Annotated in this window: 54 protein-coding genes, 1 tRNA gene, 1 pseudogene and 1 riboswitch (1 of these 57 only partly in view); of the genes and pseudogenes, 26 read left to right on the plus strand and 30 right to left on the minus strand. The window is 60.3% G+C overall.

Annotation, left to right across the window (positions count from 1 at the left end; genetic code table 11):
• Positions 1-33 precede the first annotated feature (33 nt).
• The 6 genes from PMI26_RS02905 to PMI26_RS02880 form a co-directional block, all read right to left on the minus strand.
• The gene (locus PMI26_RS02905; RefSeq protein WP_007979740.1) at positions 34-966 is read right to left on the minus strand and encodes a D-2-hydroxyacid dehydrogenase; all 933 of its coding nucleotides are present in this window, start codon (positions 964-966) and stop codon (positions 34-36) included.
• Between the two features lie 119 nt (positions 967-1,085).
• Entirely contained in the window at positions 1,086-1,379 is a 294-nt protein-coding gene (locus PMI26_RS02900) for a YcgL domain-containing protein (protein WP_033048390.1), read from the minus strand.
• A complete protein-coding gene (rnd, locus tag PMI26_RS02895) occupies positions 1,376-2,509 on the minus strand; it encodes a ribonuclease D (RefSeq protein ID WP_007979744.1) in 1,134 nt (377 codons plus the stop codon). The genes PMI26_RS02900 and rnd overlap by 4 nt, the downstream gene beginning before the upstream one ends.
• Positions 2,510-2,632: 123 nt before the next feature.
• The gene (locus tag PMI26_RS02890; protein ID WP_007979746.1) at positions 2,633-3,283 is read right to left on the minus strand and encodes a class I SAM-dependent methyltransferase; all 651 of its coding nucleotides are present in this window, start codon (positions 3,281-3,283) and stop codon (positions 2,633-2,635) included.
• 72 nt (positions 3,284-3,355) lie between these two features.
• Positions 3,356-5,005: a phosphoethanolamine transferase gene (locus PMI26_RS02885; protein ID WP_007979749.1), complete on the minus strand. Its 1,650-nt coding sequence runs from the start codon at positions 5,003-5,005 to the stop codon at positions 3,356-3,358.
• 189 nt (positions 5,006-5,194) lie between these two features.
• Positions 5,195-6,577: a glutamine synthetase family protein gene (locus PMI26_RS02880; RefSeq protein ID WP_007979751.1), complete on the minus strand. Its 1,383-nt coding sequence runs from the start codon at positions 6,575-6,577 to the stop codon at positions 5,195-5,197.
• A 485-nt stretch (positions 6,578-7,062) separates the two neighbouring features.
• On the opposite strand from PMI26_RS02880, the gene PMI26_RS02875 reads away from it, so the two are divergent.
• From PMI26_RS02875 to PMI26_RS02865, 3 genes are all read left to right on the plus strand, one after another.
• Positions 7,063-8,247 (plus strand): cyanate transporter, encoded by a 1,185-nt coding sequence (locus tag PMI26_RS02875; RefSeq protein ID WP_007979752.1) that lies wholly within the window; start codon positions 7,063-7,065, stop codon positions 8,245-8,247.
• A 13-nt stretch (positions 8,248-8,260) separates the two neighbouring features.
• Entirely contained in the window at positions 8,261-9,178 is a 918-nt protein-coding gene (locus PMI26_RS02870) for a DMT family transporter (protein WP_007979754.1), read from the plus strand.
• Positions 9,179-9,291: 113 nt separating this feature from the next.
• Positions 9,292-10,230: a LysR family transcriptional regulator gene (locus tag PMI26_RS02865; RefSeq protein ID WP_007979756.1), complete on the plus strand. Its 939-nt coding sequence runs from the start codon at positions 9,292-9,294 to the stop codon at positions 10,228-10,230.
• A gap of 3 nt (positions 10,231-10,233) precedes the next feature.
• Here PMI26_RS02865 and PMI26_RS02860 read toward each other — a convergent pair whose 3' ends face one another.
• The 6 genes from PMI26_RS02860 to PMI26_RS02835 form a co-directional block, all read right to left on the minus strand.
• Entirely contained in the window at positions 10,234-10,599 is a 366-nt protein-coding gene (locus tag PMI26_RS02860) for a 5-carboxymethyl-2-hydroxymuconate Delta-isomerase (RefSeq protein ID WP_007979758.1), read from the minus strand.
• Between the two features lie 51 nt (positions 10,600-10,650).
• Positions 10,651-11,577, minus strand: a complete 927-nt coding sequence (locus PMI26_RS02855) for a LysR substrate-binding domain-containing protein (protein WP_033048393.1) — start codon at positions 11,575-11,577, stop codon at positions 10,651-10,653.
• A gap of 88 nt (positions 11,578-11,665) precedes the next feature.
• Entirely contained in the window at positions 11,666-13,771 is a 2,106-nt protein-coding gene (locus tag PMI26_RS02850; RefSeq protein ID WP_007979762.1) for a DUF6311 domain-containing protein, read from the minus strand.
• Complete coding sequence (locus PMI26_RS02845; RefSeq protein ID WP_007979764.1) at positions 13,768-14,154, minus strand: GtrA family protein; 387 nt, start codon at positions 14,152-14,154, stop codon at positions 13,768-13,770. Before PMI26_RS02845 ends, PMI26_RS02850 begins: the two co-directional genes overlap by 4 nt.
• Entirely contained in the window at positions 14,151-14,861 is a 711-nt protein-coding gene (locus PMI26_RS02840; RefSeq protein WP_007979766.1) for a class I SAM-dependent methyltransferase, read from the minus strand. Before PMI26_RS02840 ends, PMI26_RS02845 begins: the two co-directional genes overlap by 4 nt.
• A 3-nt stretch (positions 14,862-14,864) precedes the next feature.
• The gene (locus PMI26_RS02835; RefSeq protein WP_033048395.1) at positions 14,865-15,830 is read right to left on the minus strand and encodes a glycosyltransferase family 2 protein; all 966 of its coding nucleotides are present in this window, start codon (positions 15,828-15,830) and stop codon (positions 14,865-14,867) included.
• Positions 15,831-16,105: 275 nt separating this feature from the next.
• On the opposite strand from PMI26_RS02835, the pseudogene PMI26_RS0129885 reads away from it, so the two are divergent.
• Positions 16,106-16,297: pseudogene (locus PMI26_RS0129885) on the plus strand (YegP family protein).
• 71 nt (positions 16,298-16,368) lie between these two features.
• Here the strand turns inward: PMI26_RS0129885 and PMI26_RS02830 are convergent.
• The 5 genes from PMI26_RS02830 to dapA all read right to left on the minus strand — a co-directional run bounded on the left by PMI26_RS02830 (position 16,369) and on the right by dapA (position 20,058).
• Positions 16,369-16,458: transfer RNA gene (locus PMI26_RS02830), tRNA-Ser, on the minus strand.
• An 83-nt stretch (positions 16,459-16,541) separates the two neighbouring features.
• Entirely contained in the window at positions 16,542-17,255 is a 714-nt protein-coding gene (gene purC / locus PMI26_RS02825) for a phosphoribosylaminoimidazolesuccinocarboxamide synthase (RefSeq protein ID WP_007944067.1), read from the minus strand.
• Positions 17,256-17,283: 28 nt separating this feature from the next.
• The gene (locus PMI26_RS02820) at positions 17,284-18,042 is read right to left on the minus strand and encodes an MBL fold metallo-hydrolase (RefSeq protein WP_007979770.1); all 759 of its coding nucleotides are present in this window, start codon (positions 18,040-18,042) and stop codon (positions 17,284-17,286) included.
• Between the two features lie 4 nt (positions 18,043-18,046).
• Entirely contained in the window at positions 18,047-19,162 is a 1,116-nt protein-coding gene (bamC, locus tag PMI26_RS02815) for an outer membrane protein assembly factor BamC (protein ID WP_007979772.1), read from the minus strand.
• 17 nt (positions 19,163-19,179) lie between these two features.
• Positions 19,180-20,058 carry a 4-hydroxy-tetrahydrodipicolinate synthase gene (dapA, locus tag PMI26_RS02810; protein ID WP_007979774.1) on the minus strand — a complete coding sequence of 293 codons (879 nt, stop codon included), beginning with the start codon at positions 20,056-20,058 and terminating at the stop codon, positions 19,180-19,182.
• Between the two features lie 329 nt (positions 20,059-20,387).
• Here dapA and PMI26_RS02805 point away from each other — a divergent pair, with 329 nt between their 5' ends.
• The gene (locus PMI26_RS02805) at positions 20,388-20,948 is read left to right on the plus strand and encodes a glycine cleavage system protein R (protein WP_007979776.1); all 561 of its coding nucleotides are present in this window, start codon (positions 20,388-20,390) and stop codon (positions 20,946-20,948) included.
• Between the two features lie 11 nt (positions 20,949-20,959).
• Entirely contained in the window at positions 20,960-21,433 is a 474-nt protein-coding gene (locus PMI26_RS02800; protein WP_007979778.1) for a peroxiredoxin, read from the plus strand.
• A gap of 145 nt (positions 21,434-21,578) precedes the next feature.
• Here PMI26_RS02800 and PMI26_RS02795 read toward each other — a convergent pair whose 3' ends face one another.
• Entirely contained in the window at positions 21,579-22,649 is a 1,071-nt protein-coding gene (locus PMI26_RS02795) for an AI-2E family transporter (protein WP_007979780.1), read from the minus strand.
• A 31-nt stretch (positions 22,650-22,680) separates the two neighbouring features.
• Positions 22,681-22,920, minus strand: a complete 240-nt coding sequence (locus tag PMI26_RS02790) for a sulfurtransferase TusA family protein (protein ID WP_007979782.1) — start codon at positions 22,918-22,920, stop codon at positions 22,681-22,683.
• Between the two features lie 98 nt (positions 22,921-23,018).
• Here PMI26_RS02790 and PMI26_RS02785 point away from each other — a divergent pair, with 98 nt between their 5' ends.
• Positions 23,019-24,452 (plus strand): M48 family metalloprotease, encoded by a 1,434-nt coding sequence (locus PMI26_RS02785; RefSeq protein WP_007979785.1) that lies wholly within the window; start codon positions 23,019-23,021, stop codon positions 24,450-24,452.
• A gap of 77 nt (positions 24,453-24,529) precedes the next feature.
• Here PMI26_RS02785 and PMI26_RS02780 read toward each other — a convergent pair whose 3' ends face one another.
• The 4 genes from PMI26_RS02780 to rpoE all read right to left on the minus strand — a co-directional run bounded on the left by PMI26_RS02780 (position 24,530) and on the right by rpoE (position 28,301).
• The gene (locus PMI26_RS02780) at positions 24,530-25,954 is read right to left on the minus strand and encodes a DegQ family serine endoprotease (RefSeq protein ID WP_007979787.1); all 1,425 of its coding nucleotides are present in this window, start codon (positions 25,952-25,954) and stop codon (positions 24,530-24,532) included.
• 178 nt (positions 25,955-26,132) lie between these two features.
• Positions 26,133-27,092, minus strand: coding sequence for a MucB/RseB C-terminal domain-containing protein (locus PMI26_RS02775; protein ID WP_007979788.1), 960 nt, complete (start codon positions 27,090-27,092; stop codon positions 26,133-26,135).
• A gap of 8 nt (positions 27,093-27,100) precedes the next feature.
• The gene (locus PMI26_RS02770) at positions 27,101-27,688 is read right to left on the minus strand and encodes a sigma-E factor negative regulatory protein (RefSeq protein WP_007979790.1); all 588 of its coding nucleotides are present in this window, start codon (positions 27,686-27,688) and stop codon (positions 27,101-27,103) included.
• Positions 27,689-27,719: 31 nt separating this feature from the next.
• On the minus strand, positions 27,720-28,301 hold the full coding sequence (gene rpoE / locus PMI26_RS02765) for an RNA polymerase sigma factor RpoE (protein WP_003172477.1): 582 nt from the start codon (positions 28,299-28,301) through the stop codon (positions 27,720-27,722).
• A 552-nt stretch (positions 28,302-28,853) separates the two neighbouring features.
• Here rpoE and nadB point away from each other — a divergent pair.
• Complete coding sequence (gene nadB / locus PMI26_RS02760; RefSeq protein ID WP_007979793.1) at positions 28,854-30,470, plus strand: L-aspartate oxidase; 1,617 nt, start codon at positions 28,854-28,856, stop codon at positions 30,468-30,470.
• Here nadB and PMI26_RS02755 read toward each other — a convergent pair.
• Both PMI26_RS02755 and PMI26_RS02750 read right to left on the minus strand, forming a co-directional pair.
• A complete protein-coding gene (locus tag PMI26_RS02755; protein WP_007979795.1) occupies positions 30,439-30,891 on the minus strand; it encodes a protein YgfX in 453 nt (150 codons plus the stop codon). The genes nadB and PMI26_RS02755 overlap by 32 nt on opposite strands.
• On the minus strand, positions 30,875-31,129 hold the full coding sequence (locus tag PMI26_RS02750; protein WP_007979797.1) for an FAD assembly factor SdhE: 255 nt from the start codon (positions 31,127-31,129) through the stop codon (positions 30,875-30,877). The genes PMI26_RS02755 and PMI26_RS02750 overlap by 17 nt, the downstream gene beginning before the upstream one ends.
• A gap of 149 nt (positions 31,130-31,278) precedes the next feature.
• Between PMI26_RS02750 and ygfZ the strand changes: the two genes are divergently transcribed.
• Together ygfZ and PMI26_RS02740 are read left to right on the plus strand one after the other, a co-directional pair.
• Positions 31,279-32,220 carry a CAF17-like 4Fe-4S cluster assembly/insertion protein YgfZ gene (ygfZ, locus tag PMI26_RS02745; protein WP_007979799.1) on the plus strand — a complete coding sequence of 314 codons (942 nt, stop codon included), beginning with the start codon at positions 31,279-31,281 and terminating at the stop codon, positions 32,218-32,220.
• A 34-nt stretch (positions 32,221-32,254) separates the two neighbouring features.
• The gene (locus PMI26_RS02740) at positions 32,255-33,076 is read left to right on the plus strand and encodes an HDOD domain-containing protein (protein ID WP_007979801.1); all 822 of its coding nucleotides are present in this window, start codon (positions 32,255-32,257) and stop codon (positions 33,074-33,076) included.
• A 118-nt stretch (positions 33,077-33,194) separates the two neighbouring features.
• On the opposite strand, the gene PMI26_RS02735 is transcribed toward PMI26_RS02740, so the two are convergent.
• On the minus strand, positions 33,195-34,583 hold the full coding sequence (locus tag PMI26_RS02735) for a sensor histidine kinase (RefSeq protein ID WP_007979803.1): 1,389 nt from the start codon (positions 34,581-34,583) through the stop codon (positions 33,195-33,197).
• A complete protein-coding gene (locus PMI26_RS02730) occupies positions 34,576-35,247 on the minus strand; it encodes a response regulator (RefSeq protein WP_007979804.1) in 672 nt (223 codons plus the stop codon). The genes PMI26_RS02735 and PMI26_RS02730 overlap by 8 nt, the downstream gene beginning before the upstream one ends.
• A gap of 442 nt (positions 35,248-35,689) precedes the next feature.
• On the opposite strand from PMI26_RS02730, the gene PMI26_RS02725 reads away from it, so the two are divergent.
• The 4 genes from PMI26_RS02725 to PMI26_RS02710 are packed head-to-tail and all read left to right on the plus strand — an operon-like array spanning position 35,690 to position 39,733.
• A complete protein-coding gene (locus PMI26_RS02725; RefSeq protein ID WP_007979806.1) occupies positions 35,690-36,667 on the plus strand; it encodes a Bug family tripartite tricarboxylate transporter substrate binding protein in 978 nt (325 codons plus the stop codon).
• 58 nt (positions 36,668-36,725) lie between these two features.
• Entirely contained in the window at positions 36,726-37,184 is a 459-nt protein-coding gene (locus PMI26_RS02720; RefSeq protein ID WP_007979809.1) for a tripartite tricarboxylate transporter TctB family protein, read from the plus strand.
• A gap of 1 nt (position 37,185) precedes the next feature.
• Positions 37,186-38,700 carry a tripartite tricarboxylate transporter permease gene (locus PMI26_RS02715; RefSeq protein WP_007979812.1) on the plus strand — a complete coding sequence of 505 codons (1,515 nt, stop codon included), beginning with the start codon at positions 37,186-37,188 and terminating at the stop codon, positions 38,698-38,700.
• Positions 38,693-39,733, plus strand: coding sequence for an AbrB family transcriptional regulator (locus tag PMI26_RS02710; RefSeq protein ID WP_007979814.1), 1,041 nt, complete (start codon positions 38,693-38,695; stop codon positions 39,731-39,733). Before PMI26_RS02715 ends, PMI26_RS02710 begins: the two co-directional genes overlap by 8 nt.
• Before the next feature lie 161 nt (positions 39,734-39,894).
• Here the strand turns inward: PMI26_RS02710 and ung are convergent, their stop codons facing one another.
• Positions 39,895-40,587 carry a uracil-DNA glycosylase gene (gene ung / locus PMI26_RS02705; protein ID WP_007979816.1) on the minus strand — a complete coding sequence of 231 codons (693 nt, stop codon included), beginning with the start codon at positions 40,585-40,587 and terminating at the stop codon, positions 39,895-39,897.
• Between the two features lie 132 nt (positions 40,588-40,719).
• Here ung and PMI26_RS02700 point away from each other — a divergent pair, with 132 nt between their 5' ends.
• Positions 40,720-41,832 (plus strand): enoyl-CoA hydratase/isomerase family protein, encoded by a 1,113-nt coding sequence (locus PMI26_RS02700; RefSeq protein ID WP_007979818.1) that lies wholly within the window; start codon positions 40,720-40,722, stop codon positions 41,830-41,832.
• A gap of 56 nt (positions 41,833-41,888) precedes the next feature.
• Here the strand turns inward: PMI26_RS02700 and PMI26_RS31010 are convergent, their stop codons facing one another.
• Both PMI26_RS31010 and PMI26_RS31015 read right to left on the minus strand, forming a co-directional pair.
• Positions 41,889-42,341, minus strand: a complete 453-nt coding sequence (locus tag PMI26_RS31010; protein WP_007979821.1) for a hypothetical protein — start codon at positions 42,339-42,341, stop codon at positions 41,889-41,891.
• A 167-nt stretch (positions 42,342-42,508) separates the two neighbouring features.
• Positions 42,509-42,766, minus strand: coding sequence for a hypothetical protein (locus PMI26_RS31015; protein ID WP_007979822.1), 258 nt, complete (start codon positions 42,764-42,766; stop codon positions 42,509-42,511).
• A 283-nt stretch (positions 42,767-43,049) separates the two neighbouring features.
• A riboswitch (guanidine-I (ykkC/yxkD leader) is annotated at positions 43,050-43,150 on the plus strand.
• A 60-nt stretch (positions 43,151-43,210) separates the two neighbouring features.
• Here PMI26_RS31015 and PMI26_RS02695 point away from each other — a divergent pair.
• From PMI26_RS02695 to PMI26_RS02645, 11 genes are all read left to right on the plus strand, one after another.
• Positions 43,211-44,278, plus strand: coding sequence for a putative urea ABC transporter substrate-binding protein (locus tag PMI26_RS02695; protein WP_007979824.1), 1,068 nt, complete (start codon positions 43,211-43,213; stop codon positions 44,276-44,278).
• Positions 44,279-44,293: 15 nt separating this feature from the next.
• A complete protein-coding gene (locus PMI26_RS02690; RefSeq protein WP_007979827.1) occupies positions 44,294-45,109 on the plus strand; it encodes an ABC transporter permease in 816 nt (271 codons plus the stop codon).
• Positions 45,106-45,894 (plus strand): ABC transporter ATP-binding protein, encoded by a 789-nt coding sequence (locus PMI26_RS02685; protein ID WP_007979828.1) that lies wholly within the window; start codon positions 45,106-45,108, stop codon positions 45,892-45,894. The genes PMI26_RS02690 and PMI26_RS02685 overlap by 4 nt, the downstream gene beginning before the upstream one ends.
• Before the next feature lie 13 nt (positions 45,895-45,907).
• A complete protein-coding gene (locus tag PMI26_RS02680) occupies positions 45,908-46,633 on the plus strand; it encodes an urea amidolyase associated protein UAAP1 (RefSeq protein WP_007979830.1) in 726 nt (241 codons plus the stop codon).
• An 11-nt stretch (positions 46,634-46,644) separates the two neighbouring features.
• A complete protein-coding gene (locus PMI26_RS02675) occupies positions 46,645-47,298 on the plus strand; it encodes an urea amidolyase associated protein UAAP2 (protein ID WP_007979832.1) in 654 nt (217 codons plus the stop codon).
• 304 nt (positions 47,299-47,602) lie between these two features.
• Positions 47,603-51,244 carry an urea carboxylase gene (uca, locus tag PMI26_RS02670; RefSeq protein WP_007979834.1) on the plus strand — a complete coding sequence of 1,214 codons (3,642 nt, stop codon included), beginning with the start codon at positions 47,603-47,605 and terminating at the stop codon, positions 51,242-51,244.
• Positions 51,245-51,269: 25 nt separating this feature from the next.
• The gene (gene atzF / locus PMI26_RS02665; RefSeq protein ID WP_007979836.1) at positions 51,270-53,048 is read left to right on the plus strand and encodes an allophanate hydrolase; all 1,779 of its coding nucleotides are present in this window, start codon (positions 51,270-51,272) and stop codon (positions 53,046-53,048) included.
• Between the two features lie 210 nt (positions 53,049-53,258).
• The gene (locus PMI26_RS02660; RefSeq protein WP_007979838.1) at positions 53,259-54,752 is read left to right on the plus strand and encodes a sensor domain-containing diguanylate cyclase; all 1,494 of its coding nucleotides are present in this window, start codon (positions 53,259-53,261) and stop codon (positions 54,750-54,752) included.
• Complete coding sequence (locus PMI26_RS02655; RefSeq protein ID WP_007979840.1) at positions 54,739-54,957, plus strand: cysteine-rich CWC family protein; 219 nt, start codon at positions 54,739-54,741, stop codon at positions 54,955-54,957. The genes PMI26_RS02660 and PMI26_RS02655 overlap by 14 nt, the downstream gene beginning before the upstream one ends.
• Positions 54,958-54,991: 34 nt before the next feature.
• Positions 54,992-55,684, plus strand: a complete 693-nt coding sequence (locus PMI26_RS02650) for a pseudouridine synthase (protein WP_007979842.1) — start codon at positions 54,992-54,994, stop codon at positions 55,682-55,684.
• Positions 55,685-55,996: 312 nt separating this feature from the next.
• Positions 55,997-56,289, plus strand: partial view of an alpha/beta fold hydrolase gene (locus PMI26_RS02645; protein ID WP_007979844.1) — the beginning only. The gene runs 592 nt beyond the window's last position; only the first 293 of its 885 coding nucleotides appear in the window; its start codon is at positions 55,997-55,999; its stop codon lies off the right edge, out of view.

Raw genomic sequence — 56,289 nt, forward strand, 5'->3', positions numbered from 1 at the left:
CAAGCCCGCTCCCACACTTTGATCGCATTGGATTTAATACCCGCGATCGAAATCCACTTCCCCGCGCAACGCCTCTCCCGCCTCAAACGCCCGCAGGTTTTCGACAAACAGCTTCACCATCATCGACGGCGACGTCGGTGCCGAGCTGTGGCCGGTGAGCAGCAGGCCCCAGGCTGTCCAGAATGGATGCCGCTGGGGCAATGGCTCCTGACGGCAGACGTCGATCACCGCGCCCGCCAGATGCCCTTCCTTCAAGGCTTCCACCAGATCCGCATCGACCACCGCCACGCCGCGCCCGGCGTTGATGAACAACCCGGTCGGCTTGAATTGCCTGAACAGCGCCGCGTCGTAGATATCGTGGGTTTGCGGCGTGTTCGGCAGCAGATTGACCACGTAATCGACTTCACCGACCAGCCGCGGCAGATCCGCCAGTGCACCGACTTCGATGAACGGCGCCTGTTCCCGCGCGCTGCTGGCAACGCCATACAGCTCGACCCCGAACGGCACGAGGAACTGCGCGACACTCTGACCGATATCACCGGTGCCGACGATCAACACCTTGCGCCCCGCCAGGCTCTGGCCATGGCGGCTGTCCCATTTGCGCTCGACCTGGCTGACCAGTCGCGCCAGCACTTCACGTTCGTGACCGAGCATATAGGTGAGCACGTACTCGGCCATGACTTGGCCGAAGATGCCGACTGCACGGGTCAATCGATAGTGCCGTGGCAAGCCATCGGCCAGCAGCGGCGTAATGCCAGCCCACGTCGATTGCAGCCATTGCGGTTGATGGCCCTGGCGTAACAGGGTCGCCAGCAGATCAGGCTGGCCGAGCCACACCGGACAATCGGCGGCCTGGCCGGCCAGTTCGGCGGAATCACCGCTGGTCAGCACCTCCAGGTCCGGTGCCGCCTCGCGCAATAGTTGGGCGTACACGGGGTGGTCGTGTTCAGCAATCAGGACGCGCATGCTTCAAACCTTTCAAAAACGGTGCAGACGGCAGCCGACAGAGCGCTGCTCCGTCGATACTGCCATCGCTAAAATCAATCAGTGTTTCATAACCACTCTGAACAGAGCCTGTCTGCCATTCACACCGGATCGTTGCGGCGCAACAATTCTTCCGGCAAGTGCTCGATGTACTCGTCTTCGGCAGGCGGCATTTGCAGGTGATACCCCTGTTTCTCGAGGTTTTCCAGCACGACCGCGATGTCCTCGCGCGACAGCTTGCGCTCAGGGCTCAGCACCAGGTCGAACGCATGGATGGCCTTGCCGAAGGCTGCCATCAGGGGATCCGGTACGCGCTCCAGAGCATCGCTCTTGAGCACATACAGGTACATTTCGTTTCTCTTCGAGCTGCGATAGATGGAGCAAATACGTTTCAAGGCTGTTCTCCGGCGGTGACCAGGCTGTCCAGCAGCGCCTGGCCCATCAATTCGCGGCGCCAGCCACGCAGCGAATCAGGCAATTGGTAGGGACCATTGGGGAAGCCGCTCTTGAGCAGCGCTTCCAGGGTTTTCTTGCGCAACATCAGTTCCGGCGCAATGTTCAGGCGCTCGGCCTCGGCCTGGCCGATGGCTTTGAGCTGCTTGAGCAACACGGCAGCGTCCACCGGCAGCGGCTCCGGCACGGCTGGCGGCCATTGATCTGGCGACACACTGCCAGAGCGCTTGATCAGATCAAGCAGAAACTCACCATCCTGACGCACGGTACGCGGGTGCATGTCTTCGATTTTCGCCAGCGCACCTAGATTATCCGGCTGCGTACGCGCCAGCGGCCACAACGAATGCTCGCGGATGATCCGGTTGCGCGGCAGATCGCGGGCACGGGCTTCCTTTTCACGCCAGGCGCAGAGTTCACGCAATACCGCGAGTTGGGCGCGGGACAGTTTCCAGGCCAGCTTGGCATCGCGATAGACTTCGTACGGATCGATCTCGCGGCGCAGGTTGGCCACCAGTTCGGCACCGTCTTCCAGAACCCAGGCATATTTCTCATCAGACAGCTTTGGACGCAGCTTTACGAAGACTTCGGCCAGGTGCACGGCATCTTCGGCGGCATAGCTGATCTGGGTTTCGGAGAGCGGACGTTGCAGCCAGTCGGAACGGGTTTCACCCTTGGGCAGGTCGATGCCGAGCACTTCCTGCACCAAGCGCGAATAGCCCATGGAGAAACCGAGGTTCAGGTAGGCGGCCGCCAATTGCGTATCGAACAGTGGCGCCGGCAGGCTACCGGTCAGGCGTAGCAGGACTTCGAGGTCTTCGCTGCACGCGTGGACAACCTTGAGCACGGCCGGGTTTTCCAGCAATGCAGCCAGAGGCTGCCAGTTGTCGATGGTCAGCGGATCAATCAGGTAGGCACGTTTGCCATCGCCGACCTGCAGCAGGCCTGCGATCGGGTAGAAGGTGTCGACCCGCATGAATTCGGTATCGAGGGCAACGAATGGCAGTTGCTGCCACTCGGCACAAAACCGACCGAGGCTATCGTTGTCGCGAATCCAGTGAATATCGATGGCCACACGGCTCTCCCTTGAAGAATGGCGCGCAGTATATATCGCCCCCGGCGATTTCCGCGCATCCACTGAACAAGAGCGTTAGCGAAAATGACTGCGTGACATGAAGAATAGTCCGACAAGGTCGGCCTAACTGGTCTTACCCAGCACGTAGACCCGCATCTGCGCACAACCGGGAAAAAAATCCTGATGGCTGAGCAAACGGAATCCCGCCTGCCTGAACTCGCTTTCGACCCCGGCCTTGCTCGGTAACGGCCCCTCCACGCTTGAATGCGCACCTTTGAAACGTCCGTCCAGGCGCACCGCGACGATCACCGTATCGCGGCTGACCCGGTAAAACTCGCCCAGCATCGCCAGACGATGTTCCGGACTGTAAAGGTGCTGAAACAGTTGCATGCAAAAAATGCAGTCAACCGCGTTTTCCGACAAACCAATCGAGAAGGCGGAGCTTTGAAAGGTCTTGATCCGCTTCAGCAGACTTTGCGGGTGATGTGTGCGGGCATGATCGAGGATGTCCTGGGACGGGTCCGTCGCGAGGATCACCCGATTGGCATGTTCGGCCAGTACCGACCAGAAACGCCCCACCCCGCAGGCCACGTCGAGGATCAGCCCCGGTTCGCCAGCGACCTTGAGTGCATTGCGCACCAGACGCGCCTCGCGCCAGTGCGTCAGCCGCCCGGCCAGGCCCGGCGCTTGCGGCTGAAGGCAGACGCGCGCGTGTTCCTGATCGTAGCGCCGGGCAATCTCAAGCTCGATGGCGGATGGGGGTTGAGCGGACATGTGCAATGGCTCTTGATAAACGTTCAACAGGCCGCAGGTCGCCAGCCACCGAGTGAAACAAAATCGGAGCACTCAATCCTTGGCCAGCACACCGTCAGTCACCGGGCCACGACATCCGGCAAACATGTCCAGGTCCTGGTTGTAGACCTTGCTGTTGACCTCCAGCAGCCCAAGCATCGAATGGAACAGGTTGTCCTGGCTCAGGGGCTTTTCACGACTCTGTTGCAGGCAGCGGGTATCTACCGCAAACGACTGTTTATAGCTGTCGGAGAACCAGGCAAACATGGCCACATGTTTTTGCTGCTCCGGTGCCAGCATGTAAGGCGTGCCGTGAAGGAACAAGTTGTACTCGCCCAGGGATTCACCGTGGTCCGACAGATACAGCATCGCGGTGTCCACTTTGGACTGGTTACTGCGCAGCAGATCGATCAAGGTAGACAGCACATGGTCGGTATAGACCAAGGTGTTGTCGTAGCCATTGACGATACTTTCGCGACTGCAATTGTTCAGGGCATTACTCTCGCAAACCGGGGTGAAGCGCTCGAACTCTTTCGGATAACGCTTGAAGTACTCCGGACCGTGACTCCCCATCTGGTGCAATACCAGCACGGTGTCTTTGTCCAGGGTATCGATGAAATGTTGCAGCCCCTGCAGCAGGATTTCGTCGCGGCATTCACTGTTGGCGCACAGCGCCGGGTCTTTCAGATTGCTGACGTCCTGAAGGGTGACGCGATCGCACGTCCCCTTGCAGCCTGACTGATTGTCACGCCAGATCACGTCGATACCCGCATGCTTGAGCACATCCAGCAGGCCTTCTTCGTTCTTGGCCTTGCTGGCGTTGTAGTCCTTGCGCCCCATGTTGGAGAACATGCAAGGCACCGAAACAGCGGTTTCAGTTCCGCAGGAATGCACATCGGTGAAGGCGATCAGGCCATCTTCCTTACTCAGTTTGGGCGTGGTGTCGCGGTTATAGCCAAAGATGCCGAAGTTCTCCGCCCGGGCACTTTCCCCGACGACAAGCACCGTCAGGGATTTGCGCCCATGGGTTTGCCAGAGCGTATTGCGCTGGGCATCTTCACCGATCTTCACAAAGGGTTGCCGCGCAGTCGCTACTTTCTCGCGCAAGAAACCGGCCGAGGCACCAATGTAGTTGCTTGGCACCACCATCAGGCGCAACTCGTGGTGATTGCGAAACAGCGAAGACAGGCCTTGATAGTTAACCAGTGCAACACCACCAATAACGGCCGCCGAAGCAAACATCACCAGGACTTTACTGAGCAGCTCACGGTGCCAGCGACGATAATTAATCGGTGCCTTCCACAATAGCCATGACGGCAGTACACCCAGCAGCACAATATAAACAAACAACTTGAGCGACAGTAAGTCGCGCACTTCCGTAGCATTGGTTTCAGCGAAGTTACGTAACATGCCGGTGTCGATCAGGACACCATACTGGCTCATGAAATACGCCACGCCCGCGCTGACCATGAACAGCAGGGTCAGGAGCGGCTTGAGCACCGGCCGGAAGGCCAGCAGGGTCAGCACGATGTTGAAGGCCGCGAATATCATCACCCCGAAGGCCACGCGCATGACGATGCCTTTGCCATCGGACGTGGTGATTTCGAACAGGTGTTGCCAGAGTACAAAGTTGAAGCCAACCAACAAAAATGCACTGGCAATCAGTGTGACCCATTCGGGGCGCACGGCTTTAATCTTAAACATGAGGTTCGGCGAGTCCTGAAAAGAAGTGCCTTCGGTAAATGTGAAAATTTCATTGACCGAGACAATTCTAATTTTAGGTAGCCAACCATCAATTTTTTGTGAAAAAGAAGCCAACAATTAGTTGGCTTATAACACCTGCCTGAAACTTCAGACTATTTGAGAATAGTTCAGCTTTGGTTCAGTTTCGGCTCAAGCCTGGTGCAGGTACCAGCGCCAGTCCTGCTCCCCCACCTCTCCCATGAATTGGCGGTACTCGGCGCGTTTCACCGCCAGGTAGACACCGAGAAACTCGCCGCCGAAGGCTTCCCTGGCCCAACTGGAACCTTCCAGCGAACGCAATGTAGTCAGCCAGTCCGTCGGCAACAGTTTCGCGGCCTGGGCGTAGCCATTGCCCTCCACCGGCGCACCCGGGTCGAGTTGTTCGCGGATACCGCGATGAATACCGGCCAGAATCGCCGCAGCCGCCAGATAGGGGTTGGCATCTGCGCCACAAATTCGATGCTCGATGTGCCGGGAATACGCCGGCCCGCCGGGCACGCGCAAACTCACGGTGCGATTGTCCACCCCCCAGGTGGCTGCCAGCGGCGCATAGCTGTTGGCCTGGAATCGACGGTAGGAATTGGCGTTGGGGCAGAACAGCAACAGCGAGTCGAGCAAGGTACTGAGCATGCCGGCGACAGCCTGCTTGAGCAGGGGCGTTCCATCCGGGGCTTCACTGGCGAAAAGGTTGTTGCCGTCCTTGTCCGCCAGACTCACGTGCATGTGCATCCCGGTGCCGGCCAGGTCATCGAATGGCTTGGCCATGAAGCACGCTGTCATGCCGTGCTTGTGGGCCACTCCCTTGACCAGGCGCTTGTAGCGCACCGCTTCGTCCATGGCCTGCAACGCGTCGCTGCGGTGTTCGAGGGTGATTTCCACTTGCCCCGGCGCGTATTCGGAAATGGCCGTGCGTGCTGGAATCCCCTGGAGCTTGCAGGCGCTGTAGAGATCGGCCAGGAACGGCTCGATCTGTTCAAGCTCGCGCAATCCATAGACCTGGGTGCCGCGCGGGCGCCCGCCATCGATATCCCGCGCCGGTTGCGGCCGGCCATCGCTGTCGCGTTGCTGATCCAGCAGATAGAACTCCAGTTCCGCCGCCATCACTGGGTAATAGCCGTCTGCCTGCAACCCTTCGATGACTTTCGCCAGCAAGTGACGGGGATCGGCAATGGTAGCGGGCATCCCCTCAGTCGGGTGCATGCTGACCTGCACGGCCGCGGTCGGTATCAGACGCCAGGGCATACGCGTGAGGCTGCCGCTGATCGGGTAGGCCCGGCAGTCGATATCGCCGACATCCCAGACCAGCCCGGAGTTTTCCACGTCATCGCCGTTGATGGTCAGGCCGAGGATGGTGCTCGGCAATGGGCGCCCGCTTTCATACACCGCCAGCAGCTCGTCACGGTGCAGCAGCTTGCCCCGCGGCACACCGTTGTTGTCGAGGATGAACAGCTCGAACATTTCAATATCCGGGTTCTGTTCCAGAAAAGTCAGGGCTTCAAGCCGGGTGGCGAACGAGGTCGTGGCACAACTCATGGGAATTCTCTTTTTCCGTGTTTGACGGGTGCACAAAGGCACCCGCACTTTAATTCCGGTACCTACCGGAATATGTAGGAACGATCAGCGGAAAAAGCAGGAATCCGGCGGGCGCGCATGTCGGCAATGCCACAGCGCCCAGAAGGCCAGTTCAGAAGGAAGTGCAGAGAGGCTTGGCGCGGTGGCGGGCGTGAATCGACGACCAAGGCTCGACGCACGAGCGCCGATGGTTGCCTTGAAGTGGATTGCGACTGGCCAACCGTCCATAGAGAGAACCGCAGAAAACAGATGACCGGCAGCGTCACACGATGGGTTCAGTCGTTAAATCAGGATTTGAAGAACCTTGGATGTCGAATGGCTAAACATTCAACGGCGTCCATATGACCGCACTCTTATTTAATTTCCAAATACATCACCAGACTTTCTGATTTGCGGCCTTGCGGCCTCGCGCGCCTAATCGCACCTCTACCGTTCAAGGTCCGATCATGGAAAACACCCGCGCGACTACCCGCCCTGCCCTCTGGTTGATGTTCAGCATTGCGCTCGTCGCCCTGAACCTGCGTCCCTCCATGGCCGCCGTCGGGCCTTTGCTCTCGGCGATTCGCGAGGACATCCCGCTGAGTTTCAGCCTGGCTTCACTGCTGACCCTGTTACCGGTCATGGCCATGGGACTGGCGATGTTTTTCGGACTGCGTGTCAGCGAGCGTCTCGGTGAACAGCGCACTGTCGTACTTTCGTTGCTGATCATCGGCATGGCCACGGTGTCGCGCCTGTTTCTCGACTCGGTAGCCGAATTGATCCTCAGCGCCGTACTGGCAGGTATCGGCATCGCCCTGATCCAGGCCCTGATGCCTGCGCTGATCAAATCCCGCTTCAGCGACCACGTTGCCCTGTGCATGGGTCTCTACGTCACATCGATCATGGGCGGTGCCGCCATCGGTGCGTCCTTTGCGCCGCTGGTGATGGCGTCTACCGGCAGCTGGCGTATGGGCCTGGCGATCTGGGCCGTTCTCGCCGTGCTGGCATTGCTCTTCTGGCGCAGCCAAAGCGCCGGGATGCCGACACCGAATTCGAAGGCATCCCGCAAAGGATCGTTCTTCGCCAATACCCGCGCGTGGTTACTCGCGATCTTCTTTGGCCTGGGCACTGCGTCCTACACCTGCGTTCTGGCCTGGCTAGCGCCGTACTACGTGGAAAAGGGCTGGAGCGAGCAGCACGCCGGATTGCTGCTCGGGTTTCTGACCGCAATGGAAGTGCTGTCGGGCCTGCTGACGCCCTTCATCGCCAATCGCTGCCGCGACCGCCGAGTCGTGCTGATGGTCTTGCTGGCACTGATCATCGCCGGTTTCTGCGGACTGATTCTGAGCCCGCAGCACTTGAGCCTGATGTGGCCATGCCTGCTGGGGCTGGGCATTGGCGGGCTGTTCCCGATGAGTCTGATCGTATCGCTGGATCACCTGGACAATCCATTGCGCGCCGGTGGCCTGACCGCATTCGTGCAAGGCATCGGCTACCTGATCGCCAGCCTGTCGCCGCTGCTGGCGGGGATCATCCGCGACCAACTCGGCAGCTTTGAATGGGCCTGGTGGTCGCTGGCGGCGGTCATGGCACTGATGATGTTGATGGTTTTGCGCTTCAACCCACGGCACTACAGCCGTCACATCCACTGACCCGGAGCCTGCCATGAAAACCACCGGTTTCGCCGCCGCTCACGCCAGCATGCTGCTTTGGGCCTTGCTGATCGCCGCCTCGTTTTCCGCGGCGGCGCAAGTCAGCCAGGCCATCGACCCGATCCTGCTGACCGGTTTGCGCCTGTTGTTCTGCACCTTGGTGTTTCTGCCGCTGCTGCTGCGTGAAGGCAATGCCGTCATGACCGCCCGCGGACTGTTCGGTCATGGGGTGCTCGGCCTGCTGCTGGCGTTGTACTTCGGCTCGCTGTTCGAAGCATTGCGCTACACCTCCGCCGTCAATACCGGGACGATGTTTACGCTGGTGCCGCTGATGACCCTGGCTTTCGAAGCCGTGCTCATACCTGACAGCCGCCTGAAACAACGGATTGTGCCGATGCTGCTCGCCGCTGCCGGGGCGGTGTTACTGATCATGAAAGGCACCGGCCCCGGAGAGTTGCCATCGCCGTATGCACTGACCGTGTACGGCATCGGTTGCCTGGCGATGGCACTCTACGCCCCGCTCAGCCAACGCCTGAAAGCCAAAAGCCTGAAGGGACGCGGGCCGGTGCCCATGACGTTCTGGAACATGCTGTTCGGCGCGCTGTTCCTGCTGGTTTTCTGCGGATTCAGTGGTGGTTGGCGCTCGGCATCATCACTGACGCTCAAGGATTTCTATTGGCTGATGTACCTGGCGGTGTTCGCCACCCTGGCGACGTTCTGGTTGCTGCATCGGGCCATCGGCGTGATCGCGCCATCCTCGGTGATTTCCTACATCTACCTGAGCACGCTGTTCATCACCTTGTTTCACTGGTTTTGGGGACGCCAGATGCCGCTGCCGCTGGAGTTGACCGGCGCGCTGCTGGTGGGTATCGGCATGTTCGCGCTGTTGATCTCCAGCCGCCGCGCCGTGTCGGCGATGGTCCAGAGTTGAAGGGCTTCAGGGCGAAACTTCCTGCAAGGCATTTTCCCTGTTCGCTCATTCCGTTAGGATAATTCATCCACCCTGCACAGGGTCAGTGCAAGGGACGCAGCGAGACGCAATGGATGCTGAACAGTAATTCGCTTAGAAAACTCGACATGCAGGACCTCACGGTGTTCGTCGCCGTGTACGAGCAGAACAGCGTCACCGGCGTATCCGAGATGCTTAGCGTCAGCCAGTCCACCGTGAGTTACTGCCTGAAAAAACTGCGCAACAGCTTCGAGGACGAACTGTTCATCAATACCCGTACCGGCGGCATGCAACCCACCGGCAAAGCCAGCGCGATGTACCCTCACGCGCTGAAAATCCTGGAAAGCATCAATTTGTGTCACGCCGGCTCACCCGCGTTCGACCCAGGCCTGCAAGCCGTGACGTTCAACCTCTGCGCACCGGAATATTTCGAGCAGTTGATCCTGCCGCGCCTGTTGAAAACCTTTGCCCTCGCCGTACTCCCGGTGACGGTCAATGTGTTCAAACTCGAAGCCGACATCCCTGCTGAAGCGTTGCGCGAAGGCAGTCTCGACCTGGTGATGTGTTTCGGCCCGAACTTTCATCGCAGCCACGTCGATTTCAAATCCAGGACGCTGCTCGAAGATGATCTTGTCTGTGTGTTCGACAAACGCGCCACCCCGGCGGAACCGCGTTTGAGCCTGCAAACCTATGTCGAACGTCGACACGTGTTCCCGACACCCTGGACATCCGCCACCAACATGGTCGACGGCTGGCTCGCGCAGCAGGCCAAACAGCGCCAGATCGTCGCGCGCGCCAACAGTTACAGTGCCGCGCTGAAGTTGATTACCGGCACCGACTATGCCCTGACCCTGCCCCGGCGCATCCAGCGGCTGCTGGCCAGTACCGACACCTTCAATCACTGTGAAGCGCCCGAGGGTCTGCCGGGTTTCACCCTCGACATGCAGTGGAGCCAGCGGGTCGATCAGGACAGCGCCAACACCTGGCTGCGAGCGCAAGTGATCCAGGCCTGCGCCGTGCAGGAAACGGCCTGATACTCAGTGGCTGATGGCGGTCTTGCTGTAGGAATCGCGATCGATGTCGAGAATCTCCACGCACAACTGGACTTCAACACCGCTCGGCCACTCACACAAGTCCTGAACCACCGCCAGCAGGCTTTCGGAGAGTTGTTTCTTGATCTGTGCGGAACGCCCACTCAACAGTGCCAGTTTCACATGCACGAATGCCCGTTCAGCCAGAGCAGTACCGACCTTGAACGTCTCGACCCTGACCGCGCGGCTTTTGATGTCGAATTCGGCAGCAAACTGACCGGAACCCACCAGCGTATTGTTCAACCGCATCAACGCCACATCGGCATTCAGGTCAGTCAGGTTGGCGGTGTATTCCATGTGCAGGTGAGGCATGAGTTGGCTCCTGGAAGGGGATGGAAAGTTCGTACGTATAACACGCCCGGTTCATTCGGGCAGCGGCAAAACGGCACGCTCACTCATGAACGCCTCCAGGCGCGAACGTAACCAGCGCTCGGCAGGGTCGGTATCGACATGACTGAGCCAGACCATGGACAAATCCAGGGTCGGTGTCTTGAACGGAAAGGGCTCCTTGAACAGCATGCCCGAAGCAGCCATCGCCTCGGCGGTGTAGTCCGGCAGGCTGGCGATCAGGTCCGTCCCGGCGAGCAGTGCCGGCAACGAACTGTATTGCGGTACCGAGAGCACCACCTGGCGCGTGCGGCCGATTTCCGCCAGCCACTCGTCGGCATAGCCACTGACGTTGGCGGTATGGGACACCAGCACGTGCGGCCGCGCGCAATATTCGTCGAGCGTCAGCGGAGTGTCGCAAGCATCGGCGCGCAAAATGCTGGGCTGGATATGCCGCAGCAACTTGCGCTTGGCATTGGCCGGCAAGCCACGGGTCTGGCTGATACCCACCGTGATATCGCCGGACGCCAGCAAGTCGGGAATCCGCCAGTAATCGACATGCTGCACCACAAACACCACCTTTGGCGCTTCCTGGCGCAGCGTTCGCAGCAACGGCGGCAACAGGCCGAACTCGACATCGTCGGACAACCCGATGCGAAACGTCATCGTGCTGCTGGCCGGGTCAAAATCATGGGTCAGGCTCAAGGCCACGGACAAGGAATCCAGCGCTGGCGACAGGTGCCTGATGATCTCCTCTGCCCGTGCCGTCGGCTCCATGCGATGACCAACACGTATGAACAGCGGATCATTGAACATCGCACGCAAGCGGTTGAGCGCCGAGCTGATGGTCGGCTGACCGAGAAACAACTTCTCCGCCACCCGAGTGACATTGCGCTCCAGCATCAGCGTTTCGAATACCACCATCAGGTTGATATCCGCCTTGCGAAGTTCGTTGCGATTCATCCAGTGCCCCCCGATCCCCAAGAAAGGCTCGGGGATAACGTCTACGTGCCTGCACGACAGACAATGCCGGTGCAGACGTTACGTTTGTTCAGTTCAAAGTCAGCGCCTGTAATCCGATTGCCAGTTTGCGCGGGTCGTTACTCATGCCAAGCTCGCCCGGACTGATGGCATTGGGGTATTTGAAAAAAATACGCAGCACGCCTTGACGTTCGATGAGCTGTTGCACGGCTGCGGGTAATTCGATGTTGATTCGGTTTGCTTCAGGCTTGACCAACCGGGTGGACAGTACACTCACATCATTGACGACAATCTCCAGCGACTGCTCTGTGTGCGTAGGTGCGAGCAACGCGTTGGTCTCCAGCAACAATGAATTAACCCTTGATGTTGGCCGCAAAACGATTTGCGACTCGGCACCTTCGGACCAGGTTCCCCACGGTTCATTGAGCGACCATCCCTTGGCCAAATAATCCACCGCCGGACTCTCTTTACTGAACACCACTCTCTCGCCTTGCTTGAGTTCCGGAATCAGCTTCAATGCATCCGGCACCAAGACGGGCGGGCAATCGTTACAGCGCTTCCATCCCGGCGCCAACACATTCAAACCATCAATTCTGGCGAGCACATCGATATCACTCTTCAATGTCAGGGCAGCCTGGAGCAAGGAGCGGCTATCCAGCACGTACAGGGTATCTTGCGAGTAACTTCCCGAATCCAGCATCCGAACCGACTCTGCCTGCGCCGCCTCGACGGCCAGCGAACTGACTCGCCCAAGATAGACGGCATTTGTGGGTAGATGATGGGCATGCGCATAATCGGCCAATGTCATCCACTGCTCCGATAAGTTCTGCGGGCGAATCCATCGCACGTACTGATAATGCTTTGCTGCTTGTTGCCAGAAAGGATCGGCCAGTGGCGTCTTCCACTCGGACGCTGGTGAAGTCATGAAAAAACCGCGCGCGACTGTCCATCCCGATCGCGTATCCGCCACCTGAATCACCAAAGCGATGCTCAACAGCATCACCGCCGTGCGCGGGGTATGCCCACGAACCACCACATAAAGTGTGGCAAAAATAACCATGTACATCACCGGCCAGATCATCCGTCCTGAGCCACGGAAGATGGTTGCGACGGCTACAACGGCGTCCGGCAGGGGTATCCGGAATTCGAATGACCCTACACCTACGTTATTGGATACGGCGAACATCGCCAGGCTAGCAAGCGCAACAAAAAGCAGAGGGTATCGGCGAACCTTGGCGCCAAGGTCCCCCGCCCCTTGCAGCAATAGCACTAAAGCGCAGATGAGCAGGAAAATGACACCCAACCCCAGGAAGGCAAACCCATCACTGTCGCCCAACACACCTGGCATGTCCCGCATGGTGTAGGACCACGTACCCGGATCAAAGAAGGTCAGGACATTCGCCCGAAACAAGCCATATCCCATTAACGAAAGACCACTATCGCCAACACTGAAGTAACCCGCTTGCCAGCAACACAGACTGACCAACAGGAACAGACCGATCAACTCGGTCAGCGCTTTGCCCGGCGTCAGGCGGCGCTGGAGGGCTTTGGCCGCGAGGTCCGCGATCCAGATCAATGCAACCATCGCCAGCAAGTAAGCGTGCACCAGTGCTGTCGCACCAAGCAGCGCCCCCCAGGCCAGACAGCGTTTTTGCGTAAATGGGCGCAGGGCAAGATAAAGCGCTGCCAATACGAGAAAATGTCCAGCCAGGGATAAGTGCACTTCCATGCGGATAATCATCGCCGGGACGAACAAAAACAGCCCGGCACCGAGCAATTGCAACACCACATTGCGACTGACCAATCCGGTCAGCTTCCAGCCAAACCAGCTCTGCAGGATGAAACACGTCAGAAACCAAATCCCGAAATACTGGAATGGTTCAGGAAGCAGAGCTGAAAACGGCTTGAAGATCAAAGCGAACAGCGGATTGGAATCCGAGAAAATTACCGCGTTACTCAATTCCAACCCATACAAGGGATTAAGCCCTAACGGAAATGTCCAGGGTGAATGCCTGAAAAAAGCCCAGCCCAGGTAATGGGTGGCTGGATCGCCCCCCTCCAACCAGGCAATATTCATCGGGTTCAATGCCCGCGGGCCGACCACGATGAAAAATGCAAGGATTCCCAAAAGGACGGGCAGCAGCCCAGTCACCCGGCGCGTTGTGCAAAGCTTCATCGGTACGTCCAAAAATTGTGCAAAACAAAAGTGAATGCCGGTACCGTTAGCGCTACCGCACCTATCCCCAGCAGATAATGCAACCCCGCCATCTGCGCGGTCCAGGCGACAAACATCGCCAACAAAAAACCGCCCGCCGATACCAGCAGGAAACGCAGCAGAGTTCTGCCATGCAATCGGGCAGCAAAACTCCAGGTAGTGTTGATGACGTAGGACACCACCGTCGCCACGGCAAATGCCACACCGTTAGCCAGAGGCGGATGTGCGACGACGAAATTGATGAACAGCACCGCAACCAGCGCATGCAGGGCAGTAACGAACAATCCGGTTACAGCAAAGCGCAATCCGCGCTGGATCAGCGCTGTTTTTTCGGCGGATGTCACGGCTTTCGCGCCAGTACGAATACACTCAAACCGGCCAGGCGGTTCATGCCCAACAATGGCAATTCAAGCTTACAGAGGGTCTTGAGCACATTGTTCACCAGCGGATGATGGCGTTTGAGCTGTGAACGAGGTACCGCCCCCTGCCGTCCGTGGGGCAACAAGCGTAACGCAGCGGCAATCGGGAACACCGCACCGAAATAGTAGGCACCGCGTTGCACCGTCAAACCCGCGTTCCGGGCCAGGGTTTCAAATTGGGCCAGGGTGTAGCGACGCTTGTGTTCTAGAAAGTCGTCGTGGCCGCTCCAGAGGAACTGGAAGGCAGGCACTGTCATCAGGAACCGACTGCCTGACGGCACTTTATCGACGTAAGCCTTGAGCAAACCGAGGTCGTCATCGACATGCTCCAGCACGTCCATCAAAAGTACCAAGTCGGCGTCGACGGTCTCGATGCCGCGACGGTAATGCACCTGTTTACCGGCGGTGGTCGCACTGGAATCGGCGAGGTAGCTGATATCGACGCACCAGGCCTCGCGCGCCTCGGTATGAGTCAGCAAATGGTGGGTAAAAAAACCCGAACCAGCGCCCACGTCGAGAATCCGCTTGATTGGCGCGTCACCCAGCAGGCGGCGGGTCGCTGCCGCTTTCGAGCAGTAATACCAATGCTCACCGATGCTATCGCCGAGGATGGCGGTTTCCTTGATATCCATGCTTTAGGCCTTGGGGTCATAGACGCGGCGCACGAGAAAAACCGGCCGGCGTTTAGATTCGATGTAAGTGCGGCCCAAGTACTCACCGAGTACGCCGATGCCAATCAGTTGCAGGCCGCCAAGGAACGTCACGGCGACCATCAGCGAGGCGTAACCGGGCATGTCGACACCATGGACCAACGTGCGCACCACGATAAATATGGCAAAAGCGAAAGAGACGAGCGACACCAGCGCCCCTATGTACGTCCACACTCGCAAAGGCTCAGTGCTAAAACTGGTGATACCTTCCAGCGCAAAGTTCCACAACCGCCAACCGTTGAATTTACTCTGCCCCGCCACCCGTTCGGGACGCATGTAATCAACGTGGGTAGTGCGAAACCCGACCCAGGCAAACAGGCCTTTCATGAAGCGCCGAGATTCGGGCAAGGTGAGCAAGGCATCGACCACACAGCGATCCATCAGGCGAAAATCCCCGACGTTTTCCGGCAGCGGCTGCTCAGCGATCTTGTTGTGCAGGCGATAGAACCAGTGGGCGGAAGTCTGTTTGGCCCACGTATCGCTACGACGGCTGATCCGGTGACCGAGTACCACTTCATAGCCCTCTCGCCAACGCTCGATCATCTGTAAAATAATCTCTGGCGGATCCTGCAGATCGGCGTCGATCGGCACAACGATCTGTCCGGTGGCGATCTGTAAACCGGCGGACAATGCCGCTTCTTTGCCGAAGTTGCGACTCAGGTCAACGATGCGCAGACGCGAATCGTGCTGCTGTCGCTCAAGCAGGCGTGCAAGCGTGGCGTCAGTGCTGCCGTCATTGATGAATACCAATTCAAGCTTTATCAATTCCTGCTGCCGGAAAACTTCATCAATACGCAGGAGAAACGTGTCGAGACTGTCTTCCTCATTAAAAACGGGGACAACCAGCGATAACGTCACCTGGAAGGCCGGTTGCGTTCCGTGCTCAGTCAAATGGAGTGCTCTTTTTATAATGGTTTTCGGTTGCCGAAATATTTTGGACGCTATGAACGACTCCATATTAAGCAGTAGCTCCGAAGGTGTTGCAAGGGTGAAACGGCGCCGTTTTGGACAATTCAAAGACTGATCCACCCGCTCTAACCCGCTGTATCAGAGCATCCCCCTGGGATTTGAAACAAATGTCCGATAACCAAAAAAAACTGCTCTGCCAGGCTTGCACCGATGCGTCACACAGGCTGTCGCACGATCTATCGCAGGGAGCGAACTGAATGTACTTCGAGATTTACAGGCAATTCAAAGGCACTCCGAGCACCGGAAAAGGCTAATGGCGATGGAGGTTGCGGGCGGGAAACCATGAGATCATCGCCAGCGGCGAGTCTTATGTGAACAAGGTGGATTGCCTGCACGTAATCCAGTTGATCATGGGGGTGCAGGATGAGACCCCGATCAAGGAGATTTGATAGTTGTCGGCGGTAATCACAGAAACGAAAAAGCCCCGTAACTTTTCAGCTACGGGGCTTTCTCTATGTAATGGCGGAGAGATAGGGATTCGAACCCTAGGTACCGGTGAAGGTACAACGGATTTCGAATCCGTCCCATTCGGCCACTCTGGCATCTCTCCAACGGCGCGCATCATAACAACACTTTCGCCGGAAGCGAACCCCCTAAGCGAAATATTTCTGTGCTTTCAGATGCTTGCGTCGGTTAAAGCGGTACGCCCAGACGATTGGCGACTTCTTCGTAGGCTTCGATGACGTCACCGAGGCCCTGACGGAAGCGGTCCTTGTCCATTTTCTTGCCGGTAGCCTTGTCCCACAGACGGCAGCCGTCCGGGCTGAACTCGTCGCCCAGCACGATGGAACCATCGTGGAACACGCCGAATTCCAGCTTGAAGTCGACCAGCAGCAGGCCGGCGTCGTCGAACAGCTTGCTCAGGACTTCGTTGACCTTGAGCGACAGCTCTTTCATACGAACCAGTTGCTCGGCGGTGCCCCAACCGAAAGCCACGACGTGGGATTCGTTGATGAACGGGTCGCCCTTGGCGTCGTCCTTCAGGAACAGTTCGAAGGTGTAAGGGTTGAGCTTCATGCCCTCCTCGACACCCAGGCGCTTGACCAGGCTGCCAGCGGCGTAGTTACGCACGACGCACTCGACCGGGATCATGTCCAGCTTCTTCACCAGGCATTCGTTGTCGCCCAGCAGTTTGTCGAACTGGGTCGGCACGCCGGCCGCTTCGAGCTTCTGCATGATGAAGGCGTTGAACTTGTTGTTCACCATGCCCTTGCGGTCGAGCTGTTCGATACGCTTGCCGTCGAACGCCGAAGTGTCGTTGCGAAACAGCAGGATCAAACGGTTAGCGTCGTCGGTCTTGTAAACCGACTTGGCTTTGCCGCGGTAGAGTTCTTCACGTTTTTCCATGATGGGCTCCGCTTGCTAAGTAGATGGGCTAGGCGATGTGACGCCAGTCGAGCCCTGAATCTTGATCGGCCAGTTGCAGCCAGTCCGGGTCGCACCCGAGGGTGTCGACAAAACATTGCCGGGCCAGCTGCGGCAGGTTGTTCTTGCTGCTCAGATGGGCCAGGACCAGGTGTTGCAGGTCCTTCCAGCCCAGCTCGGCCACCAGGAATGCCGCCTGATGGTTGTTCAAATGTCCCAGTTCACCGCCCACCCGCTGCTTGAGAAAGTACGGGTAATGACCGCGAGCCAGCATGTCCCTGCAATGGTTGGACTCGATCATCAATGCATCGAGGTCCCGGTAACCGTCCAGCACCCTGTCGCAATAGGAGCCCAGGTCGGTCAACAGGCCGAAACGCCGTAAACCGTCACTGAAGACATACTGCGTCGGTTCCTGTGCATCGTGGGCCACGGCAATGACACCGATGCTCAAGTCGCCGATTTGCAACTGCTCGCCGCCGGCCAGAAAGCCTGCGGGTTCAATCGGTTTGCGCATCCCGCGCAAGGTCCCGCGACTGAGGTAGACAGGCAGATTGTAGCGCCGAGACAGCAAACCCACGCCATGCACGTGGTCGGCATGTTCGTGGGTCACGAGTATCGCGCTCAGCTGCGCAGGGTTCACACCCAGGCGCAGCAGGCGTTTTTCGGTTTCCCGCAGGGAAAAACCACAATCCACCAGCACGTACGTATCAGCGCTGGCTATCAGCGTGCCGTTCCCTTGACTGCCGCTGCCGAGAACGGCAAAACGCATAGGATCAGCCCAGGTTGTCTTGAATCTTGCTCAACACTTTACGCGCCACATCTGCCGGCGCCACGGTGTTGATGTTCTTCTCAACGGTGACCTGGACGTTCTCGCCAACCTTGCTCAGGCGAACCTGATAACGCTCGGCACGGGCTTCAAGCTCTTCCTTGCTCGGCGCAGTGCCGAACAGGCTGCTGAGGAAGCCTGGCTTGTCGTCTTTGTTCTCGGCTTTTTCGGCCAGGTTGATGTAGTACAGGCCCAGGCTGCGGTTGATGTCCTCAACGCGCCATTCGCCTTGTTCCAGCGCACGACCTACGCTCGACCAGGCACGGTCAAGGTCGGTACCGACGTTCAGCACAGGGTTGCCGCTGCCGTCTTCGCTCAGGCTGACACGGCTGGGCGCGTCGAAATCACGCGAAGCCAGCATGGAGACCGAACCGCCCTTCTCCGAGATACGGCTCATGCTCGCGAGCATGTCGTCGACCAGTGCCGCGTCCAGGCCAGTGTTGACCGAACGGTTGGTGAACTCGACGTCGGCGGTGCTGCCGGCAGGACGCTCGGCGCTGACCACGTAGACTTCACTGGTGTTGCGCTGCACGCCCGGCTCGATGCGCACCCGCACGCGGGTTTCGCTGTCGGTGCTGACGCCGGCCGCGCTCAGGCGCTTGGCCATGGCCGCAGACAGTTCATCGGAATGCTGCCAGGTCGTGGTGAATTCGCCGGTTTGCGGGCGCTGTTCATCCAGACGGAAACCGTTGTCCTGGAAGAACTGAACGGCCACAGGCCAGATTTCGGCAGGTGGGTTCTGCGCCAGGATCGAGCTGGTGCCGCCGCTCTTCTGCAGCGAATAAGGACTGGCGTCGGCAACCGCCGTCAGTGGCTGGGGACGAGGAACGACGTATTCGCCCGTGGCGGTGTCATCGGCCACGTTGCGCGGGATCGGCAACAGCGGATCCAGACGCTTGGCGGTATGGATATCCGGCGGAATTTGCATCGGTGCAGTCTGTTGCGCTTCCAGGTAATCGCTACCACGGTCACGGAAATAACCTTCCGGGCCCCAGATCCATCCGCAGCCACTGGTGCTGGAGATAATCAAGGCAAGTGCGGAAAGTCCGGCCATTCGCTTCATGCGTTGTACTTCCTCAATTAAACCAGGACGCTGCACTGGCGCAGGGCCGTGCGGAGCGTTTCGTGACAAGGTGCGCTCAGCCAGGTCAGCGGCAGGCGAATGCCTTCGTGCATCAGGCCCATTTCGACCAAAGCCCACTTCACCGGAATCGGGTTGGCTTCGATGAACAGGTCCTTGTGCAGCGGCATCAGTTTTTCGTTGATTGCCCGTGCAGTCTCGGCATCACCCTTGAGGGCGGCCTCGCACAGGTCGGCCATTTCACGGGGCGCGACGTTGGCGGTGACGGAGATGTTGCCCTTGCCACCCATCAGGATCAGCTCGACCGCGGTCGGATCATCGCCGGACAGCACGATGAAGTCCTTGCTGACGCCATCGAGGATGGCCTTGGCGCGCTTGAGGTCGCCGGTCGCTTCCTTGATACCGATGATGTTCGGCACGGTCGACAGGCGGATCACGGTCTCGGCCTGCATGTCGCAGGAGGTGCGGCCTGGCACGTTATAGAGAATCTGCGGGATATCGACCGCTTCGGCGATGTGCTTGAAGTGCAGGTACAGGCCTTCCTGGGTCGGCTTGTTGTAGTACGGCACGACCAGCAGGCAGGCATCGGCGCCGGCTTCCTTGGCATTGCGGGTCAACTCGACGGCTTCGCGGGTCGAATTGGCGCCGGTACCGGCAATCACCGGAATGCGACCATTGACCTGCTTGACTACCGCTTTGATGACGGCGATATGTTCATCGACATCAAGGGTTGCCGATTCGCCGGTGGTACCGACGGCGACAATGGCATGGGTGCCGTTTTCAAGGTGGAAGTCCACGAGTTTGCTGAGGCTGTCCCAGTCAAGACGCCCCTGTGCATCCATGGGAGTGACCAGTGCCACCATACTGCCCGCAATCATGAAACCGCTCCTGCCGGAAAAAGAGAGCCGTAATGGTACTGGCGCCAAGTTGCTTGCACAAGCGAAGTACTGTGCTGCCGCCATTCCCCTTGGCGCCGGTTTTCGCTACCCTTCAGACTTTGATCGTTACAGACAAGCTCGTCCGTCGGGTTTCAGCCTCCATTTTCGGCATCACAAGTCCTGATCCAGCGTTGCCACGTCTCGCTCCCGCTCCGGCGGAGCCTGTTCGCAACCTGTCACTGGGGACTTTCTGAGTTCGCATCCGCAGGCTCGCTCCCGACCAATCAGCCCTTAGACGTACCGACCGCTCATCGCTTTAGGAATGCTGCATGTCCACCCCCACAGTTCGCGAACAATTCCTTGTTATCAGTGCCCTCGGCGCCAACCCCATGGAGCTGACCAACGTCCTGTGCCGCGCCAGCCATGAAAACCGCTGCGCCGTTGTCACCTCTCGCCTGACCCGTCATGGCGAATGCAGTGCCCTGGTGCTGGAAATCTCCGGTAGCTGGGATGCCCTGGCGCGCCTGGAAGGCAGCCTGCCGGTGCTGGCCAAGCGGCATGCGTTCACGGTGAACGTGGTGCGCAGCGCCGCCCTGGAAAACCGCCCCCAGGCCCTGCCGTACGTCGCTTATGTCAGCTCGGCCTACCGCTCGGACATCATCAACGAGCTGTGCCAGTTCTTCATGGACCACAATGTCGAGCTGGAGAACCTGACCTGCGACACCTATCAGGCTCCGCAGACCGGCGGCACCATGCTCAACGCCACGTTTACCGTGACCTTGCCGGCCGGTGTGCAGATCAGCTGGCTGCGCGATCAGTTCCTGGATTTCGCCGACGCGCTGAACCTCGATGCCCTGATCGAACCCTGGCGCCCACAGAACCCAATGTAAGGAAGCTTTCCATGGCCGTTGCCATCGACCAACCAGTTGCCGATTTCGAAGCCCCCGCCACCAGCGGGCAGACCGTCAGCCTCGCAGGCCTGAAGGGCAAGCAGGTGGTGATCTACTTCTATCCGAAGGACAGCACGCCGGGCTGCACCACCGAGGGCCAGGGCTTTCGTGATCAGTATGCTGCGTTCAAGGCCGCCAATACCGAAGTGTTCGGCGTGTCTCGCGACAGCCTGAAATCCCACGAGAACTTCAAGTGCAAACAGGAATTCCCCTTTGAGCTGATCAGCGACAAGGACGAAGCCATCTGCCAGCTGTTCGACGTGATCAAGCTGAAAAAGCTGTATGGCAAGGAATACATGGGCGTGGATCGCAGCACCTTCCTGATCGACAAGGATGGCGTGCTGCGTCAGGAATGGCGTGGCGTGAAGGTGCCGGGGCATGTCGATGCTGTTCTGGCGGCAGCTCAGGCCCTCGATAAAGCCTGATTCTAATATAGCGCCTATCCGGACGCTTTCGCGGGCAAGCCCGCTCCCACATTGGACCTTGTTCGCCTGAACAACTCGGTCAACTGTGGGAGCGGGCTTGCCCGCGAAGAGGCCATCACCCTCACTGAAAAATCAAGGCTGGCCGCTAAAGCAACGGCGCCACCTCCGGCTCCTTGCGCGGCCAGGCATCCAGCACCGCCTTGAACAGCGTCGCCAGGGGAATCGCAAAGAACACCCCCCAGAAGCCCCACAGCCCGCCAAACAACAGCACTGCGCAGATGATCGCCACCGGGTGCAGGTTGACCGCCTCCGAGAACAGCAAGGGCACCAGCACGTTGCCATCGAGCGTCTGGATGATTCCGTAGACCGCCATCAGGTAGATGAACTGATCGCTCCAGCCCCACTGGAACAGCGCAATCAGAAACACGGGCACAGTCACCACCACGGCGCCGACATAAGGCACCACCACCGAAATCCCCACCAGCAGTGCCAGCAATGCCGCGTAGTTGAGTTCGAGCACGACAAAGGCGATGTAGGTCACGCCACCACAGATGAAGATTTCGATGACCTTGCCGCGAATGTAGTTGGCGATCTGCCGGTTCATCTCATGGGCGACCCGGGTAATCAGCGCCCGCTCACGGGGCAGGTAACCGCGCACCCACTGGCCGATCATGGCCCGGTCCTTGAGGAAGAAAAACACCAGGATCGGTACCAGGACCAGGTAGATCATGATGTTCACCAGCAAGGGCAGGCTCGACAGCGAGAACGTCAGTGCCCACTGACCAAACTTGCCGATTTCGCCGCGCGCCACTTCGATGGCCTGCAGCACTTGCTCATCGGACACCAGATGCGGATAACGCTCGGGCAACAGCAGCAACAGTGACTGCCACTTGGCGAGCATGCCGGGCAACTCGTTGAACAAGGTGATCAGTTGATGCCACAGCAACGGCACGACCACCACGATAAACACCAGCAACAACCCCATGAACAACGCAAAGACCAACCCCACCGCGACCCCGCCCGGCACACGCAGGCGTTCAAGCGTCACCACCAGCCCCTGCATCAGGTACGCCAGCACCATCCCGGCGAGCACCGGCGCCAGCATGCCGCCCAGGGTCAATACGGCGGTGAACGCCAGAAACAGCAGGACAGCCAGCACCACCGCTTCTTCATCGGAAAAATAGCGCTGAATCCAGTCGCGTAACACTTTGAACATCAATAATCCTTAGGAGCAAACGCAGCACAATTCAGGCTTTTTTCAACCAGTAGCGGTAAACACCCGCCTCATCTTCTTCACGAAGCAGGGTATGACCGGCCAATCGGGCAAAGGTGCGAAAGTCGCGCTGCGAACCTGCATCGGTGGCGATGACCTTGAGTACCGCGCCACTGGCCAGCCGGTTGAGCTCCATCTTGGCCTTGAGCAACGGCAACGGGCAATTCAGGCCGCTGGCGTCCAGTTCAACGTCATGCTCTACAGCGTCGGTCATTGCATCACTCCGGGTCAGGTGGTTGAGACGCCTAGAATATCTGGTCGCAACGCCGGTGTCCGGCTACAGTAAGGTCTTTGTCGACTAAGGCTTTGTGCATGACATTTTTGCGCCCTACCCTGCTGACGCTCGCTTGCCTGCTCGCCTCACCGGGCTTCGCCGACGACCTGCCGTCACTCGGCGACGCCAGTTCTGCCATTGTCTCGCCACAACAGGAATACCAACTCGGCCGCGCATGGCTGGCCATGTTGCGCAGCCAGGTTTCGCAGCTCAACGATCCGCAACTCAAGGATTACGTGGAATCCAGCGTTTACCGTCTGGTGGAGACCAGCCAGGTCACCGACCGGCGCCTGGAGTTCATCCTGATCAACAGCCCGCAGCTCAACGCCTTTGCGGCGCCGGGCGGGATAGTCGGGGTCAACGGTGGCTTGTTCCTCAATGCCCAGACCGAAGGCGAATACGCCTCGGTACTGGCGCACGAACTGGCTCACTTGTCGCAGCGCCACTTTGCCCGGGGTATCGAAGCGCAAAAACGCATGCAAGTGCCGATGATGGCTGCATTGCTGGCGGGTATCGTGGTAGCGGCCGCAGGTGGCGGTGACGCCGGGATTGCCGCCATCGCTGGCACACAGGCAGCGGCCATTCAGGAACAGCGACGATTCTCCCGCCAAAACGAACAGGAAGCCGACCGTATCGGCCTCCTCAATCTGGAAAAGGCCGGTTACGATCCCCGCTCGATGCCAACCATGTTCGAGCGCCTGGGGCGTCAGTACCGCTACGATGCCAAGCCCCCGGAATTCCTGCTGACTCACCCGGTCACCGAATCGCGTATTGCCGACACCCGCAACCGCGCCGAACAGTTTCCAACGGGCGGTATTGAAGACAGCATGCGCTACCAACTGATCCGCGCACGCGTACAGCTGATCTATGAGGAAAGCCCGGGGCTCGGCGCCAAGCGCTTCCGCGCCCAGCTCGACGAGAACCCGAAAAACGACGTGGCGCGCTACGGCCTGGCGATCGCCCAGATCAAGGGCGGCCAACTGAACGAAGCACGGGAAAACCTCAAGCAGTTGCTGGCCAAGGCACCCAATGAAATCATCTACAACCTGGCTCAGGTCGATCTGGACATCACCAACAATCGCCTGGCGGATGCCCAGTCCCGGGTTGACCGGTTGATAACCCAGTACCCTGGCAACTACCCGCTGAATCAGATGCGTGTCGACCTGCTGCTCAAGCAGAACCGCACCGCAGATGCGGAGAAAGCCCTCGAAGGCCTGCTCAAGTCACGGCCCGATGACCCGGACGTGTGGTATCAGGTTGCCGAGACGCGTGGCCTGTCGGGCAATATCATCGGCCTGCATCAGGCGCGCGCCGAATACTTTGCCCTGGTCGGGGACTACAAACAGGCCATTCAGCAACTGGACTTCGCCAAACGCAAGGCTGGCAGCAACTTCCCGCTGTCTTCGCGGATCGACGCGCGGCAACGCGAGCTGATGGAACAGGAGCGCATGATCAAGGACATGATGGGCTGACGCCCTCGCAGACAAAAAGTCCGGACGTAAAAAAACCGCCTCTTTCGAGGCGGTTTTTTATTCAGCCATCAACCGGGTTATTCAGCCAGTTTGAAGGTGATGAAGCTCGCACGACCTTGACGCAGTACCCGCATCGACACCGAACGGTTCTTTGGCAGCGCCTTGGCGATGTCCGCGAACTCCTTGGCGGAACCGATGGCCTGGTTGTTCAGGTGGGTGATCACATCACCCGGCTGCAGACCGATCATGGCGGCAGGACCGTCCTGCACTTCCTTGATCACCACACCACCTTTGAGGTCGTAGGTTTTCTTCTGGTCGTCAGTCAGTTCGACCACGGAAACACCGAGGCGATTGCTGCTGCGCTCGATGCTGGATTTTGGCTCGGCGCCCATGTCCTTGTCGTCATCCGGAATGGCACCGACGATCAGCTCTACATTTTTACGCTTGCCGTCACGAATCACTTCCAGATCGGCCTTGGCGCCAGCCTTCAATGCGCCAACGAGGTGCGGCAGGTCGGCCGACATGACGATTGGCTGACCGTTCATGCTCAGGATCACGTCGCCGACTTGCAGGCCACCTTTGGCAGCCGGGCCATCATCCTGGATCTGAGCCACCAGCGCACCCGCCGGTTTCTCCAGGCCGAACGACTCGGCGAGGTCCTTGCTCACTTCCTGAATCACCACGCCCAGCCAGCCACGGCTGACCTTGCCACCGGATTTCAGTTGATTGGAAACATCCATGGCCACGTCGATCGGGATTGCAAACGACACGCCCATGAAGCCACCGGAGCGGGTATAGATCTGCGAGTTGATCCCGACCACTTCACCGTTCAGGTTGAACAGCGGGCCGCCCGAGTTACCCGGGTTGATCGGCACGTCGGTCTGAATAAACGGCACATAGTTTTCATTCGGCAGACTGCGACCGACGGCGCTGACGATGCCTTGGGTCACCGTGTGGTCAAAGCCGAACGGCGAACCGATAGCAACCACCCACTGGCCGGCCTTCAGGTCCTGGGATTTACCGAGCTTGAGCACCGGCAGATCCTTGCCTTCGATTTTCAGCAGCGCCACGTCGGAACGCGGATCGGTGCCGACGAGCTTGGCCTTCATTTCGCTGCGATCGGCCAGACGGACGAGGATTTCGTCCGCGTCGGCGATCACATGGTTATTGGTCAGGATGTAGCCGTCAGAGGAGATGATAAAACCCGAACCCAGGGAAGTTGCCTCGCGTTGACGGTCGCGAGGAGAACGCGATTGCGGCGGCATGCCCCGCTCGAAGAATTCGCGCAGCATTGGCGGCAGGCCTTCGAGGTCGGGCATTTGCTGGCTGACTTTGCGATCCGGCAGCTTTTGCGTGGTACTGATGTTCACGACCGCGGGCGAGGCCTGTTCGACCAGTTGCGTAAAGTCAGGCAATTCGACCGCTTGGGCGGTGACCGCCTGACCGAGCACCAGCACGGTGGCAATAATGGAAAGGTAGGACTTCAAGCGTGGTATCGACATACGGCTCCCGTTACGACGAGCAGGGTTAAGCGATATGGAGCAAGGAACACCGGGAACAATACGCCGGTATTTTTGTTCCGGGAACAACAAACAAGGCCAGAGCCGAGGGGCTCTGACCTATAAGAAATTTACGGGATTTTTGCAAATTGAAATGCTCACGAAACATTTCGAATTCAGCTCACTGCTTGGTTGCAGTGGCGTCGGTGCGCATTGAAAGCGCTATCCGCTCAGCAGTACCGACCGGTATCTCGCCGACGACGGTCACCATCATGTCGCCCTGTGCCGTGGTCAAGCGCCGGGACACCGCAACGGTCGGCCCCAACTGAGTACGGGTGTCGGTGACGGTTGCGCCATTCAACGGTTCGAGGAATACCGAAAAACGCGCCAGTCCATCGTCGTACATCAGGCTATTGATCTGGGTCTTGGTCTGCGGATCCTTGCGAGCGGTACTGCTGGTCAGCTCGAAGCCGGGTGGCAACCAGTCGGAATGCCACACCTGGGCAGCCTTGACGGCAGAAGCCTTGTCACTGTCGAGGTTGACCGGCTTGCAATCATTGCTGGCCTGCAGATCCTTTTCGGAAGGAAGGTCGGCCGTATCCAGTTGCGTGAACTGGAACCGCTCGAGCAACCGCCCCTTGTCGTCCAATAACAAAGACTTCAGGGGCAGGCCGGTTTCCTTGTCCAGATGCAATTCAAAACCGTAGCGGTGTTGATCCCGGGGTTTGAGCGATACGATCACCGCCGAACGCCCGGCGACACGCGACTTGCCGATGACGGCGAGGTCATACCAATTCTTGAGCTTTTGAGGATCGAGTGCACGGGCAGCGGAGTTGGGGGAATCCCCCAGCCCTGCTATCAGTGTGCCGCTGACGCATTGAGTATGACCATCAATGCGAACGACTTCCTGAGCGGAGCCGTCGAGCTGGATCAATCGCTCGCGGACCTTTCCATCCTGGACGAGGTGCCAGATGTTATGGGTAGAAAAACTACCGTTACGCTCGTAGACGAAAGTACCCTGAAAGCTTTGCTGCTGCTCTGCCTGGCCCAGGCGGGTCAACCAGTCCTGGGCATCATCGGCTTGGGCTGGAACAATGAACCAGCCGCTGAGCAGAAGCGAAAGTAGAGGTATGGCGCGCATGATCCTCCTTAACGGTTTTCCAGACTTGCCGCACGAGCGTAAGGCAGAGCGCTCTCAGTACCTTTCAGTGCAGCCTGTTGTGCATGTTGGCGCAAGTAGCCTGGCAGACGCTGATCCTGCCAGCCTGGCTGACCTTGCAAAACGCCATTGGCCATTGGGCCTGTAGCTTCCGAACTCTCATTGTAGCCTGCCAGAACAGCAGGGCCTTTTACTTGAGGAACGGCCAGTGCGGGTTGACTGGATTGCTGGGCCAGTTCGGCACCGGCGATCTCATCCTGGTTGTACAGACGCACACCGGCCAGTACCGCCAGGGTCACAGAAGCTGCGACCGCCAGACGACCCAGGCTGCGCCATGGACCGCGGGAAGCTTTTGCCGGTGAGGCTTCGTCAGCCAGGGCCGCAGAAACTGCCGCAGCGATGTCCAGGCGTGGAAGCAGCAGATCCTTGTGCATCACTGCCCGAGCGATCTGATAACGAGCCCAGGTTTCACGGGTTTCAACATCGTCGCAGGCATTCAATACCCGACGCAATTCCAATTCGTCCGCTTCGTTATCCATCACTGCGGACAGCGATTCCTGCAGGGCTTCACGACTCATGGCGTTCCTCTCTTGGCTGTCGCCGCTGTCTTTAGTTTTCCTGCAACAACGGCTGCAGGGCTTTGTCGATGGCCTCCCGGGCGCGGAAAATCCGGGAGCGCACGGTGCCTACCGGACATTGCATGACGCTCGCAATGTCCTCGTAACTCAGACCATCAAACTCACGTAAAGTTAAAGCCGTACGCAAATCTTCCGGCAGTTGCTGAATGGTTCGATGGACGGTGCCTTCGATCTCATCCCGCAGCAAAGCCCGTTCTGGCGACTCGAGATCCTTGAGGCCATGATCGCCATCGTAGAACTCTGCATCTTCGGAACTGACATCGCTATCCGGCGGCCGGCGGCCGCGTGAAACCAGATAGTTTTTCGCCGTGTTAATGGCGATGCGGTAAAGCCACGTATAAAACGCGCTGTCTCCGCGAAAATTTCCAAGTGCACGGTATGCCTTGATAAAGGCTTCTTGTGCCACATCCTGGGCTTCATGGGTGTCGTGCACAAAACGCACGATCAACCCGAGAATTTTGTGCTGGTATTTCAGCACTAGCAGATCGAAAGCACGCTTGTCGCCGCGCTGAACGCGTTCGACCAGTTGCTGATCCTCTTCCTGGGTTAGCATGAACACTCCTCGATGAGCTCGGAGGAGGCTTGCAGAAGTAAACCACCAGACTTGCAAACATAGACTCGGGCTTTTCGCAAAAGTTCTCCCCCTCCAGGCAAGTTTCCTGCGGGCTCTGATTTGGCACGCACGAAAAGCGCAGCGCGAGTGGGCCCGGCTGCGCGAATAATCTTGTCATCGGATTCTTCGCCAAGGATCGAGTTGCAATCCCGTACTGAATCCGACGCTGTCCCTTGTTTCAGGCAACGGTCTATTGATCTTGGCCCTTTGGCAAAAGTTCCAAATATTTATAGCTGCGCCGAACCGACATTGTGCAACCCTGAAGCGAAAAAGACTGTTAAATCGGCGATACAGTCATTCTCGCGCGCAACGGGCAGAAAAACATCCGACGAAGCGCCCGACATTTTGCGTCACAGTAGTTTCACAATGCCATGCTGGCTCGGGTATTGTGCCGTCCCCCCCCTCTATATACTAGTGGGCTGTGCGGCTGACTTGACTCGCCAGTCCAGCTGCGCCACCCCCGACCCGGGTCGCTTTGAGCGGAATCCTGAAATGAGCCAACAGTTTCAACACGATGTTCTGGTAATTGGCAGCGGTGCTGCCGGCTTGAGCCTTGCGCTGACCTTGCCCGGTCATTTGCGCATTGCCGTATTGAGCAAAGGCAACCTCGCCAATGGCTCGACGTTCTGGGCCCAGGGTGGCGTTGCCGCCGTGCTGGACGACACCGATACCGTTGAATCCCATGTCGATGACACCCTCAATGCCGGCGGCGGCCTGTGCCATGAAGACGCGGTGCGCTTTACCGTCGAGCACAGCAAGGAAGCGATTCAATGGCTGATCGACCAGGGCGTGCCCTTTACCCGCGATGAACACTCGAGCAATGAAGATGGCGGGTTCGAGTTCCACCTGACCCGCGAAGGCGGTCACAGCCATCGGCGCATCATCCACGCCGCCGATGCCACGGGCGCAGCCATTTTCACCACCCTGCTCGAGCAGGCCAGGAAACGGCCGAACATCGAACTGCTCGAACAGCGGGTTGCGGTAGACCTGATCACCGAGAAACGCCTGGGACTCGAAGGCGACCGCTGCCTCGGTGCTTATGTGCTCAATCGCGGCACCGGCGAAGTCGATACCTATGGCGCCCGCTTTGTGATCCTCGCCTCCGGGGGAGCGGCCAAGGTTTACCTGTACACCAGTAACCCCGACGGTGCCTGCGGCGATGGCATCGCCATGGCCTGGCGCTCGGGCTGCCGGGTGGCGAACCTGGAATTCAACCAGTTTCACCCCACCTGCCTGTATCACCCGCAAGCCAAGAGCTTCCTGATCACCGAAGCCCTGCGCGGCGAGGGTGCCCACCTGAAGCTGCCCAACGGCGAGCGCTTCATGCAGCGCTTCGACCCACGGGCAGAGCTGGCGCCACGGGACATCGTCGCCCGGGCCATCGACCATGAAATGAAGCGCCTGGGCATCGATTGCGTCTATCTGGACATCAGCCACAAGCCCGAAGCCTTCATCAAGACGCACTTCCCGACGGTGTACGAACGCTGCCTGGAATTTTCCATCGACATCACCAGACAGCCGATTCCGGTGGTCCCCGCTGCGCACTACACCTGCGGTGGCGTGATGGTCGATCAACAGGGCCGCACCGACGTGCCGGGGCTGTACGCCATTGGCGAAACCAGTTTCACCGGCCTGCACGGCGCCAACCGCATGGCCAGCAACTCGCTGCTTGAATGTTTCGTTTATGCCCGCTCGGCGGCCGCGGACATTCTCGAACAGTTGCCCCGGGTTCCGATGCCCGCCCCTCTTCCCGCCTGGGATGCGAGCCAGGTCACCGATTCCGATGAAGACGTGATCATTGCGCACAACTGGGATGAGCTGCGGCGGTTCATGTGGGACTACGTTGGCATCGTGCGCACCAACAAGCGCCTGCAACGGGCACAACACCGCGTGCAACTGTTGCTGGATGAAATCGACGAGTTCTACAGCAACTACAAGGTCAGCCGGGATTTGATCGAGCTGCGCAACCTGGCCCAGGTGGCCGAGCTGATGATTCTGTCAGCCATGGAGCGCAAGGAAAGCCGTGGCCTGCATTACACCCTCGACTACCCGGAGATGTTGCCGGTCGCGCTGGACACTATTCTGGTGCCGCCCACCTACGTCGGCTGAACTTGAGCCGGACCCGCAGGCGTCGGTGCACATCCGCCGCCTGCGCATCCCGGGGCACGCAAATGGCCCTGACCCGGCGCTCGCCCCGCAGGCGGAAACGCAAGACCACCACCAACGGCAGCGCCAGGCTGTCCGGCCTCAGCTGGACGGGCTGCCAACCCTTGGCCCGACTCCACAACTGCCAGCCATCGGCATCGCGCCGCAAGCCGCAAATGGCCTGCGGATGGGTCAGCAAGATTTGCCGGGGCAACAGCCAGACGCCATGAGCCACGCACAGCACAACGCCGAGCGAGCTGGCCCAGAGCGGAATCGACAATAGAAACAACGAACCCAACGCGAACAGCTGGGCCAGCAGATACGCCGCCAGCAACTGCCGTGAGGCATGCCAGCGGCATTCGAACGAATTACTTGGGCTGGACACGATCCAGGATCATGCGGACCATGCGTTGCAACTCGGGATCTTCCGATTCACTGCGTTCCATGAACCAGCCGAACATGTCCTGATCCTCACACGTCAGCAGTCGGACGTACAACGCGCGATCCACCTCGTTGAGCGTTGCGTAAACCTCTTTCGTGAACGGTACCAGCAACACGTCAAGCTCAAGCATGCCACGGCGGCTGTGCCAAAAGAGGCGGTTCAGTTCAACATCTTCGACCATGGAGCGCTCCTCAAATAGGCCGCAAGTATACAGGCCCGCGCCCGGTCGAACAGTCGGCTTTGGTCGGGCACCGATGATCCTTTGTGAACTACCCATTTCGAAGGCGGCCCCTTATGATGTCCACCAGACTTTTTACCCTGCGATGACCCATGGCCGATTCTGCTTTTTTCTGCACGCTTTCTCATGAAGGTGTTCTCGCGGTCCGCGGCGCGGACGCCAGCAAATTCCTGCAAGGCCAACTGACCTGCAATCTCAACTACCTGAGTGATTCCCGGGCCAGCCTCGGTGCGCGCTGCACGCAGAAAGGCCGGATGCAATCGAGTTTCCGCATCCTGCTCGAGGGTGATGGCGTGGTCCTGGCCATGGCCACCGAATTGCTCGAACCGCAACTGGCGGACCTGAAAAAATATGCGGTGTTTTCCAAATCGAAACTGACCGACGAAAGTGCCGCCTGGGTCCGCTTCGGCATTGACCATGGCGACGCCGCACTGGCCAGCCTCGGCCTGGACCTGCCGGCAGAAACCGACAGCGTCGTGCGCAGCGACGGGCTGATCGCCATCCGTGTCTCACCGCAACGCGCCGAGTTGTGGGTTGCCGCCAGTCTTGCCGATGCGGTCAAAGGCAAGCTGTCGGCCGTGCTGAGCGAAGGTGACCTGAATCAATGGTTGCTGGGCCAGATCCGTGCCGGGATCGGCCAGGTCATGCCCGGCACCCGCGAGTTGTTCATCCCGCAGATGCTCAACCTGCAAGCGGTCGGTGGCGTGAGCTTCAAGAAAGGTTGCTACACCGGCCAGGAAATCGTCGCGCGCATGCAGTACCTGGGCAAACTCAAGCGTCGCCTGTATCGCCTGCAACTGACTGCCGGCGAGCTGCCGGAACCGGGTACGGCGCTGTTCTCCCCGACCCATGGCAGCTCTATCGGCGAAGTGGTGCTGGCTGCCCGCGCCGGGCAAGGCATTGAGCTCCTGGCGGTGTTGCAAGCCGAAGCGGCAGACAGTGGAGACATCCATCTGGGCGCGCTCGAAGGGCCGTCCTTGCAGCTGCTCGACCTGCCTTATGAACTGGACCGCGATCGCGAAATCCAGCAATAACGGCAGCACTTGGCGCGACACCTAGAGAGACTCAATGAGCGAGCTGGCGGAAAAGGTCCAACAGGATTTGGTTGAGGCCATCAATAACGATGACCTGGTTCTGCCAACGTTACCGGAAGTGGCCCTGCAAATTCGCAAGGCCGCGGAAAACCCGGAAGTCAGCGTCAGTACCCTGAGCAAAGTGATCGGCCGTGATACCGCGCTGTCGGCGCGCCTGATCAAAGTGGTCAACAGCCCGCTGTTGCGCGCGACCCAGGAAGTGACCGACCTGCACACCGCGATCACTCGCCTGGGCATCAACTACAGCTGCAACCTGGCGATCGGCCTGGTCATGGAGCAGATTTTCCACGCCCGCTCCGACGTGGTGGAACAGAAAATGCGCGAAGTCTGGCGCAAAAGCCTGGAAATCGCCGGCGTCAGCTATGCCCTGTGCCGCAGTTATACCCGGCTCAAGCCCGACCAGGCTGCTCTTGGCGGGCTGGTGCATCAGATCGGCGTGCTGCCGATCCTGACCTACGCCGAAGATCACTATGAACTGCTGTCCGACCCGGTCAGCCTCAACCATGTGATCGACCGGATACATCCCTTGATCGGCGAAAAGCTGCTCAAGGTCTGGGACTTTCCCGACATGCTGGTGCAGGTGCCGCAGCTCTACCTGAATTTCAAACGCCAATCGGCGCAGATCGACTATGTGGATCTGGTGCAGGTGGCCAGCCTGTATTGCCACAAGGACACCGACCATCCGTTCGCTCGTATTGATCCGTTGGGCGTGCCGGCCTTCAATGCGCTTGGCATCGACATCGACGACGAGGTGATGTGCGCCGACCTGGAAGAAACACGGTCGATGTTTTACTGATCAAGGACCGCGTTGTCCCCTTCGCGAGCAAGCCCGCTCCCACATTGGATCTATGCAGCACCACAAATCCCTGTGGGAGCGGGCTTGCTCGCGAAGAGGCCAGAACAGACACCGCGCATCACTCCCCTGCAACAAAACTCACCCGCACCTTCAACCCCGCCCGCTCACCATCGTGCAGGCTGATCTGCGCCAGATGCGCGCGGCAGATCTCGCCGACAATCGCCAACCCCAACCCTGAACCGGCCACTTGCTGATTGCGCCGATAAAAGCGTTCGAATACCCGGTCGCGCTCCTCAAGAGGAATACCGGGGCCATCATCTTCGACTTCCAGCACGGCGGGCGCCGAGACCCGCAGAATCACATTGCCGCCCGGCGGCGTGTGAGCCAGTGCGTTGTCCACCAGATTGCTCAGCAGTTCGTTCAACAGCGTCGGCTCGCCCCGCAACCAGACCGGTTCATCCGCTTCCAGCGCCAGCGCGATGCCGCGCTTGTGGGCCAACGGCGCCATGGCCATGCCCAGTTCCCGAGCCAGTTGACTGAGGTCGAGCAACTGCGCGCCCCCCTCGGCAATCGCCCGGGCGCCATTTTCGACCCGTGCCAGGGAAAGCAACTGATTGGCCAGATGGGTCAAGCGGTCAGTGCCCTGGGCGGCGGTCTCCAGCGTGCTGCGCCAGGTATCGGGCTCGGCCGAGCGCATGCCCAGCTCCAGTCGCGCCTTGAGGGCTGCCAATGGCGTGCGCAGTTCGTGGGCGGCGTCGGCAATGAATTGCGCCTGCTTCTCGAACTGTCCACGTAGACGCTCGGTAAAGTGATTGAGGGCGCGCACCAGCGGCCACAATTCGCGCTGCACTTCCACCAATGGCAAGGGGCGCAGATCGTCCGGCTGGCGCTCTTCCACCGCCGTGCGCAGGCGTTCCAGCGGGCGCAACGCGGCACTCACCGCAAACCACACCAGCATCAACGCACCGATTGCCAGCATGCCCAGGCGCAGCAACGTATCCGCCGCCAGACTGCGGGCCATGCTGACGCGCGCTTCATCGGTTTCCGCCACGCGGATTTCCGCCATGCCGTTCATGTTTGGCTCGCTCACGGGCTTGAGCAGGCTCACCACGCGCACGTTCTGCCCGCGGTACTGGGCGTTGTAGAAACGTGCCAGCGCCGGATAGTCATCGGTGCGCGGCGTTCCCGGCGGTGGTGCGGGCAAGTTTTCGTAACCGGAAATCAGCTTCTGATTGATGTCGTTGACCAGGTAGAAAATTCGCCCGGCACTGTCGTAGGCAAAGGTATCGAGGGCCACGTAGGGCACGTCGGCACTCAGGGTGCCGTCGCGCTGGGAAACGCCGGCGGCGATGGTGCGCGCCGAGGCCAGCAAGGTTCGGTCATAGGCCGTGTCGGCGGCTTCACGACCGTTCCAGTAGGCGCTCAACCCGCTGGCCAGCATCAACACCACCAGCAATAGCGCCAGGTTCCACAACAACCGCCAGCGCAAGCTGCTGGGCTTATGCATCGCGGCTTTCCAGCAAGTAACCGAGGCCACGGAAGGTCACGATGGCGACCGGCTGACCATCAAGTTTTTTGCGCAGGCGGTGCACGTAGATTTCGATCGCATCGGGACTGGCCTCTTCATCCAGACCGAACACTTGCGACGCCAGTTGCTCCTTGCTCATCACCCGACCGGGGCGCGCGATCAGGGCTTCGAGTACCGCCTGTTCGCGGGAGGTCAGGGTCAGCAATTCTTCACCGAGGGTGAAACGCCGGGTTTCCAGGTCATAAGCCAGCACACCACAACGCTGGATACGCTCACCGCCCAGCACACTGCGACGCAGCAACGCCTTGACCCGAGCCTCGAGCTCGGTCAGTTCGAACGGCTTGGCCAGGTAATCGTCGGCGCCGAGGTTCAGGCCATGGACCCGATCCTTGACGTCGCTGCGGGCGGTCAGCATCAGTACCGGCAGGTTCTTGCCCCGCGCCCGCAGGCGCGCCAGCACTTCAAAACCATCCATGCGCGGCAAGCCGACATCGAGGATCGCCATGGCGTATTCCTCGCTGCCCAGCGCCAGGTCGGCGGCCACGCCATCGTGCAGAACGTCCACGGTCAGCCCGGTGCTCTTGAGCGCCTGGGCGACACTTTCGGCGAGCTGCAAATGGTCTTCGACGAGCAGGACACGCATGGATCTATACCTCGTTCAGGGATGGCCGACGCCATTCTTTGGCGCGGAGTTTACAGCCGCAATCACCGCTGTGAAGCCCGAAAAACCGTGAAAGCCCGCTGAAAGGTTAGCGAAAGGTTGGGTGGTTAGAGTCACCCCACGGATGGTTTCGACTGCTGACCATCGAATCGTAGTTTGAAAACGTGCTTTGACATGTAACTACCGAAAAACGCCTCGAAGCGTTTTCGCCAATAAGAACAATAAACGAGGTACTGCACCATGCTGTCCACACAGCTTCAGGCTTGCCCGCCCCGCCCTTTCTCTTGTTCCCCGATGTTTACGCTTGCCAGCGCCGAAGCCGGCTGCTCGTCATTCAGTCCGAGTGGATTCGAATACACCAGCACCGCGCGAAATCGTCGCACCTGAATCATCCCGAAAAACAAAAACTCCACTGGAGACAAAAATGAATCGTTCAATGCGCCGTTTCGCCCTCGCCGCCAGCTGTGTGCTGTTCGCCGGCCAACTCATGGCCGAGCCTAAACGCCCGGAATGCATCGCCCCGGCCTCGCCCGGTGGTGGTTTCGACCTGACCTGCAAACTGGCGCAAAGCGCGCTGGTCAACGAAAAGCTGCTGACCAAACCGATGCGGGTGACCTACATGCCCGGCGGTGTCGGCGCGGTGGCGTACAACGCGGTGGTCGCCCAGCGTCCGGCCGATGCCGGTACGTTGGTGGCCTGGTCCAGTGGTTCACTGCTGAACCTGGCCCAAGGCAAGTTCGGTCGTTTCGATGAAAGCAATGTGCGCTGGCTGGCCGCCGTTGGCACCAGCTACGGCGCGATCGCGGTGAAGAGCGATTCGCCCTACAAGACCCTCGACGATCTGGTCCAGGCCCTGAAGAAAGATCCGAGCAAAGTGGTGATCGGTTCCGGCGGCACCGTCGGCAGCCAGGACTGGATGCAGACCGCGCTGATCGCCAAGGCCGCCGGGATCAACCCGCGTGACCTGCGTTACGTCGCCCTCGAAGGTGGCGGCGAGATCGCCACGGCCCTGCTCGGCGGTCATATCCAGGTTGGCAGCACCGACATTTCCGACTCCATGCCACACATCCAGAGCGGTGATATGCGCCTGCTGGCGGTGTTCTCCGACAAGCGTCTGGACGAGCCGGAAATGAAGGACATCCCGACCGCCCGCGAACAAGGCTACGACATCGTCTGGCCGGTGGTTCGCGGCTTCTACCTGGGGCCGAAGGTCAGCGACGAGGACTACGCCTGGTGGAAGGACTCCTTCGACAAACTGCTGGCTTCACCGGAGTTCGCCAAGTTGCGCGACCAGCGTGAACTGTTCCCGTTCGCCATGACCGGCCCGGAGCTGGACACCTATGTGAAGAAGCAGGTCGCGGACTACAAAGTGCTGGCCAAAGAGTTCGGCCTGATCCAGTGATCGCCTCAGTCTAGTGGCCGCGACTCCGTTTGGCGGAGTCGCGGCACAGGAGTTCCTCATGCTCTTACAACGCATTTTTGCTTCGGTGCTGTTGCTGGCCTGTCTCGGCCTGGCATTGATGGCGTGGCCGTACCAAGCGGCTTTTTCCTACGAACCGGTGGGGCCTCGGGCTTTTCCATTGCTGATGCTCGGCCTGATGGGCTCAGCGCTGTTGTACATGGTGTTCCGTCCGGCACCGATCAAGCACAGTGCCGACGAGCCGCCGCTGGATCGCGAAACCCTGACCAAGATCGGCATCTGCGTGGTGCTGTTGCTGGTGTTCGCCGGCACCTTCGAGCCCCTGGGTTTCATCGTCGCCAGCATCCTGATCGGCGTGCCCATGGCGCGACTGTATGGCGGTCGCTGGGTGCCAAGCATCGTGATCATCAGCTTGATGGCCGTCGGCCTCTACCTGCTGTTCGACAAGTTGATGGACGTACCGCTGCCCTTGGGCGTGCTCGACGTTCTGGAGAACTGATATGGATACTCTTGGCTATTTGGGTCAGGGTTTCGGCGTCGCGCTGAGCCCGTACAACCTGGTGACTGCATTGTGCGGCACCCTGATCGGTACAGTGGTCGGCCTGTTGCCTGGCCTGGGGCCGATCAACGGCGTGGCGCTGCTGATCCCGATCGCATTCGCCCTCGGCCTGCCACCGGAGTCGGCACTGATCCTGCTGGCGGCGGTGTACCTGGGTTGCGAATACGGCGGCCGGATCAGCTCGATTCTGCTGAACATTCCGGGCGAAGCGTCCACCGTGATGACCACCCTCGACGGTTACCCGATGGCCCGCAAAGGCCTGGCCGGTGTAGCACTGTCGCTGTCGGCATGGAGCTCGTTCATCGGTGCCTTTATCGCGACCTGCGGCATGGTGCTGTTCGCCCCGCTGCTGGCGAAATGGGCGATTGCCTTCGGCCCCGCGGAATATTTCGTACTGATGGTGTTTGCGATTGTCTGCCTCGGCGGCATGGCCGGTGACCGTCCGTTGAAGACGTTCATCGCGGCGCTGATCGGTCTGTTCCTGTCGACCGTCGGCATCGACGCCAACAGCGGTGTGTATCGCTTCACCGGGGACAACATTCACCTGACCGACGGCATCCAGTTCGTCGTGCTGGTGCTGGGCTTGTTCTCCATCAGCGAAATCCTCCTGTTGCTGGAAAAAACCCACCACGGCCAGGAAGCGGTCAAAGCCACCGGCCGGATGATGTTCAACTTCAAGGAAGCGGCGTCGGTGTTCGTGGTGAACATCCGTTGCGGTGTACTGGGTTTCATCATGGGCGTATTGCCGGGTGCCGGTGCGACCCTGGCCAGTGCCGTGGCCTACATGACCGAAAAGCGCATGGCGGGTGCCAAGGGTACTTTCGGCCAGGGTGACATGCGCGGCCTCGCAGCGCCGGAAACCGCCATCGGTGGCGCGGCTTGCGGTGCGCTGGTGCCGATGCTGACCCTCGGCGTTCCAGGTTCCGGCACCACGGCGGTGATGATCGGTGCATTGTCTCTGTACAACATCACCCCCGGCCCGCTGTTGTTCCAGCAGCAACCGGACATCGTATGGGGCCTGATCGCTTCGTTGTTCATCGCCAACGTGATGCTGGTGATCCTCAATATCCCGATGATCCGCATCTTTACCCGCATCCTCGCCGTGCCGAACTGGGCGCTGGTGCCGGTGATCGCGATCATCACCGGGATCGGTGTCTACGCGGTGCACGCGACAACGTTCGATCTGTTCCTGATGATCGGCATCGGTATCTTCGGTTATATCCTGCGCAAGCTGGACTTCCCGCTGTCGCCGGTATTGCTGGGCTTCATCCTCGGAGGATTGATGGAACAAAACCTGCGCCGCGCCCTGTCGATTTCCAACGGTGCGTTGGAAATCCTCTGGTCGAGCCCGATCACCTTCGGTTGCTGGATCCTGACGGCGATCATGCTGCTGATGCCACTCATCCGTATCTGGCGCAAACGTTCGGCCGCGCAACGCATCATCCCCGATGTCTGATCGAACACCGTTCAAAGCCTGGTGGGGAACCCCGCTGGTCGGCCTGCTGGGCGGTTACCTCGCCAGCCAGGTCGGCTGGCCTTTGCCGTGGATGGTCGGCTCGTTGCTGGCGATCATCCTCGTGCGTTGCCTGACCCCCTGGCAACTGGCCGAAATCCCTGGCGGCCGCAAGTGCGGCCAGTGGATCGTCGGCATCGGTATCGGCCTGCACTTCACCCCGCTGGTGATGGAGCAGGTGCTGAGTCATTTCGGTCTGATCTTCTTCGGGGCGTTGGTCACCAGCCTGTCCGCCGTGGTCGGCGTGTGGCTGATGCGCCGTACCGGTGAGGATCGCGCCACCGCGTTCTTTTCCAGCATGCCCGGCGGTTCCGGGGAGATGGTCAACCTCGGCGCGCGCAATGGTGCGGTGCTCAGCCATGTAGCGGCGGGGCAAAGTTTGCGGGTGTTGGTGGTGGTGCTGTGCGTACCGGCAGCCTTCAAGTATTTGCTGGGTGACGGTGCGCCGATTGCCCACGCGGGCAGCATCGATTGGCGCTGGCTGGCGGTGCTGTTTCCTGCTGGCGCATTGGCGGCCTGGATCTGGGAACGCCTGCGTCAACCCAACCCCTGGCTGTTCGGGCCTTTGCTGGTCAGTGCGGCAGTCAGCATCGGCTGGGATCTGCACATCGGCTTGCCCAACGGCGGCAGCCAGATCGGCCAGTGGTTGATCGGCAGCGGCCTGGGCTGTCACTTCAACCGGCAGTTTTTCCGGCGCGCGCCTTCGTTCATGGGCCGCACCTTGATCGGCACGGTGCTGACCATGTTGATTGCGACTGCAGCGGCCCTGGGTTTGAGTGCGCTGACCCACCTGGATCTGCGCTCACTGACGTTGGGTATGATGCCCGGCGGTATTGCCGAGATGAGCCTGACGGCGGAGACCCTGCAATTGTCGGTGCCGCTGGTGACGGCGATGCAGGTGATGAGGTTGCTGTTTGTGCTGTTTCTGGCGGAGCCGTTGTTCAAGTATTGGAACCGCAATCCGGATTCAGACTGATAGACCTGTGGCGAGGGAGCTTGCTCCCGCTGGGCTGCGAAGCAGCCCCCCCCCTTTCCACATCCGGATTCTACAGTCACACCGCATATGCAGGATTTACGGCTGCTGCGCAGCCGAGCGGGAGCAAGCTCCCTCGCCACAAAGGCCCGCCCGGGCAATCATCAAACCGGCGGCAACCGCCACTCGATCGGCGACTCGCCATTCTGCTCCAGAAACTTGTTGGTGCGGCTGAAGTGCCCGCAACCGAGGAAGCCGCGATAGGCGGACAGCGGTGACGGGTGCACCGAGGTCAACACCAGGTGCTTGGTCGCATCGATCAGCTTCTGCTTGCTCTGAGCATGGGCGCCCCACAGCATGAACACCAGATGCGGCTGCTGCTGACTGACCACTTCAATGACCCGATCGGTGAAAAACTGCCAGCCCTTGTCCTTGTGGGCATTGGCGTTGGCGCGCTCGACGGTCATGGTGGTGTTGAGCATCAATACGCCCTGATCGGCCCAGCTCTGCAAGTAGCCATGGTTGGGGATGTCGATATTCAGGTCGCGCTTGAGCTCTTTATAGATGTTCACCAGCGACGGTGGCGCCGGCACGCCGGGTTGCACCGAGAAGCACAAACCGTGAGCCTGGCCCGGGCCGTGATAGGGATCCTGACCGAGAATCACCACCTTGACCTTGTCCAGCGGCGTGGAATTGAGCGCGTTGAAAATCATCGGCCCCGGCGGATAGATCTCCTTGCCGGCCGCCCGCTCCTGTTGCAGGAAATTTCGCAACTCTGCCATGTAAGGCTGGTCGAATTCGGCACGCAGTGCCTCCTTCCAGCCCGGTTCGAGTTTGATACGGTCGTCAGCAGTCATGGTTACATCCGGCAAAAACAATGGGGCGAACCCTAGGAAAGCTCACCACGCTTGTCAATTGATCTGATGCAGATCCGGCACTTTCCCACATAGCGATCATACTTAACCCTCAAATTCCCGATCGAGGTCACGATGAATCTGCACTTCGAAGAACTCACCGGCACCGACGGCGCGCGCATCGGCATCGCCAGCCTGGACGCCGAAAAATCCCTGAACGCCCTGTCCCTGCCGATGATCAACGCCCTGCGCGACCGCATGGAAGCCTGGGCCAAGGACCCACAGATCGTCTGCGTCCTGTTGCGCGGCAATGGCGCCAAGGCTTTTTGCGCCGGCGGTGAGGTTCGCAGCCTGGTGGAAGCCTGTCGCGTCCATCCGGGGGAAGTACCGCCACTGGCTGCGCAGTTTTTTGCGGCGGAGTATCGCCTGGACTTCAAACTGCACACCTACCCCAAGCCGTTGATCTGCTGGGGGCACGGCTATGTGCTCGGCGGCGGCATGGGACTGTTGCAAGGAGCGAGCACCCGAATCGTCACGCCGAGCAGCCGCTTGGCCATGCCGGAGATCAGCATCGGCCTGTACCCGGATGTTGGCGCCAGTTGGTTCCTGTCGCGCCTGCCCGGCAAGCTTGGGTTGTTCCTGGGCCTGACCGGCGCGCACATGAACGGCCGCGATGCCATCGATCTGGACCTGGCGGATCGTTTCATGCTCGATGAGCAGCAGCCGGAGCTGATCGAAGGCCTGCTGCAATTGAATTGGCAGGAACAGACACCCATGCAGCTCAACAGCCTGCTCAAGGCCTTGCAGCAGGAAGCCGTGGCGCAGATGCCCGAAGCCCAGTGGTTGCCGCGCCGTCGGCAGATCGACGAGCTACTGGATGTCAGCGATGTGCGTTGCGCCTGGAAGGCCATCAGCGCCCTGCGCGACCACAGCGATCTGTTGCTCAGCCGCGCGGCCAGGACCCTGAGTGAAGGCGCGCCGCTGACTGCGCATCTGGTATGGGAACAGATCATCCGGGCCCGGCACCTGTCGCTGGCCGAAGTCTTCCAGATGGAATACACCCTGAGCCTCAATTGCTGTCGTCATCCGGAATTCAGCGAAGGCGTGCGTGCGCGGTTGATCGACAAGGACCAGAAGCCGCACTGGCACTGGCCGGACATCAACAACGTGCCGGATGCGGTGGTCGAGGCGCATTTTCACAAGGCTTGGGAAGGTCGGCATCCGCTGGCGGATTTGTCCGAATACTGAAAACTGCACACAACACTGTGGGAGCAAGCCCGCTCCCACATTAGAACTGCGACTGGCTAGCGTTGACCGCCCCGTCCGTTGTGATCACCACGCCCACCACGATTGCTGCGCCCATCGTGACCGCGATAGTCATTGTTCCAGCCTCCGCGGTTACGGCCGTCCCAGCCATGGTTCTGATGCGCGCGGTAGTCACCCCGCGACGGCTGGTAATAACGAGGGGCCGACTGGTAATGGCGCGACGGTTGATACATCCGCGGCTGTGAGTAATAACGCGGTGTCGGCTGGTAATACCGCGCAGGCGGCATGTAGTACCGGGGCGGCGGTGTGTAGTAACCGCCGCCATTGGAGTAGTAGGAACTCCCTCCGGCGTAATAGGTTGGCGATGGCGAGGTATAGACCTCGGAACTGTAGTAACTGCCTCCTTCATCGTAGTAAGGCACACACCCACCCAGTGACAATCCCAATACAGCAAGCAGAAGAATTCGCCGTAGCGTTTTTTGACAGAGCATGGCGGCCTCCTGGACCGCGGGTGAGCCACACCAGCGACGCTGGCAGGCGACAGTCAAATGTTCGCTGACTGTCGAAAGATCAGACATCGAATTCGGGATCTGGTGCGTCACCGAAACAAGTAGAAACATCTGCCCGATGAAAGGTTTTTCATCTATTCACGCCCTGATTAACGATGCCCACCGCGATATCCACCACCGTGATGTCCACCGCCGTAATACCCGTGGCCACGGGAGTAACCATGCCCACCGTAGTAATAGGCGCGATAACCACCGTAGTAACGCGGACCGTAGTAACCGTAGTAATAAGGCGAGTAGTAACCGGGGTAGTAATAAGATCCCCCGTAGACGTCGGCGGGACCGTCGTAGTAGTAGCAGCCAGACAGTCCGAGACCAAGCACTGCCCCCAACAACAATCGACGTAACATAGCGGCCTCCGTAAAGACCTGTGACAGCAGTCGGCACACACCGACTGACATCTGTTTTGACTGGCAATCCCCTGCCAAGTGCGATGTTGCACCCTCCTTCTGATCAGCGGCGGACAGGTTCCAAAGCGGTGCACCCGCGCACCATCACAAGGCAGTGCGCCCCTCCCATCAACACCGTCGACCGCCCTGTCGCCCACGCTAGAGCGCTCGGGCCAACTTGGCACGTCTCTCGCTTTAACAACTGCGTGCAGGAGTCAATACAGGTTCGCGGCACCACAATTTGCAAATGGCTGACTAGGGTTCCGGCTCGCAATTGCGAGTGACTGGTCCGAGAGTTGGCGACCTCCAGTTGAGGTTACACGGCGGGACAAAAGCCCGGGAGACAAGCCACCGTTAGCGGTGCCGCTGCCGTCCTGTGCGTCCTTGATCAACTGGAGAACCACCATGTCCCAGCTTCGTTTACCCGCCCTGCTCGCTGCTGCGTTCGCCGCCCTCGTGAGTTTCTCGTCCCAGGCCGCCCAGAAAGACCACTTCAGCGTGTGCTGGACCATTTACGCCGGCTGGATGCCGTGGGAGTACGCCGGCAGCCAGGGCATCGTCGACAAATGGGCGAAGAAGTACGGCATCCAGATCGATGTGGTGCAGCTCAATGACTATGTCGAATCGATCAACCAATACACCGCCGGCCAGTTCGACGGCTGCACCATGACCAACATGGACGCGCTGACCATTCCGGCCGCCGGCGGCGTCGACAGCACCGCGCTGATCGTCAGCGACTTTTCCAACGGCAACGACGGTATCGTGCTCAAGGGCGAAGGCAAGAAGGTCGCCGACCTCAAGGGCATGGACGTCAACCTGGTGGAGCTCTCGGTCTCCCATTACCTGCTGGCCCGGGCGCTGGATTCGGTGGACCTCACCGAGAAAGACCTGAAAGTGGTCAACACCTCCGACGCCGATATCTCGGCCGCCTTCAACACCGAACAGGTCAACGCCGTCACCACCTGGAACCCGATGCTATCGGACATCAAGGCCAAGCCCGCGGTGACTGAAGTGTTCAACTCAAGCCAGATCCCCGGCGAAATCATGGACATGATGGTGGTCAACAGCGCCACCCTCAAAGACAACCCGGCCCTGGGCAAGGCACTGACCGGTGCCTGGTTTGAAGTGGTTGAGTTGATGAACGCGAAAAACGCCGCCAGCAAAGCCGCGCTGGAACACATGGCCAAGGCCTCGGGCACTGACCTGGCGGGTTTCCAGGCGCAACTGGACACCACCAAGTTGTTCGCCACGCCCAAGGAAGCCCTCGCCTTTTCCACCAGCAAGCAACTGCCGGAAACCATGCGCAAGGTCGCCGAGTTTTCCTTCCAGCACGGCTTGCTCGGTGAAGGCGCCAAGGACACCAGCGCCGTCGGCATGGCCTTCGCCAACGGCGTGACCAGCGGCGACAAAGGCAACCTCAAGCTGCGCTTCGACCCCAGCTACGTGCAGATGGCCGCCGACGCCAAGCTGTAATCAGGAGAACCGGCCATGCGCCTGATCAACCGTCACCCGGACCGCCCGAGTCGCCTGTTGTTGGTGATCCTGCCCTTCGCCCTGGTGCTGTTCGCCTATTTCATGGGCTCGGCCGAGCGACTGGCGGACAACCCCAACGACAAGCTGCTGCCCAGCGCCGTGCAGATGACCGATGCGGTGAAACGCCTGGCCTTCCTGGCCGACACCCGCACCGGCGACTACCTGCTCTGGGAGGACACGGCATCCAGCCTGCAACGCCTGGCCATCGGCCTGGGCATCAGCGCCCTGGCCGGGCTGTGCCTGGGCATCGCCGCCGGCACCCTGCCGCTGTTCGGTGCGCCGTTGTCACCCTTGCTGACGGTGCTGTCGATGGTGCCGCCGCTGGCGATCCTGCCGATCCTGTTCATCGTCTTCGGCCTGGGGGAATTGTCGAAAGTGATGCTGATCGTCATCGGTATCACCCCGGCGCTGGCCCGGGACCTGGAACAGCGTGCCCGGGAGATTCCCGTGGAACTGCTGATCAAGGCCCAGACCCTCGGCGCGTCCACCTGGACCCTGATGCTGCGGGTGGTGCTGCCACAACTGCTTCCACGGTTGTTGATCTCGCTGCGCTTGATGCTCGGCTCGGCGTGGCTGTTCCTGATCGCCGCCGAAGCCATCGCCTCTACCGACGGCCTCGGCTACCGGATCTTCCTGGTGCGCCGCTACCTGGCGATGGACGTGATCTTGCCCTACGTGGCGTGGATCACCCTGCTCGCCTGGCTGATGGATTGGGGCCTTAAACGCCTGACTCGGCGTGCGTTCCCCTGGTATGAGGGGGCCGCCAAATGAGCTTCATCACCGTTAAAAACGTCTGGCAGCAGTACGCCGATCAGGTGGTGCTCGAAGGCCTCAACCTGGACGTCAACGAGGGTGAGTTCTGCACACTGGTGGGTGCGTCCGGTTGTGGTAAATCGACCTTTCTGCGCCTGCTGCTCGGCCAGGAACGCGCCAGTCGCGGCGAGATCCTGCTCGACGGCCAGCCCTTGGCCGGTGAACCGGATGCCAGCCGTGGCGTGGTGTTCCAGCGCTACTCGGTGTTCCCCCACCTGAGCGTGCTGGACAACGTCGCCCTCGGCCTCGAACTGCCGCGTTCGCCCTTGCTCGGGCGCCTGTTCGGCAGTGCGAAAAAAGAGGCGCGCGAACAGGCCTCGGTGCTGCTGCACAAAGTCGGCCTCGGCCATTCGCTGGACAAGTACCCGGCGCAACTCTCCGGGGGCATGCAACAACGGCTGGCCATTGCCCAGGCGCTGATCATGAAGCCTCGGGTGTTGCTGCTCGACGAACCCTTCGGCGCTCTCGATCCGGGCATCCGCAAAGACATGCACGCCTTGCTCCTGGAACTGTGGCGCGAGACCCGGCTGACAGTGTTCATGGTCACCCATGACCTCTCCGAAGGCTTCAGCCTCGGCACCCGCCTGCTGGTGTTCGACAAGGTCCGTCTCGACCCGCATGCGCCTGGTCGCTATGGCGCACGCATCACCTACGACATCCCGTTGAACAGCGACCGCCGCGCCCAGTGCAAAGCCGTCGACGCCCTGCCGCTGCCGCTGGCGGGCACGCTTCGTATCGCTTAGAGGATTTTTCACAATGACTGATTCGACCCAGCTGTTCCCGCCCTTCGCCGAAGAAATGCTCCCCGGCGGCGGCCATCGTTCCTTCGTGCTCAAGCGCGGCCAATTGCTGCGCCTGACCGACCTGCGCGGCGGCGCCAACGTCAGCCTGACACTGCTCAACGCCAACGAAAAAACCGAGCGCCTGAACCTGCCCGACAGCCTCAAATGCCAACACACCGGCAAGCTCACCGCCGGCCATTGCCTGTATTCGGACATGGGCCGCGTGCTGGCCGCCATCACCGCCGACACCTGCGGCTGGAGCGACAGCCTGGGCGGCGTGCTCTGCGCCGAAGAAGTGGCAGAAAAATACGGCGCCGGCCGCTACCAGGAACTGCGCAACGGCTTCTTCCGCAACGGCACCGACAACCTGCTGGTGGAACTGGGCAAGTGGGGACTGGGCCTGTCCGACCTGCTGATGACCCTCAACCTGTTCAGTCGTGTAAACGTCGATGACGCCGGACGTTTCCATTTCGTCGAGGGCAATTCCAAGGCTGGCGACTACATCGAGTTGTACGCGCCGATGGACACCCTGGTGGTGCTCACCGCCCTGCAGCACCCGATGGATCCATCGCCGGAATATGCACCGAAACCGCTGAAGCTCAGCTGGATGAACGCCGACGCCAGCGTCGCCGAACACTGCCGCACCTCGCGCCCGGAAAACGAGCGCGGCTTCATCAATACCGACCGTCTGTTCGCCTGAGGATCGCTGCCATGTCACTCGCAATCGCTACCGCTGCCGTTCATACAAGCAGGCAACCAGACACCGCGATCTACCGCGCCACCATCCCCGCCGGCGAACCCTGGCTGATGGAGGTCAAGGCCGGCCAGACCCTGCGCATCCTCGATCTGGAAGGCAATCAGGCCGTCGACACCTTGTTCTACAGTGTCGCCAATCCCAAGGAACGCTACGACGTGCAGCGCACATTGCGCCGGCAGAACAGCGTGTACCTGAGCACCGGCAGCGTGCTGTATTCCAACCTCGGCAAACCGATGCTGACCATCGTCGCCGACACTTGCGGGCGTCACGACACCCTCGGCGGCGCCTGTGCGCAAGAGAGCAACACCGTGCGCTACGCCCTGGAGAAACGCTACATGCACAGCTGCCGCGACAACTACCTGCGCGCCTGTGTCCACGACGGACGCCTGGGCAAAGGCGACATCGGGCCGAACATCAACTTCTTCATGAACGTGCCGGTCACCGCCGACGGTGGCTTGACGTTCGAAGACGGGATTTCCGCGCCGGGCAAGTACGTCGACCTGCGCGCAGAGATGGACGTGATCGTGCTGATCTCCAACTGCCCGCAACTGAACAATCCGTGCAACGCCTACAACCCCACCCCTGCGGAGCTGCTGGTATGGAACTGAAACTCGCGCGCTTGCGCCGCTGGCTGTTCACCCTGTGTCAGGCCCGTTCCGGCCAGTGCCTCAAACAGTAAACGCACCACAAATCCCCATGTGGGAGCGGGCTTGCTCGCGAAAGCGGTGAGTCAGACACATCGAAGTCGACAGACACGCCCCCTTCGCGAGCAAGCCCGCTCCCACAGGAGTTCGGCGGTGTATGTGAAATCTGATTCTGCCGTCGGGGACGACCCCGGCGCTCATCGAAAAACTGCGGGACGGCCCGCATCCCAGTCGAGGCTGATGCGCAATCGCCTCCGGGGGTTATGCCATGTTCGAAAAAGTCCTGATTGCCAACCGTGGCGCCATTGCCTGTCGCATCCTGCGGACCTTGCGTGAACTGCACGTGCAGGGTGTCGCCGTTTACTCCGAAGCCGACGCGGCCAGCCTGCACATCCTGCAGGCCGACGAGGCGCACAGCCTCGGGGAAGGCGCAGCCGCCGGCACGTACCTGGCGGTCGATAAAATCCTCGCCATCGCCAAAGCCAGCGGCGCCACCGCGATCCATCCCGGTTACGGCTTCCTCTCGGAAAATGCCACATTCGCCGAAGCCTGCGAAGCCGCCGACATCGCCTTCATCGGCCCGACACCGGAACAACTGCGAGTGTTCGGCCTCAAGCACACCGCCCGCGCCCTGGCCAAACAACAGGGTGTGCCCATGCTTGAAGGCACCGAGTTGCTCGAGAGCCTCGACGCCGCATTGATCGCCGGTGAACAGGTCGGCTACCCGGTGATGCTCAAGAGCACCGCCGGCGGTGGCGGCATCGGCATGCGCGTGTGCCGCAGCGCGGCCGAGTTGAGCGAATCCTTCGAAGCGGTCAAACGCCTGGGCCAGAATAATTTCAGCGACGCCGGGGTGTTCATCGAGAAGTACATCCAGCGCGCCCGTCACCTGGAAGTGCAGGTGTTCGGCGACGGTCGCGGCGAAGTGATCGCCCTTGGCGTGCGCGATTGTTCGGTGCAGCGGCGCAACCAGAAAGTCCTCGAGGAAACCCCGGCACCGAACCTGCCAGCGGGCATGGCCGATGAACTGTGCGCGGCGGCGATCAAACTGGCCAAAGCGGTGAACTACCGCAGCGCCGGCACCGTGGAGTTCGTCTTCGACAGCGATGCCCGGGGTTTCTATTTCCTGGAAGTGAACACCCGTTTGCAGGTGGAACATGGCGTCACCGAACAGGTGTGGGGCGTCGACCTGGTGCGCTGGATGGTGCAACTGGCGGCCGGTGAGCTGCCGCCGCTGAGCAAATTGAGCCAGAATTTGAAAGCTGATGGCCACGCGATTCAGGCACGCCTCTACGCCGAGGATCCGGGTCGCGACTTCCAGCCGAGCCCCGGTTTGCTCACGGCGGTGAATTTCCCCGCCGCCGACGGCAAACAGCTGCGCATCGACACCTGGGTCGAGGCCGGTTGTGAGATCCCGCCGTACTTCGACCCGATGATCGCCAAGGTCATCACTTGGGCACCGACCCGCGAGCAAGCCGCTGCCGATCTGCACCAGGCCTTGGATGACAGCCAGCTCTACGGCGTGGAAACCAACCGCGATTACCTGCGGCAGATTCTGGTTGATACGCCTTTTGCCAGCGGCCAGCCTTGGACCCGTTGCCTCGAGGGGCTGGTGTATCGGGCCAACACCTTTGAAGTGCTCAGCGCCGGCACCCAGACCAGCGTCCAGGACTATCCCGGCCGCCTCGGTTACTGGGCGGTGGGCGTTCCGCCGTCGGGGCCGATGGACAGTCGCGCCTTGCGCCTGGGCAATCTGTTGTTGGGCAATGTCGAAGGTGCTGCGGCGCTGGAAATCACCATGAGCGGACCGTTGCTGCGCTTCAATTGCGATGCGGTGATCGCGGTGACGGGCGCGGCGATTCCACTGGCGTTGAACGGTGAAACCGTGCCGATGAACACCGCGCTGCTGGTTCCGGCGGGCTCGACGTTGAGCCTGGGAACGATTGCCGGTGCGGGTGCGCGCAGCTACCTGTGCCTGCGCGGTGGCCTGCAAGTGCCGGATTATCTGGGCAGCAAAAGCACCTTCACCCTTGGTCAGTTTGGCGGGCATGGCGGTCGCGCGCTGCGCGCCGGTGATGTGCTGCATGTGCCGGCGCTGAGCAACCGTAGCACCGGGGCGCAACTGCCTGAATCTCAGGTCAGCGAGTTGCCTGCCGTGCGGCAGATCCGCGTGATCTACGGCCCCCACGGTGCCCCGGAATACTTTACCGAAAACTACATCGGCACCTTCTTCGCCACCCAGTGGGAAGTGCATTTCAACTCCAGCCGCACCGGTGTGCGCCTGATAGGGCCGAAGCCTGAATGGGTGCGTGCCGACGGTGGAGAGGCCGGGCTGCATCCGTCGAATATCCACGACAATCCGTATGCGATCGGTGCGGTGGATTTCACCGGGGACATGCCGGTCATCCTCGGCCCGGATGGCCCAAGCCTTGGCGGGTTCGTGTGCCCGGTGACGGTGATCGAGGCGGATCTTTGGCAGCTTGGTCAACTGAAGGCGGGGGACAAGGTACAGTTCTCTCCCATCGACCTCAAGACCGCCCGCACCCTGGCCCTGAAATGGAATACCCCCTGTGGGAGCGAGCCTGCTCGCGAAGGTGTGTCAGCCACCCTGATGTCGACTGACACACCTTCGCGAGCAAGCCCGCTCCCACAGGAGATTGAGTCGCCTGTGGTGCTGGACATTGGGCAGGACGATACGCGGCTGGTTGCACGGCTGTCGGGCGACACGCATTTGCTGCTGGAAATCGGCGCCCCCGAACTCGACCTGGTCCTGCGCTTTCGCGCCCACGCCCTCATGCAAGCCCTGGAAAGCCAACACCTGCACGGCGTGATCGACCTGACGCCAGGCATCCGCTCACTGCAAGTCCACTACCAACCCGAACAACTGCCACTGGCCGACCTGCTCGGCATCGTCGCCGGCGAATGGGACGCCGTGTGCGCCGCCAAAGACCTGCAAGTGCCCTCGCGCATCGTCCACCTGCCACTGTCCTGGGATGACCCCGCGTGCCAGTTGGCCATCGAGAAATACATGACCACGGTGCGCAAGGACGCGCCCTGGTGCCCGAGCAACCTGGAGTTCATCCGCCGCATCAACGACCTGCCGAACCTCGATGAAGTGCAACGCACGGTGTTCGACGCCAGTTACCTGGTGATGGGCCTGGGCGACGTTTACCTCGGCGCGCCGGTCGCCACCCCGCTCGATCCGCGCCATCGCCTGGTCACCACCAAGTACAACCCGGCGCGCACCTGGACCGCGGAGAACTCGGTGGGCATCGGTGGCGCCTACATGTGCGTCTACGGCATGGAAGGCCCCGGCGGTTATCAGTTTGTCGGGCGCACGCTACAGATGTGGAACCGCTACCGCGAAGTCGCCGCGTTCGATGGCAAGCCATGGTTGCTGCGCTTTTTCGACCAGATCCGTTTCTACCCGGTCAGCGCCGATGAACTGCTGCGCATTCGCCAGGATTTCCCCCTCGGGCGCTTCCACCTGAACATCGAACACAGTCACTTGAACCTGGCGGATTACCAAGCGTTTCTGACGCAGGAAGCCGAGACCATCGGCGCGTTTCGCGAGCAGCAAAAAGGCGCATTCAATGCCGAGCGTGAACGCTGGATCGCCAGCGGCCAGGCGCATTTCGACAGCGAAGAGCCGGCCCCGGAGGCGACCGATGAGGCGCCGCTGGCCAGCGGTCAACAGAGCATCGACAGCCACATCGCCGGCAACCTCTGGCAGGTCCAGGTCGAGGCCGGCAAGCGCGTCGCGGTCGGTGATGTGCTGGTGATCCTGGAGTCAATGAAGATGGAAATCCCCCTGCTCGCCCCCATGGCCGGCGTGGTGCGTGAGGTGCGCGTACAACCGGGTTCGGCGGTGCGCGCCGGACAGCGCGTCGTGGTGCTGGAACTTGACTGAACCCATTTTGAAAAGGACTGACACCATGAATATCAACCTGCAACTCGACGCCCTGCGCAGCGCCTACCGCGACGGCAGCCTTAACCCCCGTCAACTGCTGGCGAACCTGCGGGACAAAGCCGCGGCGCTGAATCCGGATTATCACCTGTTCATCCACTTGCTCAGTACCGATGAGCTGGAGCCGTACCTCGCCGCCCTCGACGATCGCGACCTCGACAGCCTGCCGCTGTACGGCGTGCCATTCGCGATCAAGGACAACATCGACCTGGCGGGCATTCCAACCACGGCGGCGTGCCCGGCATTTGCCTACGTGCCGCAGCGTTCGGCGACCATCGTCGAGCAACTGCTGGCCCTGGGTGCGATTCCGTTGGGCAAGACCAACCTCGACCAGTTCGCCACCGGGCTCAATGGCAGCCGCTCACCCTATGGCGTGTGCCCCAACAGCGTGTTGCCGGAGTATCCGTCGGGCGGCTCCAGCGCCGGTTCGGCGCTGGCGGTGGCGCTCGGGGTCGCGAGTTTTTCCCTGGGCACCGACACCGCCGGCTCCGGGCGCGTGCCGGCGGCGTTGAACAACCTGGTCGGCATGAAAGCCACCAAGGGCCTGATCTCGACGGCCGGCGTGGTACCGGCCTGTCGTACGCTCGATTGCGTCACTACGTTCACCGCCACCGCGCGGGAGGCCAGCCGGTTGCTGGCGCTCACCGCACGCCTCGACCCACGGGACGAATACAGCCGCACCAACCCGCTGTGGAACGACGGCTCGGCGTTCGGCACGCCACGGCCGTTCCGGTTCGGCGTGCCACGTGCACAGGACCTGCAATTCTTTGGCTGCCCCGAAGGCCCGCTGTTGTTCGGTGATGCCATCGACCGTCTCAAGGCCTTGGGCGGCGAAGCGGTGGAGCTTGACCTGTCGCCGTTTCTGGAGGCCGCACGTTTGCTCTATGAAGGCCCGTGGGTGGCCGAGCGCTACAGCGTGGCCGGGGAGTTGATGGCACAAAACCCCGAGGCCGTGTTGCCGGTGATTCGCGCTGTATTGGCCAAGGCACCCGCCGTCGACGGCGTGCAGACCTTCCGTGCCCAATACCGGCTGCAAGCGCTCAAGGCACTGTGCGACACGGCGCTGGAAGGCCTCGATTGTGTCGTCACGCCCACCATCGGCCGCCCGGTGTCGCTGGCGGAACTCAAGGCCGAACCGGTACTGCGCAATTCGGACCTCGGCTACTACACCAACTTCATGAACCTGCTCGACTACGCCGCCGTCGCCGTACCCAGCGCCTTCATGGACAACGGCCTGCCATGGGGCGTGACTTTGTTTGGCCGGGCCTTCACCGATCAGTATCTGTTGAGCGTGGCGGATGCCTTGCAGCGCCAGCAAGGCCTGGCCGCTCCTGCACCGGCGCCGGTAGCCCGCCATGATCGGGCGCGGCTGGTGGTCTGCGGCGCGCACCTGGACGGGCTGGCGTTGAACTGGCAGCTCAGGCAGCGCGGTGCCCGGTTGCTGGAAACGACCTTCAGCTCGCCGGATTATCAACTCTATGCCTTGGCCGGCGGCCCGCCGTTGCGTCCAGGCATGGTCCGCGTGAAGGATGGCGGCGTGGCGATTGCCGTGGAAGTCTGGGAGTTGCCCAGCCGAGAACTGGGTTCGTTCCTGACCGGGATTCCGGCACCGCTGGGACTGGGCAAGGTGCAACTGGCCGACGGCCGCTGGGAGAGCGGGTTTATCTGCGAGGCATACGGGCTGGAGGGTGCGGTGAACATCAGTCATTTCGGCGGCTGGCGGATGTATCTGAAAACATTGGGCTAAACACCAGACTCATAACCCTGTGGGAGCGAGCTTGCTCGCGATAGCGGTGTGACATTCAGCCTTGATGTGGCAGACACGCCGCCATCGCGAGCAAGCTCGCTCCCACAAGGTCCGTGCAAGATTTACGACCATTCGCAGCGCACATGGAGCAGTTATTTCCCGGCAGTACCCTTAGAATGCTTGCATCGGATGACTGCCAATGGAACTGCCATGCCGCTTCGCTCGCCGCTGTATTCTCAACGCTCGTTGGTGCTCACACTGGTCGCATTGCTGGGCGCAGGCTTCCTCGCCACCTCCTTTCTCAGTTACTACGCCTCCCGGGCCTCGATCCGCGACAATATCGTCAACACCGAACTGCCGCTGACCTCGGACACGGTCTACTCGGAAATCCAGAAAGACCTGGTCAGGCCGATCCTGATCTCCTCAATGATGGCCCGCGACACCTTCATGCGCGACTGGGTGGTCAACGGTGAAAAGGATTCCGACCAGATGACCCGTTACCTCAACGAGGTCATGACCCACTACGGTGCCTACACCGCCTTCTTCGTCTCCAACACCAGCCTGACTTACTACCACGCCAAGGGTGTGCTCAAGCAGGTCAAGGCCACCGAGCCCCGCGACGCCTGGTATTTCCGCGTGCGGGACATGAAGGATCCGTACGAAATCAACGTCGACCCGGACCTGGCCAACAAGGACAACCTGACCTTTTTCATCAACTACAAGGTCTACGACTACAACGCCCGGTTCATCGGCGCAGCCGGGGTTGGCCTGACCGTCGACGCCGTGATCAAGCTGATCGACAAGTACCAGCAGCGTTATCAACGCAGCGTGTACTTCGTCGACAACTTCGGACGCCTCGTACTGACAGGTGCCGAAGGCGGTCCGCAAGGTGCGCGCATCGGGCAGAAACTCAGTGAGCTGGACAGCATGAAGGACCTGGTCAGTCGGCTGCCAAAACCCCACAGCGGCAGCTACGAATATTCCGTGCAGGGCCAAGGGCACTTCCTCAATGTGCGGTTCATCCCGGAGCTGAACTGGTACCTGTTCGTCGACAAACGCGAGGACAGCGCCCTGGGTGAAATCCGCCAGTCGCTGTACCTCAACCTGCTGATCTGCCTGCTGGTCACGCTGACCGTGCTGGCCCTGCTCAACCAGGTCATCAAGCGCTTTCAGGACAGGATCCAGGCCCAGGCCACCCTCGACAGCCTGACCGAACTGCCCAACCGTCGCGGCTTCGACCTGTTGGCCATACAGGCCATGCACGAAGCCCGGCGCGAGCCCAAACCGCTGACCGCCTTGCTGCTGGACCTCGACCGCTTCAAGGTGTTGAACGACACCTATGGCCACTTGGCTGGAGACCAGGTATTGAATGGCTTTGCCCAGGATCTGAAGAGCTGCCTGCGGCACTCCGACATCGTCTGCCGCTGGGGCGGTGAAGAGTTCATCGTGCTGCTCAAGGACACCGATGGTCAGACCGGTCTGATAATCGCCGAGAAAATTCGTCAGTACGTGGAGCAACAGCGCTACACCTACAACGGCCAGATCTTGCAAGTGACCGTCAGCATCGGCCTGACCACCCTGCAGCCCGATGACACCTTGCACACCCTGCTGTCACGGGCGGATCATGCGATGTACCGGGCCAAGCAAAGTGGCCGTAACCGAACCTGCGTGGAAATGGCTCACTCCATCCATGAACCAGCCTGACCTCTGCCCCGCCTGCGGCGCACCCAACGACTGCACCCTGGCCGACCCGCGAACCGCCGACCGCGCCTGCTGGTGCTACGGCGTCAGCATCGACCCGGCCGTGCTCCAGGCGCTGCCGGCGCAACTGCGCAACGCCTCGTGCCTGTGCCCGCGCTGCGCCGAGGTCGAGGCGCAGTTGCAAGCAGCGTCCGAATCGATCAAGTAAGATGCGCGGCCCTTTCTTCACTGATCCCTAAGTCATGCGTGTCGACCGATTCCTCAGCAACCTGCCGTGCTTCAACCGTAAGCAGGTGCGCCTGTTACTGGTGGAAAAACGCGTCAGGATCGACGGAAACGTCGTCAGCGACCCGCACAGCGAAGTCCGCGAGTTCAGCCGCGTCGAAGTCGACAGCGACGTGCTGCAAGTCGGCAAACCCCTGCGCCATTTCATGCTGCACAAACCCGCCGGATGCGTCAGCGCCACCCGGGATCCGCAGCACCCGACCGTACTCGATTTGATCCATGAGCCGGACAAGGACGAACTGCACATCGCCGGGCGCCTGGACTTCAACACCACCGGCCTGATGCTGATCACCAACGACGGCAGCTGGTCGCGGCGCCTGACCCAACCACAGACCAAACTGCCCAAGGTCTACTACGTCGAAACCGAACAGGACATCGGCCCCGAATACGCGATCAAGTTCAGCGAAGGGCTGTACTTCGCCTTCGAAGACCTCACCACGCAACCCGCCGGTCTGGAGCTGCTCGGGCCGAAAAGCGCGCGCCTGAGCATCGTCGAAGGCCGTTATCATCAGGTCAAGCGCATGTTCGGCCACTTCAACAACAAGGTGATGCGCCTGCACCGCGAACGCATGGGCCCGCTGCTGCTCGACAATGCGTTGAAACCGGGCGAATACCGCCCACTGAGCGATGAAGAGATCGGATTGATTTAAGCAGGCGACCGCTGAGCAGAAGTTGTCGAACAATTTACCAAAGGCACTTGCGCGATGACGTGACCCCTGCTTGAATCAGGACGTCGGCCGAAATGTGACCGATGAGTCACCCCATACTTCTAAGAAACTTTTTGCCGGTAGGAACCCAAGGGTTCCGGCCTCACCCGGCAGACTGCCCGCCAATAACAATACCCGTCGACCGGACTGCATTGGATCGACATGGGCCTCTCAAATTCCAGGCGTATGCCTACCTGTCACAAAGCTCGTGCAATCTCTATTGCGCGCATACCCGCTTGCCAGGAGTCTTATGACATGAGGCCAGAAATCGCTGTGTTGGATATACAGGGTCAGTATCGGGTTTACACGGAGTTCTATCGCGCAGACGCCGCAGAGAAGACCATTATCCTGGTCAACGGCTCGATGGCCACGACTGCGTCGTTTGCACAAACCGTGAAAAACCTCCATCCGCAGTTCAACGTCGTCTGCTACGACCAGCCCTATGCAGGCCGGTCAAAAGCCCACAACCTGCACGAGAAATTGCTGACCAAGGAAGTCGAAGGGCAGATCCTCCTGGAGCTGATCGACCACTTCGCCGCCGAACACGT

The organism is Pseudomonas sp. GM33 (assembly GCF_000282295.1).
GTDB classification, from domain to species: Bacteria; Pseudomonadota; Gammaproteobacteria; order Pseudomonadales; family Pseudomonadaceae; genus Aquipseudomonas; species Aquipseudomonas laurylsulfatiphila.

Excerpts from the sequence above, each read along its gene's own strand:
- PMI26_RS02905 (WP_007979740.1), bottom strand. The coding sequence starts at position 966 with ATGCGCGTCCTGATTGCTGAACACGACCACCCCGTGTACGCCCAACTA.
- PMI26_RS02890 (WP_007979746.1), bottom strand. The coding sequence starts at position 3,283 with ATGTCCGCTCAACCCCCATCCGCCATCGAGCTTGAGATTGCCCGGCGC.
- PMI26_RS02885 (WP_007979749.1), bottom strand. The coding sequence starts at position 5,005 with ATGTTTAAGATTAAAGCCGTGCGCCCCGAATGGGTCACACTGATTGCC.
- PMI26_RS02880 (WP_007979751.1), bottom strand. The coding sequence starts at position 6,577 with ATGAGTTGTGCCACGACCTCGTTCGCCACCCGGCTTGAAGCCCTGACT.
- PMI26_RS02875 (WP_007979752.1), top strand. The coding sequence starts at position 7,063 with ATGGAAAACACCCGCGCGACTACCCGCCCTGCCCTCTGGTTGATGTTC.
- PMI26_RS02870 (WP_007979754.1), top strand. The coding sequence starts at position 8,261 with ATGAAAACCACCGGTTTCGCCGCCGCTCACGCCAGCATGCTGCTTTGG.
- PMI26_RS02865 (WP_007979756.1), top strand. The coding sequence starts at position 9,292 with ATGCTGAACAGTAATTCGCTTAGAAAACTCGACATGCAGGACCTCACG.
- PMI26_RS02860 (WP_007979758.1), bottom strand. The coding sequence starts at position 10,599 with ATGCCTCACCTGCACATGGAATACACCGCCAACCTGACTGACCTGAAT.
- PMI26_RS02855 (WP_033048393.1), bottom strand. The coding sequence starts at position 11,577 with ATGAATCGCAACGAACTTCGCAAGGCGGATATCAACCTGATGGTGGTA.
- PMI26_RS02850 (WP_007979762.1), bottom strand. The coding sequence starts at position 13,771 with ATGAAGCTTTGCACAACGCGCCGGGTGACTGGGCTGCTGCCCGTCCTT.
- PMI26_RS02840 (WP_007979766.1), bottom strand. The coding sequence starts at position 14,861 with ATGGATATCAAGGAAACCGCCATCCTCGGCGATAGCATCGGTGAGCAT.
- purC (WP_007944067.1), bottom strand. The coding sequence starts at position 17,255 with ATGGAAAAACGTGAAGAACTCTACCGCGGCAAAGCCAAGTCGGTTTAC.
- PMI26_RS02820 (WP_007979770.1), bottom strand. The coding sequence starts at position 18,042 with ATGCGTTTTGCCGTTCTCGGCAGCGGCAGTCAAGGGAACGGCACGCTG.
- bamC (WP_007979772.1), bottom strand. The coding sequence starts at position 19,162 with ATGAAGCGAATGGCCGGACTTTCCGCACTTGCCTTGATTATCTCCAGC.
- dapA (WP_007979774.1), bottom strand. The coding sequence starts at position 20,058 with ATGATTGCGGGCAGTATGGTGGCACTGGTCACTCCCATGGATGCACAG.
- PMI26_RS02805 (WP_007979776.1), top strand. The coding sequence starts at position 20,388 with ATGTCCACCCCCACAGTTCGCGAACAATTCCTTGTTATCAGTGCCCTC.
- PMI26_RS02800 (WP_007979778.1), top strand. The coding sequence starts at position 20,960 with ATGGCCGTTGCCATCGACCAACCAGTTGCCGATTTCGAAGCCCCCGCC.
- PMI26_RS02795 (WP_007979780.1), bottom strand. The coding sequence starts at position 22,649 with ATGTTCAAAGTGTTACGCGACTGGATTCAGCGCTATTTTTCCGATGAA.
- PMI26_RS02790 (WP_007979782.1), bottom strand. The coding sequence starts at position 22,920 with ATGACCGACGCTGTAGAGCATGACGTTGAACTGGACGCCAGCGGCCTG.
- PMI26_RS02785 (WP_007979785.1), top strand. The coding sequence starts at position 23,019 with ATGACATTTTTGCGCCCTACCCTGCTGACGCTCGCTTGCCTGCTCGCC.
- PMI26_RS02780 (WP_007979787.1), bottom strand. The coding sequence starts at position 25,954 with ATGTCGATACCACGCTTGAAGTCCTACCTTTCCATTATTGCCACCGTG.
- PMI26_RS02775 (WP_007979788.1), bottom strand. The coding sequence starts at position 27,092 with ATGCGCGCCATACCTCTACTTTCGCTTCTGCTCAGCGGCTGGTTCATT.
- PMI26_RS02770 (WP_007979790.1), bottom strand. The coding sequence starts at position 27,688 with ATGAGTCGTGAAGCCCTGCAGGAATCGCTGTCCGCAGTGATGGATAAC.
- rpoE (WP_003172477.1), bottom strand. The coding sequence starts at position 28,301 with ATGCTAACCCAGGAAGAGGATCAGCAACTGGTCGAACGCGTTCAGCGC.
- nadB (WP_007979793.1), top strand. The coding sequence starts at position 28,854 with ATGAGCCAACAGTTTCAACACGATGTTCTGGTAATTGGCAGCGGTGCT.
- PMI26_RS02750 (WP_007979797.1), bottom strand. The coding sequence starts at position 31,129 with ATGGTCGAAGATGTTGAACTGAACCGCCTCTTTTGGCACAGCCGCCGT.
- ygfZ (WP_007979799.1), top strand. The coding sequence starts at position 31,279 with ATGGCCGATTCTGCTTTTTTCTGCACGCTTTCTCATGAAGGTGTTCTC.
- PMI26_RS02740 (WP_007979801.1), top strand. The coding sequence starts at position 32,255 with ATGAGCGAGCTGGCGGAAAAGGTCCAACAGGATTTGGTTGAGGCCATC.
- PMI26_RS02735 (WP_007979803.1), bottom strand. The coding sequence starts at position 34,583 with ATGCATAAGCCCAGCAGCTTGCGCTGGCGGTTGTTGTGGAACCTGGCG.
- PMI26_RS02730 (WP_007979804.1), bottom strand. The coding sequence starts at position 35,247 with ATGCGTGTCCTGCTCGTCGAAGACCATTTGCAGCTCGCCGAAAGTGTC.
- PMI26_RS02725 (WP_007979806.1), top strand. The coding sequence starts at position 35,690 with ATGAATCGTTCAATGCGCCGTTTCGCCCTCGCCGCCAGCTGTGTGCTG.
- PMI26_RS02720 (WP_007979809.1), top strand. The coding sequence starts at position 36,726 with ATGCTCTTACAACGCATTTTTGCTTCGGTGCTGTTGCTGGCCTGTCTC.
- PMI26_RS02715 (WP_007979812.1), top strand. The coding sequence starts at position 37,186 with ATGGATACTCTTGGCTATTTGGGTCAGGGTTTCGGCGTCGCGCTGAGC.
- PMI26_RS02710 (WP_007979814.1), top strand. The coding sequence starts at position 38,693 with ATGTCTGATCGAACACCGTTCAAAGCCTGGTGGGGAACCCCGCTGGTC.
- ung (WP_007979816.1), bottom strand. The coding sequence starts at position 40,587 with ATGACTGCTGACGACCGTATCAAACTCGAACCGGGCTGGAAGGAGGCA.
- PMI26_RS02700 (WP_007979818.1), top strand. The coding sequence starts at position 40,720 with ATGAATCTGCACTTCGAAGAACTCACCGGCACCGACGGCGCGCGCATC.
- PMI26_RS31010 (WP_007979821.1), bottom strand. The coding sequence starts at position 42,341 with ATGCTCTGTCAAAAAACGCTACGGCGAATTCTTCTGCTTGCTGTATTG.
- PMI26_RS31015 (WP_007979822.1), bottom strand. The coding sequence starts at position 42,766 with ATGTTACGTCGATTGTTGTTGGGGGCAGTGCTTGGTCTCGGACTGTCT.
- PMI26_RS02695 (WP_007979824.1), top strand. The coding sequence starts at position 43,211 with ATGTCCCAGCTTCGTTTACCCGCCCTGCTCGCTGCTGCGTTCGCCGCC.
- PMI26_RS02690 (WP_007979827.1), top strand. The coding sequence starts at position 44,294 with ATGCGCCTGATCAACCGTCACCCGGACCGCCCGAGTCGCCTGTTGTTG.
- PMI26_RS02685 (WP_007979828.1), top strand. The coding sequence starts at position 45,106 with ATGAGCTTCATCACCGTTAAAAACGTCTGGCAGCAGTACGCCGATCAG.
- PMI26_RS02680 (WP_007979830.1), top strand. The coding sequence starts at position 45,908 with ATGACTGATTCGACCCAGCTGTTCCCGCCCTTCGCCGAAGAAATGCTC.
- PMI26_RS02675 (WP_007979832.1), top strand. The coding sequence starts at position 46,645 with ATGTCACTCGCAATCGCTACCGCTGCCGTTCATACAAGCAGGCAACCA.
- uca (WP_007979834.1), top strand. The coding sequence starts at position 47,603 with ATGTTCGAAAAAGTCCTGATTGCCAACCGTGGCGCCATTGCCTGTCGC.
- atzF (WP_007979836.1), top strand. The coding sequence starts at position 51,270 with ATGAATATCAACCTGCAACTCGACGCCCTGCGCAGCGCCTACCGCGAC.
- PMI26_RS02660 (WP_007979838.1), top strand. The coding sequence starts at position 53,259 with ATGCCGCTTCGCTCGCCGCTGTATTCTCAACGCTCGTTGGTGCTCACA.
- PMI26_RS02655 (WP_007979840.1), top strand. The coding sequence starts at position 54,739 with ATGAACCAGCCTGACCTCTGCCCCGCCTGCGGCGCACCCAACGACTGC.
- PMI26_RS02650 (WP_007979842.1), top strand. The coding sequence starts at position 54,992 with ATGCGTGTCGACCGATTCCTCAGCAACCTGCCGTGCTTCAACCGTAAG.